Source organism: Streptomyces sp. NPDC023573, from assembly GCF_055559735.1.
Genome location: NZ_JBVHKB010000014.1, coordinates 61205 through 118174, shown reverse-complemented (window position 1 = coordinate 118174; position 56970 = coordinate 61205). Strand labels below are relative to the sequence as shown.

Here is a 56970-nt window from a genome sequence, read left to right as displayed (position 1 = left end):
TGGCCGTCACTCACTGTCCCGGTCTTGCCCCGGGCGCGCCCGATCAGGTCCGCGACTCAGCGGCCCGGCGCCCGGGGCAGACGAGGAGACCAGTGCTGTGGCACGACGACGGACCGGCCCCACCGATGTGGTGCGCGCCATCGTGTTCGACCGGGACGGCGGCGCCTGCGTGCGCTGCGCTACCGGGGAGGACCTGACGATCCACCACCGGGTGAACCGGGGCATGGGCGGGGCGCGTGAGCCGTGGATCAACCAGGCTCACAACCTGCTGCTGGCGTGCACCATCTGCAATTCGTGGTTCGAGGACAACCCGAGGGAGTCGTACGATGCCGGGTGGAAGGTGCGCCGGCCGAACCTGCCGGGCGAGGTCGAGGTGCGATACCCGGACGGCAGCTTCTTCGTGCTCACCCCCGACGGTGTGCGCAGGATGGCCGGGGCGGGTGCGCGATGAAGCGGCAGACCGGCCCGTCCCGGGCGGAACGGGCCTGGGACTGGGCCCTGCGGCTGCTAGGAACGGATGCGGCCTGGCACCTGTTCGGGCCGACCGAAGCCGCGGTGTACTTCGAGGTGCTCCTGCTCGTGTCGGTTCGGCGGCCGCACTTCGTCGACGTCGGCCGGTTCACCGCCGGCGTGTTCCTCGTGAGCCGCAGGAACTACCCGCCCGCCTTCGCGGTCGGCTTCACCCGGTACGGGCCGGAGGCCAAGGCGAAGCGGAGCGGACTGCAGGTCATCGTCGGGAAGGTGTCGCTGATGGTCTGCGCGATCGCCCCACACGACGAGTGGGCGGACTTCCAGCGGCGGAAGGCCGAGCGCCAGGCGAGGAAGCAGGGCGGCGCCCAGTGAGCCCGTGGGTCACACCGATTCCGGGTCGGTGGTCCGGCGAACTGGCCGGAGCGCTGGGAAGACAGCTTCGGCCGGGATGAGTCCGACGATCGGTACGAGGAGATCAGCCCGTACGAGTTGCGCGAGCGGTAGAGCCCGCGCCGGGCCCGGTAGGACTCAGCCCCAGGGATGGTCCTCCAGACTGCCCAGAAGCCGCTGAATCGACACAACGTCCTTCCGGATCGCGTCCGTCCACGGCGTCACATCCTTGCGGTGCTCGACGATGGGGTCCATCCACTCGTCGTCAGGCATGAGCGTGTCCAGACGCATGGAGTCGTTCCGGTTCTCGCGCCACTCGGCGCTGGCTCCACCGTCTCCCCACGCCATGAGCCACGGTCTTCCCCCGGCCACTTCACCGCAATGGCTTGCTCGTACCGATGGATACGGATCTTCGGGTGCCGGCTTTCCGGCTGCTCTTCTGCCACGATGCCCCATCATGCCGTTCCTACAGGCCGCTGTGCTGGCATGCGGTGAAGCCGCCAGACGACCCCCGGGACGCTGGTACGGTCCCCGCATGGATCTCGCCCCCTCTCAGACCCTGACAGGGCTTCTGACGGCCGCCGAGCAGGACAGGGTGCAGCGAGCTGCGGCAGCCGCGGGACAGAGTGTCGACGAGTTCATCCGAGTGGCGGTCCTGGACGCCGCCGCAGACCCCTTCCGTGATGCTCTCGAGCAGGCGGTCATCACCGTGGCCGACCGGATTCAGCACGACTACGCAACTCCGTGAGCGCCGAACGGCGCCACCGACTGGCCGAACCCGCCCTGAGCTACGTCGAGTTCTGCGACCGCATCGCATCATCCTGGCACTCCACCCGGCAGGGAGACTTCGCCTGGACCGCCTACCAGGCCGAACGCCGACGCCGCGGGGAGACCGAGCAAGATCGCACGCGGCGTACAGCCCCTTCCGCCACGGCAAGCCCTGAACCAGGGCGCACACTCCCCGTTTGCCGCAGTACGCCCCGGCAGACCCCTCCCAGCCCGTCACGACCCGAAGGTCAAGGCCATGAGAACGCCCCCGGTGCCCGCACTTTCCGCGCCCTCCTGGCCGTACTGCGGGTACGGCGCCGACCCTGCCACCGATCCCGTCGGCTGCCCCGGCATTCACGTTCCCGGCCGCACTGTATGCCTGGCGCATCTGACGGACACCGACCGTGACGCTTACCTCGCCACCCTGGCCCCCGGTTCAAACGTCGATCATCGAGGAACCCCCTTCACCGAGCATCTCCTTCAGACCCTTCTCACACCCCTCCACGACCCCGCCACCGGGGCACCCCACTTCGGTACCGCCAGTTTCGGAGGGGCACAGTTCTCCGGCGACGCCAGGTTCAGTCAGGCGCGGTTCTCCGGCGACGCCAGGTTCGAAGAGGCGCAGTTCTCCGACCATGCCTGGTTCACAGTGGCAAAGTTCTCCGGGAAAGCCCAGTTCGGCGGGGCGCAGTTCTCCGCCAAGGCAGTTTACGGCGGGGCACAGTTCTCGGGCGAGGCCCGATTCGAGGGGGCACAGTTCTCCGACGCCGCCTGGTTCCACGAAACGCTCTTCTCCGGCGGCGCCCGGTTCGACCTGGCGCAGTTCTCCGACGCCGCCTGGTTCCACAACTCGCAGTTCCCTAAGGGCGCCCATTTCGACCGGGTGCATTTCTCCGGCGACGCCTGGTTCGACGGAGCGCGGTTCTCGGGCGATGCCCGATTTCGGCAAGCGCGCTTTGCGGGGCTGGCACAGTTTGGCCCAGTAGTGTGTGCGAAGACGGTAGATTTGTCCGGAGCTGTGTTCGATGTTCCGGTGACACTGGAGATCGCGGCGGATGAGGTGCGCTGTCAGAGGACTCGGTGGGAGTCGACGGCGACCCTGCGCCTGCGCTACGCCAACGCAGACTTCACTCACGCGGTGCTGTCTTTCCCCGTGGCGGTCACCTCCCACCCTGTCCCTTTCACTGCCATTAGTTTGAGACTGGACGAGGGCCTGCTGGCCGGGCCCGGCAGCGCGGTGCGAGTGGTCTCGGTGCGCGGGGTGGACGCGGCGCACCTGGTCCTAACCGACACCGACCTGAGCGACTGCCTGTTCTCCGGTGCCTTCCACCTCGACCAGCTCCGCCTGGAAGGCCGCTGCACCTTCGCCCCCACCCCCACCGGCCTGCACCGCCACCGCTCCATATGGCCCTGCCGGTGGACCCGCCGACGCACATTGGCCGAGGAACACCACTGGCGCGCGCAGACCGCTGGACAACCCGCCCCGGCCTTCGGCCAGGTGCCCCCACCGCGTGACTGGCGTACCGGGCCGTACCATCCCGACCTCGATCTCACCCCTGATCCGGACGACGTGGCCCCGCTCTACCGGCAACTGCGCAAGGCCTTCGAGGACGGCAAGAACGAGCCCGGTGCGGCGGACTTCTACTACGGCGAGATGGAGATGCGCCGCCACGACCGCACCGGCACCCCGCCCGGCGAGCGCGGCCTGCTGTGGGGATACTGGCTGGTCTCCGGCTACGGCCTACGTGCTTCCCGTGCCCTGGGCTGCCTGCTGGCGGCCATGGCGGCCACCGTGGTGCTCATCATGGGCCTCGGGTTGCCTGACTCCTCACCGAAGCAAATCGCCACCGGCACCGTGCCGACCGGAGGCGGGCGGGTGACACTGGCCGTGGACAAGCAGGACCCACAACTCACGCTGCCCGTCGGCGACCGGTTCACCCAGGAGCGCTTCGACAAGGCCCTGCAAGTGGTCCTGAAATCCGTGGTGTTCCGTTCCAGCGGCCAGGACCTCACCACTTGGGGCACCTACACCGAGATGGTCAGCCGCTTCACCGAGCCCGTCCTGCTTGCGCTGGCCATCCTCGCCATGCGCAGCCGCATCAAGCGCTGACAGAGGAAGGACACCACCATGCAGACGCCCACCGAGCTCGAGATCGCCCTCCTTCCGCGAGGGCGGTGACCCGGAGAAGGTCCGGGTCTACGTCAGCGACGTTCAGTCCGCCATGATCGACCTCGACCCAGCAGAGCGCGAGACGGTGCTTCAGGGCGCCCTGGACGGCATCCAGAGCGCTCTCCCGGAGGGTCTGGACACCCAGGCTGTCATGACGCGCACGGAGCTCGTCGAGCTCGTCTGATACCTGCGACACCACGAAGGGCCCCAGTGCGCACCGGGGCCCTTCCGTCTACTTCACCGGGTGTTCGTCGAGCCAGTCCGACAAGTCATGGGCGGAGCCGAGGACATCGGGCCGGTTGGTGCCGGCAGCTGTTCCCTGATCCTCACCGACCGCGATGCCCTTTTCCATCGTGTTGGTCAGTGCATACGCCTCGGTCCAGAACTCCGCCCCCACGGACTTCTCGGCGTTCATCGCCTTCCGCAGAGTGCGGGCCGGCCCCATAACTGCCTGCATCTGCTCCCAGCACGTCCCGGGCTCCTGCTCGAGGCACCCGCCGTCCAAGTCGAACTTCGTCACCGCGTCCTGGAACGCGGTCGTTGCATCTGCCAGGTTCGGCGCCTTTGCCTTCACGGCGGCCGCCGCCGGCTTCGCATCGGCCGAACTATCCGAACTGCAGCCGCTTACGACCGCCACGCTTACTAGGGCCAGCACACCGGCCCACTTCCCCCACACGTGTCTCCCCATAACGCGGGATCATTGCATGGTCCACCCACACGAACACGACAAGGGCCCAGCCGACTGGCTAGGGCCCTTCCCGGCAACGCCCCTGACTACGACTTCTTGCCCTCCTCACGGCTGCTGAGCAGCGCACCCAGCGCTCTGGTGGCCACCGCGACGCACAGCGCGCACGCGCCCGCGGCGATCAGGGTGGCCACGATGCTGGCGAAGATCATGAAGCCGATGCCCGCGGCGGCGAAGCCCATAGCCATGTAGCGAACCCACGGGTCCGACTGCTTCACGGTGATGTTCTGCACGGTCGCCGGACCGTGCCCATGGCCGCACTGGCACGCGGGCGCACCGTGGTACTGCTCGGCCGGCAGATGGGGCGCCATCTGCTCGTACGGATAGACATCCGTGGGGATCACAGGCTGGCGGGGCATGTGGAGCTCTCCTCGCTGGTGGTGCGGACTTCGGGAGCGGGCGTATGTGCGGCCGCGGTGACGACGTAGACGACGGCGCGGTCGCGCTTGTCGGACTCCTGCACCCACCCCTGGCCAACCCACTGGGACAGCCACGGGCCGATGGACGTGTGGTGGTTGCAGATGCCGCGTCGGACCGCTTCCGGCTTCGTTAGGCCCTCCGGTCCGGCCTTCTCCAGGGCCTGCCACAGCGGCAGTCGGTTCTCGGGGATACGGGACCCGTCGGGGAAGGTGGGCACCGCGCGTAGGAGCGGCCGGCCGCCCCCACCGCCTGGCGGAGGGGGCGGCGGCTCGGGATCGTCCTCCGGCTCCGGGTGCGGCCGGACGGGCTCGGCGGGCACGGTGTCCTCGTACCGGGCGTGCTTCGTGGAGACGACGACTATGTTGTGGTCCGTCACGTAGAAACAGCGACCCTCACGGGGCTTCTCGTACGCCTTGACGAGACCATGACCTTGCCGGGCAGGTCGAGCCAGTCCAGACGCCAGCCCCGCCCGTACGCGCCCCGGCCGAAGATCATGTTGATCGGTTCGGTCTCGAACACGGGCAGACCGATGCGGGTGCTGTACTGCTGCCGGGCGTCGGTGCCCTTCCCGCCGAACGCCTGCTCGCTGGGGGACTGCTTGCTGGTGGCGCCGTTCTTCTTCGCCGCCTCCCGGGCCGCGAGCAGGGCTTGGCGCGCGAGGTCGACGCCGCTCAGCTCCGGCTCGGTGGTCATGCGATCACCGCCCCGGACGTGTCGGCGTCCAGCTGGCGGGCGGCGAGCTCGGGCAGCCGGTCCGTCCACGGCGCGGCGGCGGGCTGCTCGGCACGGGCGGTGGCCTGCTCGTGCAGCTGCTTCAGCCGGGTCGCGAGCAGGTACTCGGCAGCGCGCTCCCGGGCGGTGTCGGCGGCCTTCGTCGCAGCGGCGACGGCGTCCGCACCGTTCGGGTTGTGCCGGAACCAGCGCCGCCCCTGCTCGGTCTTGTAGGCCCGCCGGGCTTCCGCATCAGCTTCTTCGGTCCGGCCCAGCCGGTTCAGGGCGCTGTGGCGGAACTCCGGCAGAGCCTCCTGAACCGTCTGAAGCGCACCGTAGGCGAGGACGGAAGCCACGCCGGCGGGGTCCTCGTCATGCACGGCGAGGTCCATGGCGCCCAGGTAGCGGGCGTGAACGGCTGCAACCTCGCGCTCCAGCGCCGCGCGCACATCGGCGGTGACGGCGGCGACGTCGGCCTGGTCGGCAAGGTCGGCCGACCAGGTGGCCGAGACTATTCCGGCCTCCACGATCAGGGCCTCGGTCCGACGCTGGTAGCCGCACGCCTCGCACAGCCCACCGGCCTGCTGCTGCCCGCAGTCCTCGCACGCCAGCGTCTGACGGACCGTCTCAGCGGCAGCCGCAGCCGCAGCCGCGCGCTCGCGCTCCGCCCGCTCCTGACCAGCCGTCCGGGCCTCCTCGCGCCGGGACTTCTCCGCACGGGCCTGCTCGCGACGCCGCACCTGGTCCTCCGCCTCGATGGCCGCGTGCTCACGCAGCCGTTCCTCGAGGACGCGCCGGCGCTCGTCGTCGCCCAGGTGGGGCAGCTCCCGCTCGATCTGCGCTGCGGTCTTCGCCCGCCGGGCCCGGCGGATGTGCACCACGTTGCCGCAGTTCTCGCACTCGCCGCCGGTGTCCAGGCGGGTGCCGTCGTCGCAGCGCTGGTCCGAGCACGACGGCCGCCGCGCCAGGCCCCGCCCGATCAGCCACCCGAACGGCTTGTTGATCAGGGCCTCGCCGCCGGTCTCTTCCAGGCGGTCGGTGAGCCGGTCAGCCAGCAGCCGCGGCGCACCGCCCGGCACCGCCAGCAGGCCCTCCAGACTGGCCAGCTCTGCCCTCGCGGCCTCCTCGACACGGTTGGGACTGCTGCACGGATGGGTGACACCTGACCTGGCTTGCTGAGAGGCGGCCTGGAAGGATGTTGCAGTGCCCAAGCCGTATCCCAAGGAGTTCCGCGAGGACGTCGTGCGGGTCGCACGCAACCGCGAGCCCGGCGTCACGCTGGAACAGATCGCCGCCGACTTCGGCGTCCACCCGATCACGCTGTCGAAGTGGCTGCGCCGCGCCGACACCGACGAGGGCGCCAGGCCCGCGCCGGTGTCGGGTGAGTCGGCCGAGCTGCGCGAGGCCCGCAAGCGCATCCGGCTCCTGGAGCAGGAGAACGAGGTCCTGCGCAGGGCCGCGGCGTATCTGTCGCAGGCGAACCTGCCGTCAAAATGATGTACCCGCTCGTCCGCGAGCTGGCCGCCGCCGCTGCCCCGTTCCGGGTGCCGGTGGCGGTGACGTGCCGGGTGCTCAAGCTGGCCCGCCAGCCCTACTACCGGTGGCTGGCTTCACCGGTCACCGACACCGAACGCGCCGAGGCATACCGGGCGAACGTCCTGTTCGATGCTCACCGCGACGACCCGGAGTTCGGCCACCGCTTCCTGGCCGATGAGGCCCGCGCGGCCGGCGAGGCGATGGCCGAGCGGACCGCTTGGAAGATTGGCCGCGACAACCGCTGGTGGAGCGCGTTCGGAAAGCGGCGGGGCCGGGGCAAGAACGTCAAGGCCGGCCCTCCGGTCCACGACGACCGGGTGAGCCGCGATTTCACCGCATCCGGGCCGAACCGGTTGTGGCTGACGGACATCACCGAGCACGCCACGGGCGAGGGCAAGCTGTATCTGTGCGCGGTCAAGGACGTCTACTCGGGCCGCATCGTGGGCTATTCCATCGATGCCCGGATGAAGTCCAGCCTCGCCGTCAGAGCCCTGGAATCCGCCGTCGCCCGCCGCGGCCAGGTCGCAGGATGCATCGTGCATTCCGACCGCGGGTCGCAATTTCGCTCACGGAAATTCGTCGCCGTTCTCGCACGTCACAGCATGTTCGGATCGATGGGGAGAGTCGGCGCCGCCGGCGACAACGCGGCCATGGAGAGCTTCTTCGCGCTGCTACAGAAGAACGTCCTCGACCGCCGTGCCTGGGCCACCCGTCATGAGCTGCGGATCGCGATCGTCACCTGGATCGAGCGCACCTACCACCGCCGCCGGCGGCAGAGACGCCTGGCCCGATTGACCCCCGTCGAGTACGAGACCATCATGACCCCACCCGCAGCCCCGGCTGCATAACCCACTGTCACCTACGCGTGCAGCAGTCCCTTCACCTGGGAAAACGGGCTGTGAGGCTGGCAGACCTCACAGCGTGACACCCGGATTCGCGACAACGGATGTCGTCGCCCTCTGGCGGTTGTCTGATGACAACGAACCTGGACCGATTGCCATTGAAGTTGGACCGAACCGCTCAGTCATGAGCCCGGCTTGGGCCATCTGTTCGTCAACCATCAGCACCAGGAGCCACTGCGACACCTTGGTGACCGAACCTTGCCGTGATCGACTACGCCCAACTCCCTGAACCTGCGGCATCTTGGCCTCTATGCTGCTTTTGCCTTGCCCGCCTTCGTGACGCCGTGACGGCCGGATGCCTCTACTCCCGATGAGGGACAGGGCGCAGGGGTGGGCACTGCGTTCGATCTGCATATTAGGGGGCTTCATGTCCGGACGACGCGAGAGTCTGGGAAGAATCGCCGCACGTCGGCGGGCCGCAGAGGCCGAGACTCGGACCCGAGCAAAATGGGTGGACTATGCCCAACTTGGCGCCGTGGGTGTGGCCTGCATTGGTCTCTTACTAACCGGCATTACGGGGATTATGCAGTACCGCCTGGCAGACGATCAGCTGCGGCAAAGCGAGGAAAAGCGGGAGCGTGACAACAAGGAGCAAGCCGCACTATTTGACGTGCGACTTGCTTACATTGCAGGGAAGAGTCACATGGTCTTCACGAATTACGGTCACCATTCGGTCCGAAACGTCACAAGCTTCCTCTCTGACAAGGGTCGAGATGGGAGGACGTTCGGTGTCACCCTGATCAGCATCGCACCCTGCCAGGTGAAGGAAGTTGCCCTAGCTCAAATCGACTCACTGTACAGCGACTTTAAAGTAGACAAGACAAAGTTTCGTTGGACCTCAACAATCTATCGCGACTGGGAGGGTAAGGAGTGGGTGCAGGGAACCTCATACAACCTGCAATTAGCCCCTCGCGACTATCGCAGCCTCATGCATAAGAATGCCGAAACCCCATTGACCTCATCAGATGTATCGACTCTAGGAAAAGAACGCACTATTGAGCATTGCTAGGTTTGCCACCGTTTCCGACCTGGCCCCCTGCGCCAAAGTCCTCGGGCAGGGCAGCAGGCCAGTGCAACCGCGAGCCGTCGGTGAGGGGCTGGTCCAGCTTCAGTGGCAATCGGTCCAAGTCCGCTGTCAGAGGACAGCGGTGGCGGGCAGGTCTGGCAGGCTGATCCGCGACGGCGGGCTGTCGGGTCTCGCCGCAGAACCAGGGGGCTGGGGTGGCGGGGATAGAGCGGGAACCGGTGGAAGTGCGCATACCCAAGGCCGCCTTGGACGCCTTCGCTGCGGCGCTGAGTGAGTGTCTGAGATCCCGAGTGCGTGACTGACCGCGTCCGGCTAGGAGCCAGTAATTACCGTTACGTGGACCGGATCGTTGGCGGGTTGAGGACGTAGTCGCCCGGTGCGCTGCGGGCCAGGGCGGTCACGATGTCGATGTTGGTTCGCACCTCGTCCCAGCGGCGTTGGAAGGTGCAGTAGGCGATGGCATCGAGGCCGATGTGGATGAGGTAGGCGTGCAGACGCTCGTGCAGTTGGGCCGGGAGCGGTCCGGTGGCGCGCCAGTGGTTCTGCAGCGCGGCGTGAATGTCGACGGCGCGCCATTGCGGGTACCACGGCCACCAGTAAATGAGCCAGGCCGCATCGTAGAGACTGTCGCCGTACAGAGCGTTGCCCCAGTCCAGCACGGCGGTGACGGTGCCGTCGGCGGCGAGGACGTTGCGACTGAGTAGGTCGCCGTGGATCATGCGGCGCTCGTCGGGCAGGTACGGCACCAGGGAGGCGAGTGCGTCCAGCCCAGTTTCCACGGGCTCAAGCCCGAACTCCGAGTCGGTGAGCGCCGCTCTCCAGCCGGGAACTCGGGGGGTCTCGGTACCGAGGGCGAGCAACGCTTCCGCCCAGGAGTCGTACGGGGCCTGTTCGTTCGGCGTCCAGATGCCGTAGCCAGCGGTTCCGGCGAGGTCGATTCTGCCGACGGTGTCGAGCGTGGTCAGCAGGCTCGGCAGCGTCAGTTCCGCATCGGCGGCCGATAGGTCGTCGAACGCGGTCCCGTGCGCGCGTGCCGAGATCGCATAGTGCCAAGAGCCGAGCGCGCCCCGGGTCAGCACGGGTGGCACGGGCAGACCGGCCTCGGCGGTACGGGCAACGACTTCATCCTTGGCGAAGTCGGCGCCATGGGCACCGATGCGCAGGACAACCTCTGCGCCATCGATTGTCAACTCGAACGCCTGGGACCAGGCGCCGGCTGCGAGCGTCTGCGGTTCTGTAGCGCGCGCCCCGAAGGATGTGCGCACCAGCCGTCGGGCCAAGTCCGGCAGGACATCGGGGGCGGTTTCGTTGGGCATCCGAGCATGTTAGTGCTGTGTCTGTATCGCCGGTTGGTCCGCTTGAACGTGACGTCACGGCACACAAGCAGGCAGGGGCCTTACGGCCGATCCGTATCGGCGTACACAGCGTTGCCGCTGGTCTGCTATGCAGGGCGCAGTGGCGGCCCTGGCGCGGTAGTCGGGCTGGAGGCCGGCGCCTGGGCCGTGGCCCGGCGGCGAGCTGGTCTCGCCGATCCAGACGGCGGTGAACTACACCTTCACCCCGATCGAGCTGGACCACCCCGACCCGTTCGGCGCCACCGTCGTACTGATGGAAGAGGACGGCTACCGCTTGGCTTCACCGAAGCGTTTCTTGTTCCACGGCGTTGCTCGCCAGCAGCCTCCCCGGCCCATGGCTGGCCACCCCTTGGCTCCGCAACCGATCATCGCGGTCACCACGTTGGGCGCGCACCGGGCATCCGCGGCGATCAACGCCGTACGTTCCGGCTACGTCCATACGGGTGAAGCGCTGCCGACATGGTCTGTCGCAGCCCGGGGGTGCTGGATGATGGACGTGGCCCCTGGCGGGCCACGCTTCGACCGCCGCCCGATCCGGCGTACCTGGAGCGCAAGGAGCGTGGGCTTGCTCCGGCCTGGATAAACGACATCACACTCAACCGCTCGTCAGTGTTTATGGCGTGCCGGGATCGGGCCACAGGCACGTCGGGAAGGCACTGTCGTGAGCCGCCATGCATCGTGGGAGTCCCGCAAGCTTCGCTACTGGGCCGAGTGCAGTGGGCAGTCGCGTCGCGTCGGCCTTCGCACCGGGCAACCTGTTCCATCGGCATCACCGTCCCAAGCGCTGCTGGAGAGCTACGTCCTCGAGCAACTCGGCACCTCCCCGGACTTGTGCGCGCACCCGTTCGGGATCGCATCAGTGACCGGTTCCCGCACATCTCTTACCGTGCACCTGGATGCCTACCTGGGCCGGCAGATGTACTCCTTCCCCGAGTACTGCCTGAGCCGCCTGCTGCCTGCGGCGCCCGTCCCAGGAAGTGGAGACGAGCTCGCCGGCATCCCCGGCCTGCGGATCGGCGGCATCAACGTAAACACCCGGCAACTGCTGCTGCACGCGGCGCAAGACCTCGGACAAGCAGCCACGGTCGTGCTCACCCTTCCTATCGGGCTGTCAGAAAGGTGGGAGGAAATCGAACTCCGGCATCGGCACTGGTGCGAAGGCAACGGTCGGCGACCGCTGTGGACGACCTCGAAGATCGATCCTGCGGAATCCGCCCACATCCATGCCTTTCCCAGCCTCGAACGCTCCCGCTCCCGGCGAGCCGCGGTGGGTAGCGCCTTGCTGCGCCGAATCGCTCTCTTCCACACCGTCACCGCCTTCTACCGCGTACAGTGCTGGGACGACGGTGACGGGTGGAAGATCGATGCCCGCACCGCCCACCCTCTCGCCCTGTGGCACGACCAGCTCCTGCAGCGGCTGTGCCACCCGCGATGGGGCCTGTCCCTGCAGGTGTCCCACCGGTTCTGCTTCTGCGCCGAACCGGATGCTCCATATCAGTGGGGTCACACGTGCTCCCTGTACTTCGCCGGCCATGACACGGACGCTCGCGACCCTCTCTATCTACGCGTCCACGCAAGCCCTGAGGGACGCGACTACAATCGGCAGATCGAGACCCTGCGCCAAGCCGGAGCACCCGTAGACTGGATGGCCCGGGCCTTCCCTCCCCGCGCGATCCAGCATCACCGTCATGCCGAACAATTGCAGTAACGGCACGCTCGCAGGGCTTCGAGGATCTCGAGCACATCTTCTACGACGCTGAGGACGACGTCCTGGGGCAACGGTCTCCGTGGACTACAGCGGCCAGCCGTACGTCATCCGCGACGTGCCACCGTTGAGGAGCTCGCGCGGCGCGAGTAGCCGGCTCCGCCTCTTGGCCCTCCTGTCGATTGTCGGACCCGTCGGTGCGCGGCCGGCACGGAGCCGGATGAGACGACGACAGCAGGGGGAGAGCGTGGCGAAAGTTCGAGCCCGCGGCAAGGTATTGGGATTGGGGGTGCCGGTCGTGCTCTTCCTGCCGGGGTTGCCTACCTCGGGATCACCAACGGCCACCAGTTCATCGCCAACGACTACTTCGTCTTCATGTACTGCCTGGCCAGCGTCGGCTTTGCGTCGGTCCCGCTGCTGGCGTGGCGCCGGAGTGGCGGCCGGTACGCGGACCCGGGGTTCGTACGCTCCGCGTGGTTCCCGTGGCTGTTCACCACCATGCAGGGCGTCGCCTGCAGGCGACGCGAACGTCCTTCTGCTGGTCTTCGGCTGGGGTGTGTTCATACACGCCGGGGGGTCGCCCTGTACTTCCTCGCGCGCGCCCTGTGGTCTACCGATGATGAGACCGGTGCGGCCGTGTCCGGCGAGGGCGCCGCTAGCGTGAGCCGGAGGCCGGCGCCTGAGCTCTGCTCAGTCCGCGGCCCGACGATCGTCGTCCAGGTAGCTCATGGCGTAGCCGCGTTCTTCAGGATGACGGGCCAGGCGGACTCTCACCCACGCGGTCCGGGCGTCCATCCCTTCGCCGAAGTCGGCGGCCAGGCGGCACGCCTGCCACGTCGAACGCGGGACGGGAACCCACCGGCCGAGCGAGAAGCGAACGCGGCCGGTGACGGCTGTCGGCCACGCTCGCAAACCTTCGCCACGGGGTTGCACACGTCCGGGTGCCGGGTGGAGTTCAGCGGGCCGACGCGGTGGGCGGTTCGCTTTTCTGTGCTTGTTGGATCCGCTGGACGACCATGTTCGTCAGTTTCTGCATGCGCTCGGCGGGAACGACTGTGCCATCGGCCCACGTGTACTCAATCTTGGCGGTGACGGATCCCTCGCGGACGTTGATGCCCTTGCCGCTCCACGTCCCCGCCTGCTTAGAGCCTTCGATCTCGAACCCGTCGATCTCGTCGCCCGGCGGGTTCTCGCCGACTTCGTCCGGGGTCCCTTCTCCTTCGAAGAGCTGTGCCGCGGTGTCACTGTCGGGAAAGGAGATGAGCCGAACCGTCAACAGTTGGTCCTTGCGGTTCGTGAGGTCGGCCAGCCCCACAGCCACTGCCTTCGCGCACCAGAGGTCCGGCCATGCTTCGGATCGGCAGTTCGTGGCATCCAGAGCGTCCCAGGCCTTCCTGGTACGGGGCTGGTTCAGGTCTGCCGGGACGCTGAGCTGGTTGGGCAGAGCAGCCTCCAGCTCAGCGGCGCTCAAAGAGATCGCCTTTGATGCCTGTCCGGCACCGGCCTGCTTTGGCAAGGCCGGATTTGCCTCTGAGCCCACGGGGTCCCCGCCGCCGCACCCGGTGGCCGCCGTGGCGGTGAGCACGGCCGCGAAGAGGAGACCGGCCAGTCGTGCGGCGCCGGATCGTGTGGTGCGAGGCATCTACAGTGTCCTGTTCGTAAGTTCGTCGGCGAACTGCATCCAGTTTGGGATCAGCCGCCGTTAATAATGCCAATCTCCCCGATGAGTTCGCTGCTGCGCTGTGCGCTACCTGTGCCGCCATGGTCTCGACAGTCCTGGTCTCCCAGCTGCTGGGATCGCAGGTCGTGGCTTTATCGAGCAGTAGCGGGTTCTGGCACAGATCTTGGGGAGCCGTTACGAAGGGTGATGGCGCTGTTCGATTGAGAGGGGTGCAGACCCCGGGGGCTCGACATGAGGGCCCACCTCGTACCCTCCGCACATGACCGATGATCCGTTCCAGTGCCGCTGTGTCCTCTGCCATGACTACGGCGACCGGGACGAAGCGGACCGCATGGATCTGACGGTCATCGAGCATGTGCAGCAGCACGGATGGCACGTCGTGATGGTTCCCGAAGACGAGATCGGTCCTGGATTCGCTTACACGATCGGCCTCGCGCACATGCACGGCGGACCTGAACTCGCCATGTTCGGGCTCGATGTCCACGCCATGCACCGCATGCTCAACACGCTCGGAGAGAAGTCTGCCGTGGGTGAAGTGTTGGCCGACGGCCAGCGCCATCCTGATGTTGTTTCTGGCCATCGAATCGCGCTCAGGCAGGTTGATCGCAGCTGGCACCGGACCTTCTTCGGACAGGCCATCGGGTTCTACCGGCGGTCACCTCTCCCCGTACTGCAAGTCGCGTGGCCTGATACCGAGGGCCGTTTCCACTGGGATGGGCAGGCTGACGAGAGGCATCGCGACTCACAGCCTCAGTTGTGGCTCCCTTCGCGTGACCATCCTGTCGGGATCTGGACGGCCGAACTCTGATCTCGAGGGGCCGGGAAGCTGGCGAGCCGGCACCCGGGCGATGCGCTATCGAAGCAAGATCATCTTGCGTAGCAGTTCGAATTCGGCCCGGCCGTAGAGCTGCCGCTTGATCTTCTTGATGCGGTTCACGGTGCCCTCGATGCTGCCGGAACTCCAGCCCAGAGTGAGGCCGGCGGTCACGGCGTCGAGGTCCCGGCGCAGGTGGAGTGCGAAGCCGGTGAGCCCGGGCAGCCGACTGGCGTCGACGGCGTCGATCCAGGTGGGGAGAGTGGCGCCGAGGCGGCCGGTGAGCACACAAGGCGTACGCCGTCTCGTAGGAGCCAGGCCTTCGCAATCGAACCACGGTGTCACGCTCCGCGACGGCTCCCCAAGATCGCATTCGCCGCCGACGAAGTCGAGATACCGGAAGGCATAGCGAGAGATGGCCGTCGATGCGCTGCTGTACGGAGGTGCAGGAGTCAAGGAGGCTGCGGAGCAGGCGCTCCTTGGCATGGACGCGAACATCGAACAGTTCCTTGCTGACAAGCCTGGGCTTTAGCTCGATGACGATCGCGTCGATGCCAGCCGCATCTTCGAAGTCGGCGGCCCGGCCGTACGGAACGCTGGGGAAAGCAGTCGGTGGGACGCAGCTAAGCGACCCGGCAGTCATGGTTGTGCGTAGGCACTCGCCGATCAGACCACCGGCGAGAGCCTTCCCCACCTCGGCCAGCACACGCGGCGGACCTTTGCGGTACCCCCAGTGCACGTTTCAAAGCGTTCGCCGCCGGCCTCCGCCCCGTATTGGCACGGCCTGCCGTCTGCGGTAGACGGGGCTGTGCCTGAGGAGCGTGCACATGCACCTGATTCGAAGCGGCAGTTGCGCCAAGATCAAAGTCCGTGGGCCGCCCCGGCAACGAGGCGTTGCCGGGCCGGCGTTGATGTGGGCGGGGAAGTGTTAGCCGGCGCTGCCGGTGAGGGCGACGGTGGCAGGAGCACCGGGGATGTTTCCGACTTGTTCCGGGGCGTCCCACTTGCCGTTATCGTGGCGCAGGGTGTGCTTGATCTTGCCGTCGGTGGTGACGATGGCGGCCTGGAATTCGCCGGCGACCGCGGCGGCGTCGACGGAGGTGGCGATGTCCTTGCCGAGCTTGGAGCTCAGGTCGCCGAAGTCGCCCCAGTGGCCCTCGCTGTCGCGGATGCCATGCTTGTTGAGGCCGGTGGTGCTGGTGAGAATGACCTGCAGGTCCTCACCGATGCCTGCGAAGGCCATGCCGTTCACGGTGCCGATGCCGGGGGCGAACTGAGTGACGTTGCCCCAGGCGCTCCAGGTGCCGTCACTGTGGCGCTGGCCGTGGTAAGCCTTCCCGCCGGCGACGATTCCGACGTTGGTGTTGCCACCAGAGGTCTGGGAGATGGTGAGCTGGGTGGCATCGGCGAGGGTGCCGAGCTTCGCGGATGCGTCCGCCCACTTCGACCAGGTTTCATCCGCGTCCATGGTGGCGTGGTAGACACGGCCGCCTGCGAGACCGACCAGGGCCAGACCGGGGCCGGTGGAGGTGACCGCGACGCGGGTGAGACCGGTCTTGGCACCGAGTGTGGAGTTCATGTCCCGAAAGGCGTCCCAGCCGCCGGTGGACCGGCGGGCAGCCATATAGAGGTGGCTGTCGCCACCGACGGCGAAGATGTAGTTCTTGCCCTTGATCGCGGCGTCCGCAGCGTAGGCGACGTCGGTGACCTGACCGGCGACCTTCTCCACGTCGGCGAACCCGGTCCAGTCACCGTTACTGTTCCGCATGCCGTGGTACAGGCCGCTGCTGGTCTCGGTGACCATCTGCAAGTTCCACGTATTGAGCGTGGAGGCACTGTTCTCGGTGATCCAGGCTCGGATGTCGTCCACTCGCGAAGCGGCGGCACCGGTACGGCTCTCGGCGGGGTCGGCGCCCAGGCAGCCGCCCTGCCAGGAGTTGGTGACGATCGCCGCGAGTTCGGGGCGGCCGTTCTTCTCACGCAGGACGGGCCCGCCGGTGTCGCCCTTGCAGACTGCGGTGCCGTCGATGCCCAGGGCGGTGGCCTCGACCGTGCCCGCGGTGTACTCAGCGGTGTGCAGCTGGTTGGGAACCCAGGTGTCCTTGGTTCGCCCGTATCCAGCTCCCTTCAGCGCTTCGCCGACGACCGGGGCGTTGGTGGCGGGGTGCAGGAACGACAAACCGTAGACCGGGGAGGAAAGCTTCGCCAGCACCAGATCACGGTCGGTGCGCGGTATCAGCTGGGTAATGTCACGTACCTCGCCGGTGGCGGCGGCCAGATCGGTACGGCCGATGGTGACGGTGGACTTCAGCTTCGGCGCACCGGCCGGCAATGAGGTGGCCTGGGCCGGGTCGTCGGCGAAGCAGCTCGCGGCAGTGATCATCCACTGGTTATTGATAAGCGTGCCTGAACAGGCACGTACCCCGCCGACGTCGATCTTCGCTGTGAAGGTGCTCGCGCCGCTCGCTGCGGCGGCACCATCCAAAGCCTGCGCAGGAAAGCCAGTGAGCGTGCCGGCCGAAACCGCTGCGGTGAGCAGCGCGGCGGCCCACGCAGAGCGTGAACGCGTGCCAGACATATGTGTTCCTTACGAATTGAGCGGTCCAAGCCCGGTGCCGTGGATATGCAAACGGTGGACTCGGTCTCGGCGTTAAAGGTGCTGTGATGGGCGCGTTTTTCGCTCGCACCCGGGCCCTATGAACCGGGGGCGGCTGGCGCGGGGCGTGTCAGTTTGTGACGCGAAGTTCGATCAGCGTGGTGCGCTCGCGATCAGCTCCGGATTCGCCGTATCCGGTAAATTCGCCGGCCGGTGCGTTGATGACGCTAGACGTGCCGTCGTTTTTCCGAACGGTAGTTTTCACGGGATCGTCCGTGGTCCAGATTCCGTACGCCTGCGGGATTTCAAGTGCAATAAATGCGGGCTTAGCAGTTAGCCTGAAACAGTAAAGCTGCATATCCTGCTCATGCACGCTTTCTATTTGAATGTCCTCACTGCCATCGCATGACGCAAATAGCAGGTGACCGTTGCCGCTCTTGAGAACCGCTCCCGTCTCTTCCTCGATCTGCGCCGCATTGGGGTAGGCGAAGTCTTCGACCGCAGACGGCATGTCACCTTCGGCAGCCAAGGTGGAGGCGCTTTTCATGTCGGCATGGGCCACACCGAGCGTGGTCAGGCCGGCTGCCAGTGTGGCGGCCAGTCCCATCAAGAGAGCTTTCCGTGCATGCGTGATGGACACAAGGGGCCTTTCGGAATGAGAGCCGATGGAAATTGCGCGGCGCAGGCTATACCGAGGGGAAGTAAATCACGCCACAAATCCCCTCTGGCGCGAGGTCGAGGTAATTTGAATCACAAAAATTCCACGATTTTTCACACAACCTTCTTGATTGGTTAAGCAACCGCGAGCGCGATAGACCTCGCCGACGGCATGGCCATCCAAGCAGCCCTAAACAAAACGAGACAGAGGCATGCTTAGTGCGCTAATGCGACAAGCTAGATGATCTTGGTGATACTTGCATCTATGCCGCCCGGAGCGACGCGTGTGCGCCCCCCGCTTCGCTGCGAGCATCCTGCGACTCGCGACGCGTGTGTTCGATTGGTGTGTACGATCAATCTGCTTTCAGTCGAGTCACTGAAATTCCGCAAGAAAATAATTGCTGTAATTACTCCCTGTGCTTTTGTGGCCACTACAGGAGTGCCCGCATGGGCTAGAGTTATTCATTTGAGGAGTTGTCGAATGAGGCGGCGAATAAGCTCCCGGGCTGATAGCTCAGGAGTGCTGGAAAGATTGAAGAATCGAAAACGAGCACTAGGTGTTCTGGTATCTGCTGGCCTGTTGGCGGGGCTGCTGGGAACCCCTGCCGCGGCAGCGGAGACGGACCCGGCGCCACTGCCCGATGGCGTGCGTGCCGACATTGTCAATTACTGGAAGACCGGCGGCACTGGCCTGAAGGAAGCGGCTGAGCAAGCCTTGCTCGGCGGTGACGATGCCATCCGGAAGTTCCTCGAGCGTGCCGAGTCCATCCAGAACACTGATAACCGCATTGAGACCGCGCGGCTGGCAATGACCAGTGGCCCTTATGTTCGCGAAGCCGCAGTTGCAGCCTTGCGGACGTCTCCGGCTGAGCTGGAAGAGTTTCTCCTCTTCGGTTATCAGGAACCGCAAGACCTTGATACCCGCATCGAGACAGCTCGGGTGACAACCTTGGGCGGCACATACGTCCACGAGGCGGGCGAGGCTGCCCTCCAGGGCTCCTCCGAGGAGCGCGAGCTTTTCCTGAGCGAGGGCCAGTACAAGGCCCTGCAGACCGACAACCGGATCGAAACGGCCTACATGGCCACCAATGGCACGGCGAACGTGAAGGCGGCCGCTCTCGTCGCCCTGCGCGGTACCCCTGACGACATCGCCGAGTTCTTGGACATCGGGCAGTTCACCGCCCGCGCCCGCGATTTCGAACAGACCAATATCGAGGAGCTCCTCAAGCAGGCCAAGCAATCCGGAAAGCAGGCCGCGGAGGCCACCAAGCAGGCAGAGGAAGCATCCAAGAAGTCGATCGAGGCCTCCAGGCTTTCCAAGGAGGCAGCCGAGAGTGCTGCCACCGAGGCCGAGGCCGCCAAGGATGATGCCAAGCTAGCCGGTGTCAAGGCCTTGCAGGCCGCAAATGCTGCGAAGGCAGCAGCTGAGTCTGCCCAGGTGGCCATCGGAGCGGCGGATGCCGCCAACGCGGCGTCTCGGCGAGCCGCGCTAGCCGCCGCGCAGACTGCCTCGGCTGCCAACAAAGCCGCGACCGCTGCGGGTGAGGCGCACAAGAAGGCCGTTGCCGCCGGCAAGAACGAGACGGACGCCGCTGCTGCGAGAACAGCCGCCACCAACGCCCGCAAGGCCGCGGACGTGGCTGCGGATTCGGCGCTCGCCGCCGAGCAGGCGGGGAAGGCCTCGGAAGCTGCGAAGGCGGCTGTCCTCAGCGCCAAGGGCGCCGTTACCAATGCGCGTGCGGCAGCTGACGCTGCGACCAGGGCTAATGACTACGCCGACGCTGCAGGCGCACACTCGGACGAGGCGCGAAACGCCGCGGCGGAAGCACGCCGTCACGCCACTGCCGCCGACCGGGCCGCCGACCGGGCCGCCGTGCTGGCCGACCGCTCGGCGAAGGCTGCCTACGCTGCGCGCGACGCTGCCAATAACGCTGCCGGTCACGCGCGGAAGGCCGCCGATTTCGCGGACGAAGCCGCCGACCATGCAGGCGATTCGGCTACCTATGCCGCCATGTCCAAGAAAAACGCCGATCAGGCCAAAATTGCAGCCGATGCCGCAACAGCTGCGGTGAAGCAGGCCACCGAGATCTACGCCTTGGCTCGGGAGACTGAGGCCGCCGAACTCGACACGCGCACCGATGCGGCGATTGAACGTGCCCGGTCGATGAAGGAAACGTCCGCGGCCGCTGTCAAGGATTCTGCCTCCACTGAAGTCGAGGCCCGCTCTCTGGAAGCCACGGCAGCCGAGCTGGCCCAGGAAGCCGGCCAGCCCGACGTCGACATCCAGGCCACTGCCACCAAGGGCCGCCAGCTGGCCATCCGCGCCATGAAGCTGCTTGGCCCCTGGCAACAGGAAGCCGCCGCCCGCGCGTTGTCCGGCACCGACCAGGATGTCCTGGACTACCTGCGCACCCGCTGGAGAGAGGCCAATCAGAGCGACGTCCGCCAGCGGGTCGTCGACCTCAGCGTCCAAAGCCCGTTCGAATCCGTCCGCACCGCGGCCACCGACGCCCTATCCGGCAGCCCGGAGCAGATCGAGGCCTTCTACACCACCGGCCAGTACGAAGCCGGCCGCACCGAAATACGGATCGAAGTCGCCCACCTGGCCACCGTGGGCGGCACCTACGTCAAAGAGGCCGCGCAAGCAGCTCTCAAGGACGGAACCCCTAAGACACTCGCCACGTTTCTGCAAGCCGACCAGTACGGCAAGCAGCTCCTGGACGAGCGCATCATTACCGCACGGCTGGCCACCGAAGGCGGACCCGAGCTCAAGTCAGCCGCCACCATCGCACTGGCCGGGCCCCCCGAACTCATCCACGAATTCGTCACCGTCGGCCAACACATGGCCCAGCGCAAGGACGACCTCGCCACCACCCACAACCATCACCTCCTAGGCCTCCTCGCCGAAGGATCGATGATTGCGGCCAAGGCACACGAGGACGCCTGGCGCGCCGCCGAAGCCGCCGCCAAAGCCGTAGACGCATCGAGCGACGCGTCAGCGGCTTCCGCCAAAGCACAGGAATCTGCCCAACAGGCCGAAACCCACGCGGCCGCCGCCGATGCATCCGCTGACTCTGCCGAGCGCAGCGCCGCGCAGGCAGCAACCTCCGCCATCACCGCGCGCAACGCCGCAAACCGGGCCGACGCTGACGCCGAAGCGGCCGAAAGCTCAGCAGCAAATGCAGAATTCTCTGCCGCCTACGCCCGAGAATCGGCAAGAAAGGCAGACCGAGCGAAGGAATCGGCCCGGGCGTCGGCGATTGCCGCAGGCAAGAGTGCGGAACAGGCCGAAGCTGAGGCCGGCGCCGCCTGGAAAAAGACGCTCCAGCTCGCTGAAGCAGAGCTGAAGGAAGCACAACGAGAGGCCGAAGAGTACCGCAAGGCACAGGAGGGCCCACGCAAGAAAACTTGCGTTCCAGGCCGGTTCTTCCCAGCGCCCTGTCAGCTGCCTATCTTCCGGTGGATCTACGACGTAGCGCAGCCTGGCACCACCGCACATAACTTGGTGTGGGCAATAACCGGCCTCGCCGACATCGAGAAATGTATTGCAGACCCCGTAGCCACAGACTGCGCTATGGCTGCCACCGGTCTACTCCCGTGGGGCAAGCTCAAACTCCTCGGAAAAATCGACGAAGGCGTCGAAGCTCTCCAGTCTGCCCGCGGAGCAAGACGTGCTATTGGCTGCCTTGTCGACAGCGCGAGCAATTCAAGAAGCCTCACAGCAGCCTCCGATTACTGCCCCAAATGGGTAAAGAATATTTCCGACCGCCTCCCCGAGTGGAATGATGGAGATAAAACGGTCGGCGAGTTGTTGGATGACAACGGTGACCCCATTCCGGATCTGCCGCCAGGCATCGAGCAGATGAAGAGTGGGGAGAAGTGGTACGACGGCGAAGGAAACGCGTACGACGACCCTCTGTGGGCAGATGCCCAAAAGGCGCTGGCCGGTAAAAAGGGGTTCCCGGCAGGAAAGAACACGAAATACAAGGCGTCTTCGCATGTCGAGACAAAATACGCAGTCTGGATGGAAGCCAATGGCATAGAGAGTGCCACGGTCGTCATCAACAACAACGCCGGGGTCTGCACTAAAGCTCAGAACTGCGAGGACGCGGTCGGGTACATCCTACCTGTCGGGTCCAAGCTCACCGTGTACTATCCTGGAGGTAAGAAAACTTTGTTTGGAGCGAAGCCTAAATGACACTAAAGGTGTTGGGTGAAAGGCCAGTATACCTGGAAACCCAAAGCGCAGTCGGCGAATACCTCGATGCCCTATTCGCTGACGGTCAACGACTTAAGCCGTCAGTAGACCTGGCTTTTCAAGTCATCCGGGACGTAGCGGCCGACAAGAACTACGCCACAACGCCAGACAATGTACTCTCGATCGGAATCAATTTTTCGTCAGGGTACGGAGGACTTCTGTGGTATTCCGATGGAATGCTTGCCCATCAAATATCCGCAGAGGTGGGTCATGACGTCGCGAACCACGCGTGGGTGTCTCTGAACCCGACACCTCCGCACTCGGATCCCCGAGTCCTCTCTGATCCGTCGTGCCCTACGTTTTTCGACCGAATCAGCGCGATGCCTTTGTCTAGCGTTCGCCCAGTGGTGGAAGAATACTTTCGCGAAGGAACAGGTTTCCGTCCTACGCAAATGCAATGGACGAAGGGGCATTACACCGGGGAGCTCTACATCGAAGAGGATTAGGCTCAGGAACCGAGCCGAGTGTTGACGACTACGGCCTGGCTGCCCCGACTACTCGGGGCAGCCAGGCCGTAGTCGCTCACGATTGCTGGCAGTGGGTGGAGTAGCAGGGTGAACGGGTTCACGAAATTTCGACATGCCCGAGAGCGGCAGACAGCGGACTACACACAGAAGCCGCGATGACCGACTGGATACGCACGGATGAGTGGTGTACCCGCTGTCCCACGTCTTCAGCACCGCTGTAGCGTTGGCCGCAGGCGATCAGGGGGATTGAGTGACGAGGTCCTTGCACTTCAGCTGGGAACTGAACGGCTCGGGCTGGGCGACGTGCAGGATCTGGGACGGCTCGACGAAGCACCGCAACATCGTCAGCTACTGCACAAACGCGCTCGCCGACTTGTTGAAAGGCGTGACGGGCCTCTACGAGCTCGTAACACGATCATGATCGGGCCTTCTTGAGTCGTCTCCAGCAGATGAGGCTGCAGGCGAGGGAGACGAAGGCGTCGTGGAGTTCAGTCCGGCGTTCCCAGCGGACTGCGAGGCGTTTGAAGTGGTGGAGCAGGGCGAAGGTCTGCTCCACGACGTAGCGGAGCTTGCCGATGCCCTTGATGTTGGGTGAGCCCTTGCGGGAGATGACCGGCAGGATCCGTCGGTGACGCAGCTCGTCGCGGTGGGCGTTGGAGTCGTAGCCCTTGTCGCCGAGCAGGGCGTCGGGGCGTCGGCGGGGCCTGCCGGGGCGGCCCGCGACGGGAGGGATCCCGTCGACCAGGGCGAGGGTCTGGGTGACGTCGTTGACGTTGGCCGCGGTCGTGATGACCTTGAGCGGGGTGCCGCGTCCGTCGCAGATCAGGTGGTCCTACGTTGTTGCGTGGGTTGGACGGGCCAGTCGTAAGGTCCAGAGACCCAGAGATGCCGGGTGTGGCTTTCAGGTGGTTGCCCTCGATGGTTCCAAACACCTCGCCGCCCGGTGTCTCACGACGACCCGGCCGCTGATTAGGAGTTGCGGGCCCCTGCGGGTGATCGCTGAGTAGGACCACGCTGGCGAGGTCGTCCGGGAGTACGGCGCCTATCAAACGACCGGAGGAACTGGTGGTCCACATCTGGGCAGGTACGGACATCGGGAAGACCCACCATCATTGTGTGGTTCTGGACGCTGAGGGCAGACGATTGCTCTCGCGGCGAGTAATCAGCGGCCGGGTCGTCGTGAGACACCGGGCGGCGAGGTGTTTGGAACCGTTTCGGCAGTTCCGACCGCCTCGCCAGCTTCGCGGGGGTCGCTCCGGTGCCCCGAAATCCCGGCAACGTCAGCGGCAATCTGCACAGGCCCCGGCGCTACCACCGTGGCCTCCAGCCAGTCTTCTACACCTCCGCGCTGATCAGCATCCGCAGTTGTGACGAGTCTCGTCGCTTCTACGAACGCAAGCGCGCTGAAGGCAAACGGCATACCCAAGCCGTCCTCACTCTGGCCCGGCGACGGGTGAACGTTCTGTGGGCCCTGATCCGTGACGGACGGTGCTTTGAACGTCAACTTCCCGTCACACCAGCGGCTTGACAACAACATTAGGAGGTGCTTGCTGCCCGTCTTCCGCCGGTCGACCGGCGACGGACCGGTGTCGGGTCCCCCTTTTTCGCGCGGATGTGGGAACCATCCACGCACGCCCGCGACCAGTCGAGCTCGCCGGCCGCGTTCAGTTCGGCGAGCAGGACCCGGTGCAGCCGGTCGAAGACTCCTGCCTTCTGCCATCGGTCCAGACGCCGCCAGCATGTCTGTCCCGAGCCGAACCCCAGCTCCAGCGGCAGCAGTTGCCAGGCTATGTCGTTGTAGAGGACGAACAGGATGCCATGCAGGCAGAGCCGGTCCGATACCGGCCGCGGTCCCGGCGACCGCTCCGGCCACGGCGGCAGCAACGGCTCGATCAACGCCCACAACTTATCGTCCACGATCCACGGTCGAGTACCCACACCGTCACGAACGGCGGAATCGTCACACCGGTAACGCCCCACCAGCCAACATCAACAAGATCGTGTTACGAGCTCTTAGAAGTCATCTCATTTGGCGAGTCTCCGGTAGCAGATGAGGGTGCAGGCGATGCTGGTGAACGCGAGGAAGTGGTCGGCTTTGCGTTCGTAGCGTCGGTGGAGGCGGCGGCAGCCGGCGAGCCAGGCCATGGTGCGTTCCACGGTCCAGCGATGGCGGCCCAGCCGTTGCGAGGACTCGACTCCCTTGCGGGCGATGCGGTGGGTGATGCCGCGTTCGCGTAACCATCGACGCAGGTGGGCGTAGTCGTAGCCCTTGTCGGCGTGGAGTTTGGCGGGCTTGCGCCGTCGCCGGCCGCGGCGCGAGCGGATTGGCGGGATGCCCTTCACGAGCGGGATCAGGGCCTGGCTGTCGTGCAGGTTGGCCCCGGAAATGCCGACGGATATGGGCAGACCCGATCGTTCCGTGATCAGGTGAATCTTCGAGCCGTACTTGCCCCGGTCGACAGGATTCGGACCTGTCAGGTCCCCCTTTTCAGGGCCCGCGTGTTCACCGAGTCGATCGCGCACCTCGACCAGTCCAGCTCGCCGCGGGCACCGAGTTCGTCGAGGACCAGGCGGTGGAGCTTGGCCCACACTCTGGCCTTCGACCACTCCGCAAACCGCCGGTGGGCGGTCGCTCCGGACGGGCCGAACGACGCCGAAGGCAGCTGCTGCCAGGTACAACCCGACGTCGCCACGAAGACGATCGCCGCCAGCACTTCTCGGTCGCCGTGCCGACGCCGACCACCGCCCTGCGGCCGCGTCGGCGCCTCCGGCACCACCCGCTGGAACAACTCCCACAACTCGTCCGGCACCAGCCGCTCAACGATCCCCACCATGACTCACAGAATACCGAGTCGCCCAAATGAGATCGCTTCTTAAGAGATGAGCGCGCCGATAGTCATTCACCGTCTCTCCCCCACGGGCGGGCGCCGGGTCACCATCCGTGGGCAGATCGCCGGGCTCGTCTAAGGACGGGCGCGGGGAGCACCAAGGCCGCGACTACCGCGAGGTGTTCCAGGCGGGACCGGCCCGCGGGCGCGGGGAGCACGCCTGGATCGCGGGCAGCCACGACCGCCGGAAGGGACCATCCCCGCGGGCGCGGGGAGCACCCCATCGAGCGCGAGCAGTACGGCGACATCGTGGGACCATCCCCGCGGCGCGGGGAGCACTGCGCGGTTGCCTCCGCGCGGTTCGCTGCGCTGGGACCATCCCCGCGAGCGCGGGGAGCACCGCGCGTGCTCCTCGCCGCTGGCGAACAGCATGGGACCATCCCCGCGGGCGCGGGGAACACCGCTCGGCGAAAAGCCGCTCGCGAACCATCCGGGGACCATCCCCGCGGGCGCGGGGAGCACGGTGAACTCCGCCTCGAGGAGACGGAGTCTGCGGGACCATCCCCGCGGGCGCGGGGAGCACGTGCCGATCGTCAACGCCAACCAAAACTACCCAGGACCATCCCCGCGGGCGCGGGGAGCACGTCCGGGACGACACGGGATCGCTGCGCGGCGTGGGACCATCCCCGCGGGCGCGGGGAGCACCCACCCCCGGCCGCGCACGGGAGCTCCGGCCCGGGACCATCCCCGCGGGCGCGGGGAGCACGTACAGGCTCCTGTCGACTGCCCCCGTGGTCGGGGACCATCCCCGCGGGCGCGGGGAGCACACGGTGCCTCACGTTGCCTCACGGTGCCTGCTGGGACCATCCCCGCGGGCGCGGGGAGCACCAAGCGCGGGAACGGGCCGTGCGGCGCCGGAAGGGACCATCCCCGCGGGCGCGGGGAGCACAAAACCCCCGGCCGTCCCCGGCCGATCCCCGCGGGACCATCCCCGCGGGCGCGGGGAGCACCTGGGCGTACAGGGTGGCGTCCCCGCTGAGGCGGGACCATCCCCGCGGGCGCGGGGAGCACACTTCGTGACCTGCAACGTTGCTGGGCTGGACTGTTGTTTTGAAGTAGTTTCGTTGAAACGGCCATAGTGCACAAATTGCCGTTTCCGCTGTTACCGGCGGCCGAATCGACGGCGTTTCGCTGCGTTGCTCCAGTTCTTCTTCGGGGTGGGGGTGGTGGTAGGGCTGGCCGGGTTCGGGCGGCGGATCAGGGTCAGTCCTTCGTGGTCGACCGGGTGCCAGGCGTGGTCGTGCGTGCGGAAGGTGAAACCCTGTTCGTTATTCGTGGTGTGGGCGAGCAGGGCTCGGCCCTGGTCGGCGTACTGCTGGACTTCTTCCCACAGCAGGTCACGGATCCGTGCGGACGGGTTGCCGATGAAGACGCCGGCGGAGATCTCGAGCAGCCAGCGTGTCAGGAAGCCGCGTAAGCCGGCGGGGCAGTTGGTGAGGACGATGACGGTCACCAGCTCGTCTCCACGTCGTCGTAGTCCTGTCCCCCGCCGTAGTTGCGGCCGGCGGCCACTGCCTGGCCGCCGTCACTCTGCAGTGTGACCACATCGGGGTCGTCGTTCGAGGCGGTGCGGGCCAGGGCATCACCGGGCAGGAGAAGCCGTTTGATGTCTCCTACACAACGGTCCAGCAGAGACGTCTCGTTAATACGGTCCCGCAGTGCCCGGCGTGTGCGGGGGCCGACGTCGTCCTCGTCCTCGGCGGCGATGTCGAAGGCGAGCGGAATGCCGATCTCCGTCTTGTACAGATCGGCGATGTCCAGGACGAAGGACAGCTCGTGGCCGGAGTGCACGAAGCCCAGAGCCGGACTGCAGCCGAGCGAGGCGACGACCGCGTGCGCGATGCCGTACATGCACTGTGCGGCTGCGGTGATGGCCTGGTTGACCGCGTCGCCGCTGCCGAAGTCGCCTGGGGTGTACCGGCGGCCGCGCCACTGGACACCGGTACGGGCCGACTGGGTGCGGTAGCAGTCCTTGACGCGCCGGCCCTCGTGGCCGAGGAGTTCGTGGCGCGTCAGGCCGCTTGGATCCTCGTCGGGAAAGCGCAGGCGGTACATCGCCCGCGCCACACCGAGCCGGCTGCGCACGTTCGCCCACTGCACGGCCTGGGCCTCCGCGAGAACGGACGAGCGGGTCAGCGCCCGCCCGCCTGCGTAGTAGCGCACGCCTTGTTCGCCGACCCAGCAGACAGCGGCTCCGGTCTCGCCGAGGACGCTCATCGCCTGGTGCGTGATCCGGGTGCCCGGGCCAAGAAGCAGGGTGCCGATGGTGGCGGAGGGGATGTGGGTGGTGCCTTCGGCGTCCTCGGCCGTGATGGCGTTCGCGTCGCGGTGCACCACGCAGCGCTCAAGGTAGATGAAGGACGACCGTTCCCCGGTGCGGGTGAGCTGCCGTGGGGTGAGGGCTGCACGGCGGGAGACCGTCGTCATCGGTTCACCTTGCTGTACCGAGAGGCGCGAGGGTGAGCAGGCCGCAGCCGTATGCCTTCGCCTTGCCGATTCCCTGACGCAAGGTCCGGCGCAGCAGCTCGGGGTCGGTGACCTCGAGCCGGCCGTCGAAGGTCACGGTGACCAGGCTGACAGGTGCCTTACGGGATGCCGGGCCCCGGGATTTGTCGAAGGAGAGGGCTCGTTTGTCGTGGACCGTCAGCTCGTAGCGGTCGCCGTGGAGGGGCTGGCCCGTGCTGGTGGTGCCGGCGGGCAGCAGGCGACGGTCGTCGGGCTTCTCGAGGACGCGGAATCCGCATGCTTCCTGGCGTTGCAGGAGCCAGCCCATCTGATGTACGGGGGTGACGTGCGCGGTGCGTTTGGTGGGCTCGCCGTCCTTGCGACGGATGTGGTGGATGGGGTTGGCCGTCAGCCTGAACGCCCACTGGTCGCCTGCGGCGAGGCGGTCGAGGAACGGGTTGTAGGGGCGGCTCTCCCAGCCCGGTGCGGAGTGCGTGGCTGCCATCGGCCAGCCTGCCTGCTCGACGAGGTGGGTCATGTCCGGCTGATCGGGGCTGACCACGTAGAGCATGACTTCTGCGCGGCCGGTGTGGTCCAGGCGCCACAGGACACGCGGACCGTCCGGGGCAGGCGCGTCGGTGGGCAGGAGTGCGGGGAAGGAGGACATGACGGCAGCGTGCAGGACCTGCGGGGAGGAAAGCAGCCTGCGGGCGCCGGGGCGCGCGGTGTTCACGCGGAAGCGGGTGAGGAACATCAGGCGCTCTCTTCCGTGAGGGCGTCGAACGGGTCGTGCCGGGGCAGTCGCCGGGCAGACGGGTCAGTGACGCGCACACTGTCGCTGACGACGGCGCGCAGGGTGTGCCGTCGGTGTTCGGCGGCGTAGCTGACCGGCTGGTCGCGGAGGGTGTCGGCGAACTCCGCCTCCTCGCCCTCAGCCTCGCGGAGCACCGTCAGTTCGATGTCCGACCGGTCGCGGTGCTGCTTGCGGTACCAGGCTGACGCCTGCCAGGGGACCTCGCCCAGCACTTCCATCAGGGAGGCGCCGTCGTGGAGAGCGAGGTCGACGGGGTGCGCTGGAGGGCAGGAGCGCCTGCCCAGGAACGGTGCGTACACCGGGTTGCGCAGCGCGGCATGGAGGCGGGCAAGGAGCGTGGGGTCGCCTTCGACGGCGGCGACGAACACGGCGTCGGCCAGGTAGAAGCGCTCCGACAGTGGCATCGACTTGCCGCTGGCACCGTGGTGTGCGGTCTGGAAGTCGCGTACGCGCGTGCCGGGCTGGTCGATCCGGACGGCGAAGCGGAGGGCTGCCAGCGGGGCGAGGCCCGTGTCGTCGCCCCGCTCGATGCCCGCGGCGGCGGCGAGAACGCCGATGACCGCGCTCTTGGTGGGAGCGGATTCGGTGGTGCGCCGGGTGAAGCGTGCGGAGGCCCCCCACGACTGGAGGGGGCCCGCGAGCCGCAGGCTGAGCACGCTCATGCGGGCTTCTCCAGGCGCTCTGCGACGGCCTTGCCGACAGCGGTGACGAGCTCACCGATGTTCTGGGCCTCGGTGCCGATCCCGGCGAGCTTCGCGGTGTTCGGGCCGACGCGCAGGACCCATGTGAGGGTGGTGTCCTCATCGCCGTACGCACGCTCGATGTCGGGGATGAACTCCGCGAGGCGCTCCGATGCCTCGCGGACGAAGCCGCCCTGGTCGCCGCGGACCGGTTCCTCGAAGGCGGCGACGAAGCTGACCGGGCGGGTGGTGCGGAGTTTGACGACCACGGCGTCCGGCAGGGTGTGGTGGCCGAACGTGTTGATCTTTCCGGTGGGCAGCGATGCGGTGAAGCCGTGTACGAAGGCCTCCACCGCCCGGCGCACCGGAGTGGTGACAGGTTCGTTCTCGCGCAGTCCTTCGCCGAGGTTCGCGGCGAGCTGGTGCACGCCGAGTGCCGCGTAGCGGTACAGCGTTGACGAGTTGAAGTCGATTGTGCCGATCATGCCGGCGCCGGTCTCCTGGTCGGTGTTCTCGTCGTCGACGGCGGTGTAGTAGTCGGATTCGTTTTCGACGCGGTGGACGCTGATGGCGTGGGCGACCTGGACGGCGGCGTCGACGTTGAAGTCGGCCGAGTCGGCGACCATCCGTCCGAAGAGCGCGATGTCGACGGAGTGGTGGGTGTCCGCGATCTCCTTGGCCTGGTCCTTGGTCTTCTTGTTCGTGAGATGGGCCGTGATGTCGTCGGCGCCGTCCACGGCCAGCCGGGCCAAGCCGTCCAGCTGGCGGGCGCTGAGGAAGACGAGGTACTTGGCCTCCGGCGCGGGCTCCGGATCCCCTTCCTTGGCGGCGGTGGCCTTGCGCTTGGGCACCTCCGTCTTGAGGCCTGTGGCCTTCACCGTCTCGTCGGCGATCTGCAGAGCCGCCTCAGTGCTGATCGAGGGGTCCAGTGTTGTGATCCGCTCGGCGACCGCTTCCACGATCTTCTTGGTCCGCACCCCGAGCTCGCTCGCGTCCAGCAGGTGCTCGTCGCGGAAGTAGGTGCGGGCTGCTCGCTTCCAGGCCTGGCTGGAGACTCGGGCGCGAGGTACTCCTCCGTACACCGCGGTCTTCGGAGCGCCGGTGTCGTCACGGTTGAGGTTGCTCGGCGGTACGGTCTGCAGGGCGTGTACGTCGAGGAAGATGCGGTTCACGAGGCGTCCTTGTCGGTGTCCGTGGTGCGGGTGGTCTCGTCGTCGGCCGGAGCCGTGCCGGCGGCCGGCGGCTGGTCTGCAGCGTTCTGCTCGTGCCATGCGTGGAAGGAACGGCCCCATTCACGGCGCACGATGTCGGCGCCGCCGGGCTGCTGCCAGGTGTAGAGCTGTCCGGCGAGCAGGGCGTAGTCGAGGGGGATGCCTTCACGGCGCAGCAGCACGACGATGTCGCGCAGCCGCTGGGCGAGGTTGGTCAGGTCCGGTGCGGTGCCGGCGCGGACCAGGCGCTTGCGCAACGGTTCGTCGATCTCGCCTGGCTTCATCATGCGGCGCACAGCGGTTCCGAGCCCTCGCCGGCTGTCACGTCGGTCGCTCTGGTGCATGCCGGTCGGCCGGGACTGCTGGTGCAGCGCCCACAGGGTGAGGGTCACGTGCAGCGCGTCCTCGGCGCGTACGAGATCGCTCTCGCCCAGTGGCCTCGTGCCTTTCGGTGGCATGTGCAGGGGGCCCGTGTCGATGAGGCTCCACAGGTCGGGGAGCTGTCCGGCCTCCCGGCCCGCGCCCCGGCGCAGTCTTGCCAGGGCAGCCACGTCCCGTGACCGGTCGGCGAGATAGCCGCGCTGCAGGGGGGCCAGGTGGTTGGCGGCAAGCTGGACGACTTGCTCGCGCGGGGTGGGCGGTGCGGTGACGGTGGTCATGCCAGTGCCTTCACGGTGGTCTCGGAGTCCGGCTGTTCATCGGTGTCCGCGTGTTCGTCGGTGTCCGGGCCCTCAGCGGTGCCCGGGAGAGTGCCACGCAGGCCGGGCTCTCCCAAGTCCCTGGCCAGGGCGATGCGGAACCATTTGCCGGCCAGTGCGGAGTTCAGCCACTCGGTGCCCTTCTTCGTCGCGACGACCCGCCCCTGCCACGCTCCCTGCCCCGCTGCCGCAGTGAGCCGGTCACCGAGGGCGGCAGCGGCCTTGTGTACCTGCCGCTGCCACGCCATGCGCTGTTCGTACGGGTCGTCGGCCTTGGTCAGGTCCCGGAGCCAGGCGCGGTAGGGAGCTTCGAGGAGGCCGTAGGCGTGGTCCCTGGCGGTGGCACGCGGCCCGTCCGTCTCGGTGCCGGCGGCGCGGGCCAGGTTCGTGGCGAGATCACCGATGGCGTAGACGGCACGGTCGGCGTCTTCGACCGCGGCGATGGCCTGCTCGGCGTAGCGGCGGTCCTGCTGGTGGAGGAGGACGACGGCCATGGAGACGGAGTCGTCGACGATCTCGTCGATCACGGACTGCTGGGTGCCGTACTTCGGACCGATGACGCGCGCCCGCACGAGGAATCCGCGCTCGAGGAGCCCCTCGGACACGAGGCGGGCCACCCACTCCAGCACTTGGGGGCGTAGGTATGCGGGGGCGTCCGCACCCTGCCCGGGCGCGGAGGCGTCAGCGATGAGCGAGGCGATCCCCCGCCATGCGGCCCGTTCCGGGTCGTGGTCGCGAGGCAGGTAGACGAGGCTCTCCCGCAGCTTCTTCTCCTGCGCCTTGCTGCGCCTCCAGGAAGTCATCGGTTCGCGGCTGTGCTGGTTGCGGGGGCTGAGCGGGTCGCCGTAACCGAGGACGACTCCGTGCACACCTCGTTCGTCGAAATGCAGCCGCAGACGCCGTGTCTGCCAGGTGTACAGGTCGCGCACACCGCTGGGCGCGCGCTCGGCTCCGCCCGGCCCACAGGGATCGCGTCGCCAGGCCGGCGCGTCCTGCTCGTCGATCCGCAGGCCCGTCGTGTCGGCGGCCACGAGATTCAGCAGCAGCGTCTCTCGCAGAGTGGGGCGCTCCACGAAGACCCCGCCGAGGTTGCCTGCCCAGCCGACGCCGAGTGGGTAGACCCTTCCGCCCTGGGCGCGCTTGTCGCCCTCCACGCCTGTCTTGATTCCGGAGGTGTCGAACGCGTGCGCATGGACGACCCAGCGGGCCGCTTCGGCGAAGGTGAGGCGATCGACGGTGGGCATCCTGGCGCTGAAGAACGGGTCCCCGTTGGGGACGTCCGCCACGATGCGGTTGAGGGAGAACACCTCGTCCTTCACTGTCCGCAGGCCGGCGGTCTGGAAGAACGGCGCCGCGGTGTCCAGCAGGTCGAAACGGTCGGCGTGCGCGTCGAGATAAGCGCCCACAGGGGCGAAGCACTGTTCGTCGCTCCACAGGTCGGACCAGTCGTCGATATCCTCCGGCCCGCTGAGCGCGTCGTGGGCGACGGCGAGGAGCAGGCGTACCAGGGCGAACTCCTGGGTCGGCAGGTCCCCGACGATCCGCCGCAGCTCGGACGCCTGCTCGAACACCTGGCGCAGGGAGAGTTCGTCCTGCCGGCCGTTGCTCCTGAGCACGGGGATCCAGGGCTGCGTGGTCAGGTCGAAAAAGGGCGCGTCGTCGCGGTCGCTGTGGCTGGTGTCAGGCACGGGTCACCTCAAGGCCGTCGCTCTTGCTGTAGCGGAGGACGAAGCCTGCCAGGTGGGTCTGACAGTCCTCGTCGAGTGGCAGGATCAGCTGGCCTGCCAGCCAGTGACTGCCTTTCACCTGCCAGGCAGGTATGTGCAGTTCCTCGAGTTCGGAGATCGCCCGGTCCATCGTCTCGGCGTAGCTGAACTGGATCGGCAGCCGCAGTCCGCAGGAGGCAGCGGTACGGGCGGCCAGGGGCGTGGGTACCTGGTCGGTGGGCAACGCCAGACCGGCCGGGGTTCGGTTCCGGCGGTCGGGGGCGAGCCACGGGACCGTCGTGAGCGTGCCGTCGGCCTTCTTCTGTACGACGACGACTTCGAGGCTCTCCCGGCTGTCACGTACCTGAGCCTTGCCCTGACTGGTGTCGTCCGCTTCGCCGACCCCCGCGGTAACCCACCCGAACAGGGGCCGCCCGGGGCGGGCCACTGCGCCCAGCCGGAACGTCGCCGCCCGCTCGGCCTGGTCCGCACGGTGCTCCTCATAGCGGGCACGTGCTGCTTCCATGTCCTGCGCCCAGTTCGCGGGAGCCACGGACTCTTCGGCGTAGGCGTGCTGTACCAGAGGGCTGATGTCGGACGGCAGCCGCACGGGACGCTGCGCTGTGCCGTCGAGATGCGGAAGCAGTGCGGCAGCGGACCGCAGCAGGGCGTACGCCCCGTACACGGCAACCGAGCCGCGTACCGGTTCCGGCACATCGGCACTCCAGTCGATAACACCGCTGACCAGGCAACGGGCCGTGCGGAGCCGTTCGGGACGCTGCGCCTGGTGCTCACCGCCGCGCAGGTGCCGGTGCAGCCGACCCATGCGCTGGAGCAACAGGTCCGCCGGACACAGGTCCGTGACCAGAAAATCGAAGTCGACGTCGAGTGACTGCTCGGCGACCTGACTGGCGACCACGATGTGTCTGGCCGGCCGCCCCACGGCCTTGTCCGGGGGCCCGAACCGCTCGAGCAACGAGGCGTCCTTGGCCGCACGGTCGACGTCGATGAAGCAGGAGTGCGCGACGGTCACTTCGGCTTCCCCGAACCGCTCCCGCAGGGCCCGTGCCGTCTCCACCACCCGGCGTACGGTGTTGCGTACGACGAGAGCACAGCCACCGTCCTCGAGCTCGTTCTCCAGCCGGTCGGCGAGAACAGCCAGATCGTCGTCGATGCGCTCCAGCTCGACGTCCGCCTCGCGGCCCGAGGCCGACGGGCGCCGAAGGACAGGCGCTCCGCCCGGCGCAACAGCGGTCAGAAGCGGATACTCCCCCGCCTTGGCGACGGCATCGAAGGAGCCGGTGTCAGCGTTCTTCCCGCCCGCGTACGCCTCGACCAGCTCGCGCCGCCGGTGTGCCGGAAGCGTCGCGGAGAGCACCACCACCGGGACGCGGTAGGCGCCCAGCCACGAGAGCACCCGGTCGAGATAGACGCTCATGTAGGTGTCGTAGGCGTGTGCCTCGTCGATGACGATCACTTTGCCGGCGACCGCGAGATGACGCAGGGCAAGGTGGCGGCTCTTCAGCCCGGCGAACAGCAGCTGGTCGATCGTGCCTGCCACGAACGACGACAGCATGGCCTTCTTCCGGCCGCGCAGCCACGTGTGCGCGACGAACTCGGCGGATGCCGGCCGCCCGCGGCTGGGAGGGTTCCACCCCTGCGGGTCTTCCGTGACATCAAGGTCGACCGCCTTGACCTGGCCGCGGTCCATGAGGTCGGTGAAGTCGTCGTTCAGTGCGGACTTGGAGTGGGCCAACAGGACCGAGTGGCGTGTGCCTTCGGGCGCGGGAAGTCGTCCGAGCCAGTCCAGGAGGCGGGGGAACATGGCGTTGCCCGTGGCCATCGTCGGCAGAGCGAAGAACACCCCGCCGGCACCGGAGCGCGCGGCAAGGACTTCCGCGGCGGCGAGCGCCGCCTCGGTCTTGCCCTCCCCCATCGGCGCTTCGATCACCAGCAGTCCGGGATCATCCATCGTCCGGGCCAGTTCCACGGCCGCCTCCTGAACAGGGCGGACCTTCGCGCCCGGAGGCAGCGCGAAGCGTGAGGCGAACAGCTCCTGGACATCCGCAGGCGGCTTTGTGGCACACCATGCTGCCGGCAGGTTCAGCCCCCGCCAGGCAGCTGCAGTCCGTTCCTCGCTGCTCCGGCTCGCGTCCTGGGGGAAGTACGGGAACAGGTCGGGGTTACTGGCGATCCAGTCGGACACGATGACCAGCGCTGTGAGAACGACCTGAACGGGCTGCGGCAGCTTCGCCGCCCGCCACACACTGAGCCTGTCGAGGACACCGAACTGGGCCGCGCACGCCTCCAGCAGTTCCAGCTGCACACGGTGCCACAGCTCACTGCTCGCGCCTGGGCTGCGCAGCAACTGAGGATGCCTGTCCAGAGCGGTGATCTGGCCGTGCTCGGGAGGCACTCCGTGGTGCCCGCCCACCGCGACGGTGAACTGGCCTGTCTGCGCGGCAGTCCAGCCGTGCCGGTCCTCCAGCCACTCCCCCAGCAACACCTGGCCGGCAAGCCCGTGCGGAGCGAGTTTCCGGTCCGCGCCCATCGCCCGCTGGGAGCGCATCTCCAGCCCCTCGGCCCGCATCACCTGCGCGAGCGATTCGACCTGGCAGGCGAACGCCGGTGTGGCCTTCCCGATGTCGTGGACACCTGCCAGCCACACCGCGAGACGACGTGCATCGTCCTGGGCTCCCGGCAATGCAGCGGCAATCAGGTTCCGTATCGACAGCGGCAGCCACTCGTCCCACAACAGCCCTGCCACCGCGGCACTGTCCTCCATGTGCCGCCATAGCGGCAGCCACCCATCGGAGTCCCGATCGTGCTTGGCCCACACACGGAGCACAGGTCCGCGCAGCCTCGCCCGCAAACCGGTGCGGGCCCCCTCGACTGTCATGCCAGATGAATATCCGCAACAGGCCACACTTCGCAGGAGAATGAAGAAAGCGTGGAGAATGTGCCCCTTTTGTGGTCATACCCACCTCGACCGGCACCGGGCACGTGTAGGCTCGATCGGTTGCCACCACCAGGCGGAATGGTTGGAATGTGATGCATGTCGGATTCTCTTAAAGTGCTCAGAACTGAGTCATGCTGGCGATAAGCCTGCAGGTCACGCAGCCTGCTCCCCGCGCCCGCGGGGATGGCCCCGACGCCATCACCCGGCAAGGCCGGGCCCTCACCTGCTCCCCGCGCCCGCGGGGATGGCCCCCCTTCGGGCTTTCGAGACCTCGCCGTCCAGCACTGCTCCCCGCGCCCGCGGGGATGGCCCCATTTGCGCCCTGCTCGTCCCGATCGCGACCCTCTGCTCCCCGCGCCCGCGGGGATGGCCCCTACACCCCCGTGGAGGCCCTGGCGCTGCTCCCCTGCTCCCCGCGCCCGCGGGGATGGCCCCATGGCCTGGCGCTGCCGCAGCGCGTGCACGGCCTGCTCCCCGCGCCCGCGGGGATGGCCCCTTCCCGAACAGGCGAGGGCTCAGCCCGGTGAACTGCTCCCCGCGCCCGCGGGGATGGCCCCCGTATGGGACGCACCCCCGCCCGGCTGCGGCTCTGCTCCCCGCGCCCGCGGGGATGGCCCCCTGTTCGGCGGCTCGTCCATCTGCTGGCTGCGCTGCTCCCCGCGCCCGCGGGGATGGCCCCCCTGGCTACGGCATCACCGTGCTGGCCGACTACTGCTCCCCGCGCCCGCGGGGATGGCCCCGGCTACATCGAGGCAGACCACCTTCGCAGCGTCTGCTCCCCGCGCCCGCGGGGATGGCCCCGGCCAGTGGGTCAACTGGAACCTCGAAGCGGTCTGCTCCCCGCGCCCGCGGGGATGGCCCCGCCACCCCGACGGCACCGCCTACCACCAGAGCCTGCTCCCCGCGCCCGCGGGGATGGCCCCATCGCACGTGACAGGCCTGACAACCGGCCCTGCTGCTCCCCGCGCCCGCGGGGATGGCCCCAACACCAACAGGGCCCGGGGGAGTGGCCGGGGCTGCTCCCCGCGCCCGCGGGGATGGCCCCTCCGCGCCATACGGAGCATCCGACGCCCCGTTCTGCTCCCCGCGCCCGCGGGGATGGCCCCGACGACGTCGCCAAGGCTCTCGTCCGCATCGCCTGCTCCCCGCGCCCGCGGGGATGGCCCCCGGCAGCCGACACACCCTTGCATTCCGATCCGACTGCTCCCCGCGCCCGCGGGGATGGCCCCTTCGCGGCCGTGCACACCGGCAGCTTCGACGACTGCTCCCCGCGCCCGCGGGGATGGCCCCTTCTGCGGCCGGCACGCACGACACATCATCCACTGCTCCCCGCGCCCGCGGGGATGGCCCCGAGGTCCGCGTCGAGGCAGACGGCAACCTGCTCTGCTCCCCGCGCCCGCGGGGATGGCCCCCAATCCAGGGCTCGCCGTCGGTGTCGGCGGGCCTGCTCCCCGCGCCCGCGGGGATGGCCCCGACCAGGAGCAGCCGTGACCGAGCAGAGCGCACTGCTCCCCGCGCCCGCGGGGATGGCCCCTGCTTCCATCGGCGTCATCTTCAGGTCCGGGACTGCTCCCCGCGCCCGCGGGGATGGCCCCGGACGTGCTCCCCCAGCTCGAACGCTGCTCCGCTGCTCCCCGCGCCCGCGGGGATGGCCCCTTGGTGTCGTGGCTCCGTGCCGTGAGGGCGGCCTGCTCCCCGCGCCCGCGGGGATGGCCCCGACGACCGGTCAGCCCAGACCGGGATGAGGATCTGCTCCCCGCGCCCGCGGGGATGGCCCCGCAATCATCGCGTCCTCACGGTTGATGAACCCCTGCTCCCCGCGCCCGCGGGGATGGCCCCAGGAGCGCCCCATCTACCCACCCCGCAGCCGTCTGCTCCCCGCGGCCGCGGGGATGGCCCCCGGTCCGCCGGGATCAGGTCCGGCGTCCACATCTGCTCCCCGCGCCCGCGGGGATGGCCCCGCGGGGATGATCAGCTTCTTCCACCTGAACAGCTGCTCCCCGCGCCCGCGGGGATGGCCCCGCGACCTTGACCGTGCCCGGGCTGGCGTTGCCCCTGCTCCCCGCGCCCGCGGGGATGGCCCCATGTCGGCCACCGTGTTGAGGATCTGTTCGCTCTGCTCCCCGCGCCCGCGGGGATGGCCCCGCTCGATCTCGTCGAGCGCCCGGCCGATCGCGCTGCTCCCCGCGCCCGCGGGGATGGCCCCCCTCGGTCGGTCCGCCGGAGCGGCCCGGACCCTGCTCCCCGCGCCCGCGGGGATGGCCCCGACCTGTCCAGCGGGGCGTGGCCGGCGGGCACCTGCTCCCCGCGCCCGCGGGGATGGCCCCATCCGGGCGCTCACACCGGACGTGAAAGCCGTCTGCTCCCCGCGCCCGCGGGGATGGCCCCCGGATCGCCGTGGGAGTCGCCTCGCTGATCATCTGCTCCCCGCGCCCGCGGGGATGGCCCCAACCGGCACGAACACGTCTGCAATTTCGACTTCTGCTCCCCGCGCCCGCGGGGATGGCCCCAGCATGTTGGCCATCGGCTGGACGTGCGGCGTCTGCTCCCCGCGCCCGCGGGGATGGCCCCGCCGCCCTCGATCCCGAGCACGCCCGCGCGTACCTGCTCCCCGCGCCCGCGGAGATGGCCCCGTCGAGCTCGTCGGCCAGCTCGGTCTCCTCGACTGCTCCCCGCGCCCGCGGGGATGGCCCCAACGGCTGACGGTGGACACCGCAGCCCGGGTGCAGGCGCTGCTCCCCGCGCCCGCGGGGATGGCCCGCGCCGGTCGCGGGCGCCTGCCCCGTCGACCTGCTCCCCGCGCCCGCGGGGATGGCCCCGCGTCGACGTCCCGGCGGGTCACCACGCCCATCTGCTCCCCGCGCCCGCGGGGATGGCCCCTCGCGGTACTTGTTCGGGGAGTCCCCGCGCCCGCGGGGATGGCCCCCTCCCAGGCCCCGGTCCGCTCGGCCTGTTCCCCTGCTCCCCGCGCCCGCGGGGATGGCCCCCTTCGCGGACTCCCGCCGAACCTTCGCGAACTCTGCTCCCCGCGCCCGCGGGGATGGCCCCTCCGGCGGCGGGTCCGTCTCCGAACCCGACTCCTGCTCCCCGCGCCCGCGAGGATGGTCTCGGGGGCCCCGGCGTGATCTCTCTGTGGTGGGGCTGGTTCTTCCATGACATCTCCGCCCAAGCCCGCTCCCGACGCTCCCGCTCATGCACTTACTGGATGTCCAGCTCCCGGACGCGGCGCTGGGTCCGTCCAACCTGCCAGCGCAGCCAGTCCAGGAGAGCTCGGTTCTTCTCCAGTCGCTGATGGTGTCGGAGTGCGGGGTACTGGCGGGCATGGCTATGCCTCGGGGCTGCATCAAGTCGGCAGCCGAATCACGCCGCGCCCTCCGTCCGCCGGTCGCCTCCGGTTCGCTGCCGCAGGTCCACCCGGGCGGCAGGCGTGCGGCCGGTCGGGGTGGACCAGAAGGGGTGCCAGTGGATCCGGACGGACAGGGCGAGCAGGCGGCGGCGGAGCTCGGTGGCACGGCGCGGGCGCGGGAGGGCGAGTGCGCGGTAGGTGTCGTGCCATTCGTGCTGGGCTTGTACGAGGTCGCGGGGGAAGGGGAAGCGCTCCATCCACTAATTAGATCGCATGTTCGAATTTTGGTGCCACTCAGACACTCCGGTCACTTCAGTGAGACGCACGCCTTCATGGACAGGCCCTTGAACTGCACGCAGATCCGGGTACCGCGCGGGTATACGGGGCCCGTGTGCCCGTCCCTCCCCCAGGACGTCTCCACGAAGGTGCCGCCCACGCGCCCCGCGCGCTTCCAGCCGCCGCCGGTCTTCCAGGTGCCGCCGGGCTTCTTGACCAGCCAGCGGGCGGTGCCGGAGCGCACACCCTCCCGCGAGGCATACACCCAGCCCACACCCCGGGCCGAGGAACCGCGCTTGTACCAGTAGTGGGCCACCGCTCCCGGATTGCAGCCAGGCCTCTCCCCCGCACACGCGTTGACCCGCTTGTCCACGTAGGCCCGAGCCGCCGTCGGAGCGGACACCGCAGGAGCGGCAGCCAGGGGGACGAGGGCAGCGGCCAGTGCAGCAAAAATGATCATTCGTCGCATGGGCGGCTCAACGCGCCTGGCCACCCCCACCGTTACGGGTGGCGGGGCCAGTTCACTCGTCGTGGTGGCTCCGGCCTGAGCGACATGGCGCCCGGACTCCGCGCGCATCTGGGCCTTGTGCTGCTCGCCTTCCCGGCAGGATCGTGGACGCCGGCAGCGGGCCTGGGCGGAACGCACGGAGTACCGATCTTGTCGATAACCCCCCGGTGGGACAGCCCTTCCGGTCAAATCGGCCCTCTCCGACGTGCCTCTGTCCGGTCTCGCCAAGACGCCAGAATCTGAAACATCGGCTTTCTGGCTCATTAGGTATTAGGACAAGCATTCACCTGATCTTTCGACCTGCTTCCTCGCCAAGAATCAGGGCGGTATCCCGTGCGATGAAAGGTGATTTGGCATGGCGGATTGGGTGAAGGTCGCGGGCGGTCTTTCGGCTATCTCGGCAGGATCCAGGACCACCGTCTGGGGTGTGAACTCGGCGAGCGCGATCTACCGGTACACCAACAACGACGCCAGCGGCACCAACCCCTGGATCAAGATCCCCGGCACCGCCACCGACATCGCCGCAGGCGCCGACGGCAACGCGTGGCACATCAACACCGCCGGTGAGATCTACCGCTACACCGGCGACCAGCCCAGCTGACCCCGCTCCAGCGCGCGTGCGGGCCCCGACCAGGACAAGGCCAGGGCCCGCACGCGCGACCATGAGGGCTGATCTCGACGCCGTCGCACTCCACAGGCAGTCAGAGGGCGCGGCAGGCCGCGCTTCCTCCGGCACCGGACCGGTGTGCCGTTTCTTCAGGTGAACCTGTGTCGCGATCGGGTGACGCAACCTCGTTGCCCCGCCGCCCCGCAGGGCGCAACTGCTACATCACCTCTCGTGATGATCTCCCTGACGCGACGCGGCCTGCCCGCGCTCCTCCTCGCCGCCCTGCCCCTGCTCGCCACGCCCGCCTACGCCGGCACTCTCACCACCGGCGTGCCAGTAGAAGAGGCGCCTTTCACCTCCTACGCCCCAGCGCAGACTCCCGGCGGTGCCGCCCCCGGTGCCCGGCGGTCGCTGGAACTGTTCGAGGCGATCGACCGGCTCCCGGTCGCCGAGGAACACCGCGAGGGCTACCAGCGCACCCTCTACAAGCACTGGAACCGCGGACTCAGCGCCTCGGACGGCTGCAACACCCGCAAGGAAGTCATCCTCTCTGAAGCCGTGAACGCACCCGAGGTCGCGGCCGGCTGCAAGCTCACCGGTGGGTCGTGGCGCAGCGCGTACGACGGTCTGGTGGTGAGTGACGCCGGGCGGCTTGACGTGGACCATTTCGTGCCGTTGGCGGAGGTGTTCGACTCGGAGCAGACGCCGTGGAGCGCCGAGCGGCGCGAGGCGTACGCCAACGACCAGGGGTCCGCGGACACGCTGATCGCGGTCTCCGCCGCCTCCAACCGGTCCAAGAGCGACAAGGACCCCGCACAGTGGATGCCCACCGACGGGGCCTACCACTGCACCTACACCGCGACCTGGGTCGCAACGAAACTCCGCTGGGACCTCGCCGTCGACGACGCCGAACGCCAGGCCCTCCTCGGCACCGCCGAAGACTGCCCCAACACCACCGTCACCTACGAACCCGCCTCGTAATCCCCCGTTCGGCTTCGAGCCGGCCGCAGGTGCCGAGAGGGCTGAGCCCCGCCCCCAGGAGCAGACCGCACCGGGGGGGCGCTCCCTCGCCAGTCACCACCAGCGGATGCCCTGCAACTGGTGCTGCACCCCGGTGGGCGGCTGGCAGCCTGAGTTGTCGTCGCGTTTGCGGGCTGCGGTGCAGAGGGCGTAGTGGGCGGGTTCTATGCCGACGTCGTCGGGGAGGTCCCGGCCTGCTGCGGCGTGGGTGAGTGGCGTGTAGGCCGGGTTCCAGGCTCCGAGGATCTTGGTGGTCTGGCAGCGTAGCCAGCCCAGCTTCCGGTGGCGGGCTCCGTAGGGCGCGTACGGGCCTCCGGGGTGTTCAAGGGAGACGGCGATGAGGTCGTGGCCGTCGTCGTCGCCGGGCCGGGTGTGCGCTCGTTCGATGTACGGCCCGAGGACACGTTGGACTCTGCCGTTGCGGGCCTGGCCGCTCACGCCTCGGACGAGTAACTGACCTGGAGCAGCTTCACGAACGAGCAGGAGTGGTCGCTGGCCCCTGACGGGTCCGGATACACGGCTGAGTACCTCGCACGGCGCGAGGATGACCGCACCGTCACCTTGCTACGGCTGCGGACGTGGGTGGACGGAACTTCTTGCGGCTACTGAACGTGTTGATAGATGATCGGTGTGCGGTAATCCCATGGGGAGCGGCGGCGGGCGGCCGGTCCGCGGATGCGGAAAGGGGCGGGGCATGCTGGTGGAGGCACTGGCGGCGTTGGCGGCGGCAGGTGGTGGCGCGGTGGTCCAGGCTGCGGGTACCGATGCGTGGTACGGCCTGCAGCGCCGTGTCGGGGAGATCTTCGCCCGCGGTGACGCCGCGCGGGTTGAGGCCGAGCTCGAACGCCTGGACCGCAGCGCAAGGTCTCTGACCGCAGGCGCTTCGGCCAACACGGTCGCGGAACGGCTGCGCCAGGAAGGCGTCTGGGCCGGGCGGTTCGAGACCCTGCTGGAGAGTCTCGACGATGCCTCGCGGGAGCAGGCAGTCGAGGAGCTGCGCGAACTGCTGTTGTTCGTCGCTGCTTCGGCCGGTGATACGGCCGTCGCGACGGGCCAGGCGGTAGCTCGAGACGGAGGGAGTGCGGTCACTGGCATCAAGAGTTCCGGCGGCGACCGTCGGGGCCTGGCGCGGGCGGAACGCACCGGGGACGCGGAGGCGACCGGTACGGGCTCCAGCGCCGTCAGCGGGATTGTCAATGAATAGACCGGCCCGGCACCGCCGGAGCGGCTGAAGGAATCCGGTGGGACTCCGATGGCCATGGTACAAGAGGGGGTTGGGGGCTGGCCCCGCCCCGGCTGTACAGGAGAGTGCGGGTGGCAACGACCAGGCACCGCCAGCCGCTGACGACGCACGGCCCCCCATGACTCCCGGCCCCGTGGGAGGTGGTCCCGCGGCAAGGACAGACCGGCGGCCGGAACCCGGTGAGGATGTCCCGCGCGAGATTCGCATCGAGCGCACCGGCGACGCGGTGGCGTCGGGCCCCGGGGCAATCGCCAACACCGGCTATCTGGTCATCGGGGCGCACCGGTCTCCCGCACGATCGGTCTACTTCCAGCAGGTCCGCCAGATTGCGCCGGACGTGCTGACAGGCCGGGAGACGGAACTCGCCGAACTCACCGCCTTCTGCGCCGGGCCCTCCTCATACGCATGGTGGAAGGCTCCCGCGTGGGCCGGCAAGTCAGCGCTGATGTCATGGTTCGTTCTGCACCCCCCCGAGGGGGTACGGGCCGTCTCGTTTTTCGTGACCGCGCTCTATGCAGGCCAGTCCGACCGGCGAGCCTTCCTGGATGTCCTGGTCGAGCAGCTGGCGGAGATCGTGCGTCAGCCGCTGCCGGAGACCCTCACCGAGGCCAACCGGCAGGCCTGGTTCCTCCAGTTCCTCGACGAGGCGGCGGCGGTCTGCCGGAATCGCGGGGAGCGGCTGGTGATCGTGGTGGACGGTCTGGACGAGGACCAGGGCGCGGATTCCCACAGCATCGCGGCCGTCCTGCCCGCCAAGCCTCCGGACGGGGTGCGGATTATCGTGTCGGGCAGGCCCGCGCCACCGGTCCCCGACGACGTTCCTACCCGTCACCCACTCCGCGATGGGCGGATCCTTCGGACGCTGGACCCGTCCCGGGCCGCTCTGGCCGTCCGGGAGGCGGCCGCCCGGGAGCTGCGGACCCTGCTGCGCGGGGGCGGGATCGGCCTCGACGCCGTCGCTTTCACCGTCGCAGCCGGCGGCGGCCTGACACACACCGACCTCGCAGAACTCACCGGAACCGAGCCGTGGGAGATCGAAGATCTTCTCGCCGGCCCGGCCGGTCGCACCTTCAGCGCACGCGGCCAGGGCGTCGTATTGGCACACGAAGAGCTGCACGCCACCGCTCTGCGGAGCCTCAGCCGGGCTACGATCTCCGGCCGCCTCGACCTCCTCCACGCCTGGCACGACGCCTATCGCAGGTTGGGATGGCCTACCGAGACCCCCGACTACCTGCTGCGCGGCTACTTCCCGATGCTGTCCTCCCAGGGAGACCTGCCGCGGATGGCCGCGTGTGCGTCCGACATGGCGCGGCTGGACCGCGTGCTGGAACTGACCGGGGGCGACGCCGCGGGCATCACCGAGATCACGACGGTCCGGAATCTTCTGGCCCTGCACCCCGACCCGGACCTCGGCATCGCACTCGCTCTGGCCATCACCCGGGCCCGCCTCAACGATCGCAGCCGCAACGTTCCCCCGGGCCTTCCTGTGGCCTGGGCGCTGCTCGGGTACGTGAACCGGGCGGTCGCACTCGCCCGTTTCCTGCCCGGGCCCGACATGTTCCACGGCCCCGGTGTGTTCACGACCTCGCTGAAGGCCGCGATGCTCGACTCTCCCAGTCCAGGCGGCGGCCGGTCCGACGCGGCCGGCGCGGAGTTGGAGGCGGTGGCGCTGGCGGTCGCGGAGATCGGTGACGCCGCACGGGCCGCGGAGATCGCGGGCACCGTCCCCCCGGACGACCAGGAGCGGCTTCTGGCGGCGGTGGTGGAGCGCGCCGCTCGCGCCGGCGAGCTCGACACCGCCGAGGCGATCGGCAGGACGATCCCCGACTGGTACTACCGGCACATCGCTCTGACGGCCGTCGCGGTCGCCGCTGCGGAATCCGGTGACCCCACCCGGGCCGAGGGCGTCGCCGACGCCTTCGAAGCCGACTTCGCACGGGAACGCATGCTCGCCGCTGCGGCCGCCACCCTCGCGAGGACCGGCCGGATCGCACCTGCCGAAGCGCTCGCCCGTACCCTGACCCGGCCCGGCGAAAGAGCCGAGGCTCTCGCGGCGGTCCTGGAGGCCACCACGGATCCGCACCAAGCCGTGACGCTTGCGCGCGAGACCGAAGGGCTCATATGTGAGGTGACCGGGCCGGGCGGGCAGCGGACGTCTGTGGCGGTGGCATTGGCACGGACCGGGCGCTTCGGCCGGGCCGCCCAGGTCGTCCGGGACACCACGGATCAGCGCGAGCGGACGGCCGCGGCCCGAACTGTGGCGACGGTGCTCGCGGAGGCCGGCGAGGCACGCTTGGCCGAGGATCTCGCGCGGACCATCACCGACAGGTTCGCCCTGGAGGACGCGCTGACCACCGTGGTCGCGGCGACGGCCGTGAGCGGCGACACGGCCGATGCCCGGGCGCTGGCCCGCGAGATCGGCAGCGAGCCCAAGCACGAGGAGCGGGCACTCAAGGCCGCAGCACTGGCACTGGCCGCTGCGGGAGATCCGTGGCGCGCCGAAAGCTTCGCACATGCCGCGGTGGAGGTCGTGGAGAACCTGGTGGCGTCGGACGACGCCGAGGCGGTGAGCCGTGAGCTCTTCGGGCCGCCCCTCCAGGACGCCCTTGCGTCGGTCGCGGTCGCCATCGCGAAGGCCGGGAACGCCGACCGGGCCGAACGCCTCCTGCGTCACCTCCCCGAACCCGGGCTGCGGGAGCGGGTGCTTTCGGACGTCGCGCGGGCGGTCGGCGGAACGGGCGACCTGGATCGGGCCACGGCCCTCGCGACTCACGTCTCCGACCCCCACCTGCGCGCCCAGGTGACCGCGGACCTGGCGGCCTCGGCGGCGCGGGCCGGGCAACACGGCCGCGGGGAGTACCTGGCGCGGGCCGCCGAGGCCCAGTACCGGGCGATCGCACCGTCGTATGAACACGAGCGCCTGCTGCCGAGCGTGGTGGAGACCGTCGCGCGGGCCGGATCAGAGGATCGGGCCGAGGCCCTCGCCCGCCACGTCGCCCACCCGATCGCGCGGATCGAGGCCCTGCTCGCGGTGGCGGGCGCGATCACCGACGACGACGCCCGGGCGCGGACCCTCATCGACGACGCCGAGAACCTGGCCCAGACGATCGGGAACCGGTATCTGCGAGCCGATGCTCTGGCCTCGGTGGCGGCGGCGAGCGGTCCGGACCGGGGACGTTCCCCACTCCAGGATGCCGAACGCGCCGCCCGTTCGATCGCCGACCGCTCCACCGCGCAGGACGCCCTAGCCTCCGTCGTGGTCGCGGCAGCCAAGCTTGGTGATCTCGGGGCGGCGACCACCCTCACGGAGTTGATCACCAGCCCAAATCCCCGGGCTCGTGCGCTGACGGCCCTCGCCGTCAAGGTGGCGAACGACGACCCTGGCCGCGCGGCGGCGTTCGCCGAGGGCGTCGATATCGCCCGGGCCCGCGCCCAGGCCTTGGCGGCCGTGGCGACGGCGGCTCGCTCCCGCGCTCCCGGCATGGCCGACGCGATCCTCCAGCGGGCCGAGGACGTTGCTCGTGAGCTCGTGGCCTCGACGCAGCCGGAAACGGTGGGTGCGCTAGGCGGCGCCGAAGCCCTCGCCGCCGTCGCCGAGGCCGCGGCCAGCGCTGGCGACCTGGATCGCGCAGAGGACCTCGCCCGCTCCATCGCCACGACCGCGGAGCGTGAGAGAGCCCTCGCCGCCGTGGCGGGCGCCGCTGCCCGAACGGGCGCCCTGGACCGGGCCGAAGCCCTCGTCCGCTCCCTGCACAGGAACGGCGCCCGGCCCCTCGGTCTAACGGCCCTAGCGGAAGGCGCCCGGGCCGCCGGGCTCCCTATCCCGCCATCCGTACGGTCCCTGCTGGCCGAGGCCCTGGCCCGCGACGGCTACTGGCCGCTCCTGCACGCAATCGCCCTTGCTTCCCCCGCTGCGATCACTGAGAACATCGAACGCCTGTCCCTGGGCAGCGTGTAGGAGGGCGATACGTCGGTGCATCCGTGCTTCGTGTAGATGCCGGTGTCGCTGACTCGCTCAAACCACTGGACAGCGCGGACGAGTTGGACCGGGTCGGGTGATGGTCCCTGGCTCAGGCGCCGGGCGGTTGGGAGGGGTTCATGCTGCCCATGTCGCGGGTGCTGCGCCGGTTCGATGATGGCGACGAGGTGTGGCCCGGCGTCACCGCATTGATCACCCCCGGGCACAGCCCGGGCCACACCACATACGTAATCTCCGCGGGCCACGGGCTCCGGATTCTGGTGGTCGGTGACGCCTTTCACACGCCGGCCCAGGTGGAGCACCCCGAGTGGCCCTCCGGCCCGGACACAGATGTCGACGGCGTACTGAGAGCCCGGACAACCCTGCTCACCCAGCTGCGGGCGCCACGTACCTACTGCTTCGCCTTCCACTTCGGCGACCAGGCATTTGGCCGGGTCTTACCTGTCCGTCAGGGAAAAAGTCACTGGCACCCTGAGCCCGCCCGCGCTCTGTTGCCAGCCCCGATCCACCTTCCCTGAGCGGTCCCAAGCTGGGGGCCGAATTCCTGGTTGCCGTCGGCGGCAGCCTGGACGGTTTCCCCACCGCGGACTGCCTCGCGGCCTTCGGAGGTGTGGCTCCTGCCCCGCACGATTTCGGCAAGACCAGTGGCTACTTATGGCGCCCGCAGCGCCAGACGGTCCCCGAGCTCTGGGTCCTGGCCGAGGAACTGGACGTCTTCAGCGCCGACATTGTCGGGGCGGATCTTGATCGTGAACCCGTCTACCAGGAGCTTCGTCCTTCCGCAGACCCGTCCAACACGCGGCCAGTGCCGTCAGGTTAGAAACGGCTCACTGTTCAAGGCAGTGAACCAGGAAGGTCAGCCCCTCCGGGCTACTCAATCGCACAACACGACGACCGGTGTTCTCAGACCAGGTGACCGCGTCTTGGCCGTAATCGTGCGTGCGGGCGACGACGCTCTCCGGGTCCTCGACATTGACCGCAAGTTCCCACTGCGGGGCGGGTGCACTGGGTCCACGTGTGGCGATGAAATCGGCGCAGCCCAGAGAGGTCCCCGACGTCTTGTTGTAGACCCGCCTTCCGGACGGGGGCCGAGCCGATGTGGAAGCTGATGCTGAACGCCCTGCTGGAGATGTGGCCGTGAGCAGAGTCCGCCCTCATTCCTCAGCTTGCGGCAGCCGGTGGGAGCAGGTCGAGCGGGCTACGAAAGCGATGCCGTCGTAGTCCTTCGCCGGTACGAGCGGCGCGGTGTGGAACCGGTAGGAGAAGCGCGGCACGTTGGCGCCGAAGCTGCGCTGTGCCTGCGGCGCGCGCAGCCAGGGCGCGGTGCAGCGCAGGTCGATGTAGTAGTCGCCCTTCAGGGCATCGGCGAGGTATGCCTCGATGGACCGGGTTCCGGTGCCGATGCGGTGCCGTGCGGGAGGGGCCGTGAGGTCCTCGCCCCTTCGGGCGAGGAAGGAGCCCTTGCCGAAGAGCAGGGCCAGGGCGTAGTAACGGTCTCCGTAACGCTCACGGAGCCTGCTGCCGAGCGCCGTAACCCGGTCCCCGTACGTGCCCTTCGTGAGGTGCCCGTTGTGCGCCCAGACCATGATCCGAGCCGTCGGGTCGTCGTCCACGAGGCGGGCGACCGCGTCGGCCATGGCACGGTCACGGGCGGCGAAGGCGCTGTCCTCACCCGCGGACTGGTCGAGCGAGCGGGTCACGAGGTCGGCGACGCGGACCAGGATCCGCGCGTGCTCGACTATGTCGTCATTTGCGTTGTCGTGGTCGGCGAGGTGGCGGGCGACCTCCTCGGCGTGGTGCCGGAGCGCCTGTTCGCGGTCGGGGCGTGAGCCGGGGCGAGCGTGGACCAGGACCTCCAGGGCGCGGGCGTCCTCCTCCCGTTCTGGCGCGAACGCGCGCAGGAAGGCCGTGACGGCCTCGACCGAGTCGGCGCCGCGCTGCGGGTCGACGCCGACGAAGCGGACTCGGCGCTCCTCGGGGAGGCCCCGGTTGTGCACGCGGAGCCACGCGACAAGGTCCACCATCTCCTGGGTCCGCCAGGTCCAGAAGCCGAGCCGGGCGACGAGCCGGGCGGGGTCGCCGACGCCGTGCCGGACGTATGCGTCCACGGCCCAGGCGGCGGACTCGCTGGCCTCCATGGCGAGGGTGGTGAACCCCTCCTCGCGTACCAAGAACTCCACGATCCGGTGCTTCAGCCGGAAGAACTCGGCGGTGCCGTGGGTGGATTCACCGAGGCCGACGATACGGGCGCCGCGCAGCGTCATCCCCAACTGCTTCAGGTCGTCGGAGGGCTCACCTGGGGTCAGCGTGTCCAGGGGGCGGGCGTGCTCGGTGAGCCAGCGGGCGATGTCGTCGGGCACCGGGGTGCCTCTCCTCCCTGCGTGCGGCAGAGCGCGGCCCTGCGGTCCGCCCGTGTCGCCGCACGCTATCGTGTGTCAGTTCTCCGCTTCACGGCACGCCGTCAGGATGTCGCGTAGGTCTCGCACGGCTCTCCTCTCTGCCATGGTCGGAATACACGCCCGCCGGAGCTCCGCTTCGACGCGAGCCAGTACGACGCCGAAGTAGCTCGCGCAGAATTGGCCCGCTGGGAGCAGGAACACCCGTAGCAAGGAGCAGGGCGCGGCCACGGGTGCAGCGGTCGGGGCGGCGGCATGGGGCGGGTGTGGTGCGTCTGATCGCAGCCGTGGCGAGACGTCGACAAGGGTCCTCCGCTACCAGCTGACGGCGCTCAGCCCGTTGCTAAGATCCGTCACGTCGGCTCCGGCCAGGACATCGTCGGGGACGGCGCCGAGCCGGTCCGTTGGCAACCGCACCTGGTTTGGGCGCGGACCCTTCGGCAGCTGGCCGTACAGGACCAGCGCGTCGTCGTTGTCCTCCTCTGTCTCGCCACCCACGTCGACGAGCAGTGCGAGGGTCGCCTCCAGCTCCCGCTGGACCAGCCGCTCGATGGCATCCTCCACCTGCGCGTGCTCCTCCTGGCTTAGCCCGCTGAGTTCGAAGGTGAGGATCTGGATGTCCGGCACCACGTACCTGACATGGCACACCACGTCCGTGTCAGCCGACAGCCAGAGCTGCAGAAAGAGCGGTCCGACCGACAGGCCGACGAGCTCGAGGATGCGCTCCGGGGGCAGCTTCACCTGCTCCCCCTCGACGTCAAGCAGTATTCCGCAACCCAGTGCCGGGTGTTCGAGGCTCATCCCGCACTCGTCCAGCAGTCCGGTGACCGAGCGGAACGCGGACTCGCCCATCCGGCCGTCCCGGTACCAGGACAGGTAGGTCCGCGTAGCCACCGTCGGCACTCCTTGTCGTCATTGCCCCGCCTCTGGACAGGAGAGGCCACGGATACCGTGCGTCCGCCGTCAACAAGGATCTGGCCTCGAACACTAGGCTGCCGGACAGGGCGTTGCACCCACTCTCCGGCAGTCGGCCCCGGGGCCGGCTCAGGCCCCGGCGTTCGTGAGTAGCGCCATTGACGCCCCGCTACGGGAAGCCGATGACGACCAGTCTCTCCCCGCCCAGCAGTCCGGCACGGTCGCTTCGCTTTCGCCCGTGGTGTGGGTGAGGGATGCGGGAGTGGTCCAGCACGGATGAGGATGTCCTGCTGGTAGCACAGCAGGACCAGGAGGAGAGGGCCTGCGGGCACCGTCACGAAGGCGAGGCAGGGCGGGACGCTGCGCGCGGGAATGGCGCCGGGTATGCGGTCGGCGGCGGGCGACAGGCTGGGCATCGGCGTCCGGCCGGTGCGGACGACTGCTGACGGCTGTCGGTGGCGGAGACGCGCGCTTCTCCGCATGCCCGCGCTGGCATTGCGCGTCCGCACCGAGGCAAAGAACCCGTTGACCTCTGTCCCCAAGCACCGTCGGCCCGTAGCAGCGCCATCTGCCTCCCGTGCGCGTGCGAACAGGCCCCCGGGGCGTGGGAGCGGCCGACGTCTTCGACCGGTCGGGGCAGGGGTGGCGGCGCCGCGCGCAGGCTCCCTGGCAAGGTCGAACACGGCAACGGCAACCACACACATTTTCTCCACCCTTCTTCACCTGATGGTCACAAACCTCGGTATGCTCCAGGACGCTTCATTCGCACCACAGAGGGGGGAATCCTCATGCGTATCCGTCATGCCCTGGCCGCCGCCGCAACTGCCGCTTCGGTCATCTCGCTCGGCCTCGCGGCCGGCGCCCCGGCCCAGGCAGCCGAGTACTCCTCGGCCCTGAAGATCAAGGGCGTCCAGTACGACGCACCCGGCCGCGACTCCAACAAGTGCTCCGGCGGAAACACCGCAAACGAGTACCTGACGATCAAGAACTACTCGCGCACCGCGACCGTCAACCTCAAGGGCTACGTCGTCAAGGACGCCGCCGGCAACAAGTTCACCTTCAAGGCGACCCACAACCTGCAGCCCGGCGACTACATCAAGCTCCGCGGCAACCGCGGCACCGACTCCGACGCGAAGAACGTCGTCTACCGCCAGAACTGCAACTTCATCTGGAACAACGACAAGGACACCATCTACCTGTACAAGCCCTCCGGCGCCCGCGCCGACGTTCACTCCTACACCAAGAAGTCCAACGACCGCGACGGCAACGGCTACATCACCTACCACGGGTGATCTCCGGGCCTGACGGCACGGAGCGGGTAGAGCCGGCCTTCACGGTGCGGCAGCCGCTCTGAGAGCGGTGAGCAGATCTGCCCTTGGGCGCTCGACGGCGCACGGCCGGTTCTCCGGGCCGCGCGCCGTCGAGCGCCTTTGTGTGTGGGGTTACTGGATCTGGACGTAGAAGCGGTCGTTGGTCTGGTAGGGCCGTTGCAGGGTGGGGTCCCAGGCGAGGATGCGGTCGTCGACGTAGTACTTGCGGAGCATGCCGCCGGCGACGCGGTTGTCGCTGGCGGGGATGGCCTTCACTGAGAAGTCGGGCCTGGGGTTGCCCGCGCCTTCGAGGGTGGAGGCGAAGGGGTATTCGTCGCACTGCTGACCAGTGGGAGGTCGGGTGGGCAGGCCGGTGTCGAGGTACTTGAGACGCTCGGGGCCGGTTTTGAAGCAGGCGCCGTCCTTGTGGTCCTTGTTCGCTTTGGACTGGGTGGGGTGCAGGGCCCGGGTGATGCGGTGCAGTCCGGGGGCGTCGGGATTGCCGGGGATGTACTTGCCGGGGATGTACTTGTCCCGCGGCCAGGGCACTCCGGGTGGTGCGAGGAGGGGGTAGGTGGTGTTGGGGCGGTTGTGGGCGGCGTCGAGGTGCTCGGCGACGGCGTGGTGGGTGGAGCCGAGGGTGTAGGTGAGGTGCGGGGTGACTTCGCTGAAGACGCAGGCTTTGGGGTACTTCGCTTTGCCGAAGTTGAAGTAGGCGGCGGAGTCGCAGCGCAGCATGCGCTGGGGTGTGCGGCCGCGGATGGGGGTCTGGTACTCGGCGTTGTCGGTGAAGAGCTCGACTCTCCACTGGTTGTAGGAGATTTTGTCGCGGCCTTCGCTGAGCTCCGGGTGGTTGTAGATGTCCCAGTAGGCCCAGGCGGGGTTGTTGTCCCAGGTCGTCCAGGGCATCGTGGCGGAGCCGCGGGTGGCGTGGCAGACCTTGTTGTCCTGGACGCACTGGCCGAGCAGGCTCAGGGGGACGTTCGGGGCGACGAAGAGGTTGTCGTAGGGGCCCCAGTCGTAGTCGACGGAGTCTTTCTGGATCTGGGCGAAGACGCGGGCGCGGCGTTCCTGGTCGTCGCCCTGGGCGAAGACTTCCAGTTTGGCCTCGGTGGTGCCTTCCTCCTCGATGGGGATGCCCTTGGCGTCGATCGACCAGTACACGGCTTTGATGGTGTAGCGGGCGCAGAAGGTGAAGCGGTTGTGGATCCGGCCGATGCCGGTTTCGACGTTGTCGCTTTTGAAGCAGGCGTCGCTCAGCGCGGTGTCGGGCCGTTCCCCGATCGGTGCGGCGACGAGCGGCCCGGGCTCGGGGGCCGACTGCGGTGTGGCGTCGGGTGCGGGCTGGGGGTTTTCGGCGGCCACTGTCCGCGAGGCGTACTCCGCGTCCAGAAGGCTCAGAGCGGGCTGGGCGGAGTGGGGTGTCAGGTCCCCGGCGGCGTGCTTGGTGGCCTGCGGGGCCGGGGCGGGCACTGGGAGACTCTTCTTGCCGGCCGCGCGGGCCTGCTGGCCGCGGGCGCGTAGGCCGGTGAGCGCGTGCTGGCTGACGCCGGCCTTCAGCGTAATAGTCCTGGGGGTGTCGTCACCGGTGGGTGCTGAGGCGGTCAGGGCCTGCCCGGTGCTGGTGGCGGGTGTGTGCTGGGCGTTGACGGGCTGGGCGGGCAGGATGAGAAGTACGGCGGTGGCGGTCAGGATCATGGCGTGCCATGACTTGCGGTGCGACATCACTCGGTTCCCCCTTGCGTGCGGGCCCTGTGTGCAGGTGACGCTGTCGTCCACCTGGGCAGGGCGTGACGACAATGACGCACTACTCAGCGTGACATCCTGTCACCCTGTGAAAATAGGGCCGCAGGTGAGATCAGGGAAGATGTCACCCTGCAGAGTCACTGAAGGCCGCTGAGACTCCACCGGGTATTCGGTTGCCGCACAGGGGCACGGGGCGATACGGCGATGAGGCAAGTACGGGGGGAGGAGGCGGTTTACGCGCAGGCGCTGATGCCACCGATCCACGGACCGTCGAAGAAGTCTTCCTCAAGCTCGACGCCGGTCAGCTGGCGCAGCGCCAGTACCGCGCGTTGGGAGTCCTCCAGCCCGGCGGCTTCGCCAGAGAGCTCCTCATCTCCGGAGCTGGGAAAGCCGACTGCGACCAAGTCCTCTCCCACAGTGTCGACGGCGTCGCCGAAGCGCCGCCCGGTCACCGCGTCCACCCACCCCAGAAGGGCACCGTCCCGAGCCGCCTGCACCATGATCTGGTTGGGGTCCTCGAATGCCGTGACCGCGGTGCGGCCTCGCGCGGACAACGCCGACAGCACGCCGGTGTTCATACCGACCCATCCGCTCGTGCCTTCCAGCTCGACCACCAGCGTCCAGCCGGCCGCCACCTCCTGCCCCAGCAGCAGCACTCCCGGCCCGGCCCCGCGAACGAGGCGGTCTGTCGCTTCTTCCAGCCCGCCGTTCGCCCCTGTAGCGGCCTCCACCCCCATGGCCCCCAGAACCTCACCGGTTACACCCTGAGCCAGCGTCACACACCAGCCCTCACCGAACATTCCCGTCAGATTCAGCAACAGCCCCACCTCCACCACGTCCAATAGCAGGGCGGCCAAACCACGCTGCAAGCACATTGATCGGCACGGGTGGCAACAACCTGCCACTCCGCGTCTGCCCGGCGTCCCCAGATGCATCCCCACGTCGAACTGCTCCGGTGAGCCATTGCGAACAAGGGATCTTACTGATCGTTCGCGGCCGCGGCGATCGTGCTCACCCCAACGGTCAGCGGCATGGAGACCGTACGGGTTTCCGGACGCGTCACCACTTCCCCGGACGCAAGGCCGGAGAGGGTCTGGCCCAGTGACGTGCTTCTATCAGCGACGGCCGGCGGCGTAGACCGCCCCGTCCGGTCGCTGCTTCACGACAGGGACGCTGGCCTGCGGGATGGTGGTATCGCCGGTAGGAGTTCCGGGGACGCGATCCGCCTGCCCAGGTGGCCAGGGGTGTGCCGGTCGACCAGGTGCAGGCGCTGGGACGTGGCGAAGTCCTGGGCGGGCCTGCTGAAACGGCCGTTGGTGACCAGGACGATGACGTCGCCCTTGTGTACGGAACGTCCGGTGCGTTCAGGACATGCAGATCGGGTGTGCCGAACGGCTGCTCCGGCAAGGCCTTGGGCGTATGGGTTTCGGACATCAGATCGAGGATGACCGGCTGGACGCCGACCAGCTCGCCCCACCACCTCGCCCGCAGCCGCACCCTGGCCCCGTTCAGGCGCCGGCCGCCAGCTAAAACGAGGGCTGCGTGGACCCGTCGGCTCTGCAGCCAGCGCGTGCAGCGATACGCTGCGCTCGTGAGGCGCGGCTGACCCGGATCACTGTTCACTGGCTGATTCGTTGGGATGCGCAAGGGCCCGCCACCGGTATAGTGACGTCATAACTTGTTGTTCAGGCACAGAAGCCCCGCCATCACCGATGGTGGGGCTTCTGCTTTGTTAGGTCAGGCGATCCGCAGATCCGCACGGCCGTCGGTCGGAGGTACCGATCTGTACTCCGGCAGATTGATGCTCGGCAGCTTGCCTGACTTCATGTCCTTCAGTGCAGAAGCGAAGGCGGCCTCCATGTCCTGCACGGTCTCGTACTTGGCTGCCAAGGGATGCAGCCTGTAACGGTTACCGCCCCGCTCCTCTGCTCGGGAGCGCAGGACGAGGTTCAGCTCGAAGAGCGGCTCCAGCAGTGCGCCCACGCTTGGCGGCTTGACGTTGTACTCGACAGCCATCTGGCGCTGGCTCGGAAGCGCACCGCCGTTCTCGCTGCGGAAGATCAAGTACTGAAGGAACTTCACTGCGGCTGGTCCAATGGGCAGCGCCCAAATGCGCTCGGCGACGAGCGGTGACATCACTGCAACGGCCATCAGTGCTTTCCTCCAATTCTATGCGGCTTCTATGACAAGAACCGGATATCACCCGGTTCGCTCCTCGCGAGGGGGGGCTTGCGCCTCACCTTCAAGGTTAAGTTGCAGCTCTTCCTGGTGGTGCAGCACCTCAGGCCCGATCTTGTGCGGAAACGCTGACGCTGGATCGTCGTCTCCCTTGTGGTCTTCCGCGATCTGGGCGAGCACCTCGTGCTGAGCTCCGCTAGTGCCCTGGAACCACAGATGCACGTTTAGCCTGATTCTGCCGTTTCCGGCAGGTTCGAACCACTTGTACTCACACAAGGCCTTGACCGCCCGGTTGACGGTGGGGCGCGTGATCTTTTTGACGACCTTCCGCTCAGCGGCAGGCTTCCCAGCCTCCTCCGCCGCCTTCTTGTCCGCCAACTCGTTCAGACCGTCAGTGATCTCCTGCTGCGTGTACTCAGCGACTCCGGTGCCGGGCGTCTGGCCACCGGCCACGTAGAGGAATACACACAGCTGACTCTTCGAGATGCTGTTCGCGATCGACAGCTGACCGAGTAGCTGGGTGAACCAGTTGGACGCCAGGCTGTATCCAGCGTCACCAGCCATGTCGTGGACTGCGCGGGGGTCAGTGTCGTACTCGAAGTGGACACCTTTGAGCCTTCGCTTACCGACCCGCGGGTCGGTCACAGTCTGTACAGCGTCGCCCAGCTGCTCGCCCAGCAGACTAAGGATGCTGTCGTGGACCGCGCTGGCGTCCGTCGAGGACGTGGCGGGGGGCACCGCACGGGGCCGACGCGGCTTGCGCGACGGCAGATCAGATGTCACTGGACCTCCTCATTGTTCAGGCGGTCCGAGACTAGCCCAAAAGTTAGGCTCACCCTTATTTTCCGCGTGTCGGCGCGCCTCTATCTCCATCCTGGCAGCTCACCGCAACGAAAGTTAGCCACAGCCTAACTTTCGTTGCTTCTATGCGCTGAAAGTTAGCCACAGCCTAACTTCACGTGCGCGCTTGAGAGCACACTGCTGCCCGGCCTTGCGAGCTAGACCCTCGGCTCACCACTCCCTCCGCAAGCCCCTGACCTGCGAACTTCAACTCGAGCACGGCGGGGTAAAAAAGTAAGCCTGAGCCTAACTTTCAGCGCAGAATGTGCTGCGCAGGTTAACATCTCGGAGCACCAAATGTGCCCGCCAGAGCATGATCATTTATGGAAAGTTGCAGGTCAGGGGCTTGTAGACCCGCGTCCTCTCTTAATAAAGAGCAGGCCTCCGCTGTTACCCAAGCCAGCGGATCCATCTCCCTACGGGCACCTACATCCCTCAACTGCGCGGCGTCCCGCTCGGTTCTCTCTCTGCTGGACTCTCCAACTGCCCTCATGAGCCTCAGCCACAGAAAGTCAGCCACCGCGATGCAGGT

Annotated in this window: 50 protein-coding genes, 3 pseudogenes and 2 CRISPR repeat arrays; of the genes and pseudogenes, 21 read left to right on the top strand and 32 right to left on the bottom strand. The window is 68.1% G+C overall.

Annotated features, from left to right (window positions below):
• Positions 1-97 precede the first annotated feature (97 nt).
• Positions 98-451, top strand: a complete 354-nt coding sequence (locus ACZ32T_RS33085; protein ID WP_467370993.1) for an HNH endonuclease — start codon at positions 98-100, stop codon at positions 449-451.
• Positions 448-843: a hypothetical protein gene (locus tag ACZ32T_RS33080; RefSeq protein WP_467370991.1), complete on the top strand. Its 396-nt coding sequence runs from the start codon at positions 448-450 to the stop codon at positions 841-843. The genes ACZ32T_RS33085 and ACZ32T_RS33080 overlap by 4 nt, the downstream gene beginning before the upstream one ends.
• A 156-nt stretch (positions 844-999) precedes the next feature.
• Here ACZ32T_RS33080 and ACZ32T_RS33075 read toward each other — a convergent pair whose 3' ends face one another.
• A complete protein-coding gene (locus ACZ32T_RS33075) occupies positions 1000-1209 on the bottom strand; it encodes a hypothetical protein (protein ID WP_467370989.1) in 210 nt (69 codons plus the stop codon).
• 187 nt (positions 1210-1396) lie between these two features.
• On the opposite strand from ACZ32T_RS33075, the gene ACZ32T_RS33070 reads away from it, so the two are divergent.
• The 3 genes from ACZ32T_RS33070 to ACZ32T_RS33060 all read left to right on the top strand — a co-directional run bounded on the left by ACZ32T_RS33070 (position 1397) and on the right by ACZ32T_RS33060 (position 3983).
• Complete coding sequence (locus ACZ32T_RS33070) at positions 1397-1609, top strand: hypothetical protein (protein ID WP_467370987.1); 213 nt, start codon at positions 1397-1399, stop codon at positions 1607-1609.
• A 276-nt stretch (positions 1610-1885) separates the two neighbouring features.
• Positions 1886-3739 (top strand): pentapeptide repeat-containing protein, encoded by a 1854-nt coding sequence (locus tag ACZ32T_RS33065; protein ID WP_467370984.1) that lies wholly within the window; start codon positions 1886-1888, stop codon positions 3737-3739.
• A 112-nt stretch (positions 3740-3851) separates the two neighbouring features.
• Positions 3852-3983 carry a hypothetical protein gene (locus ACZ32T_RS33060; RefSeq protein WP_467370982.1) on the top strand — a complete coding sequence of 44 codons (132 nt, stop codon included), beginning with the start codon at positions 3852-3854 and terminating at the stop codon, positions 3981-3983.
• A gap of 48 nt (positions 3984-4031) precedes the next feature.
• On the opposite strand, the gene ACZ32T_RS33055 is transcribed toward ACZ32T_RS33060, so the two are convergent.
• The 5 genes from ACZ32T_RS33055 to ACZ32T_RS33035 form a co-directional block, all read right to left on the bottom strand.
• Entirely contained in the window at positions 4032-4487 is a 456-nt protein-coding gene (locus ACZ32T_RS33055; RefSeq protein WP_467370981.1) for a hypothetical protein, read from the bottom strand.
• A gap of 86 nt (positions 4488-4573) precedes the next feature.
• Positions 4574-4903, bottom strand: coding sequence for a hypothetical protein (locus ACZ32T_RS33050; RefSeq protein ID WP_467370979.1), 330 nt, complete (start codon positions 4901-4903; stop codon positions 4574-4576).
• The gene (locus ACZ32T_RS33045) at positions 4885-5340 is read right to left on the bottom strand and encodes a hypothetical protein (RefSeq protein ID WP_467370978.1); all 456 of its coding nucleotides are present in this window, start codon (positions 5338-5340) and stop codon (positions 4885-4887) included. The genes ACZ32T_RS33050 and ACZ32T_RS33045 overlap by 19 nt, the downstream gene beginning before the upstream one ends.
• Positions 5337-5657: a DciA family protein gene (locus tag ACZ32T_RS33040; protein WP_467370976.1), complete on the bottom strand. Its 321-nt coding sequence runs from the start codon at positions 5655-5657 to the stop codon at positions 5337-5339. Before ACZ32T_RS33040 ends, ACZ32T_RS33045 begins: the two co-directional genes overlap by 4 nt.
• Positions 5654-6886: a hypothetical protein gene (locus ACZ32T_RS33035; RefSeq protein WP_467370973.1), complete on the bottom strand. Its 1233-nt coding sequence runs from the start codon at positions 6884-6886 to the stop codon at positions 5654-5656. The genes ACZ32T_RS33040 and ACZ32T_RS33035 overlap by 4 nt, the downstream gene beginning before the upstream one ends.
• Between ACZ32T_RS33035 and ACZ32T_RS33030 the strand changes: the two genes are divergently transcribed.
• Both ACZ32T_RS33030 and ACZ32T_RS33025 read left to right on the top strand, forming a co-directional pair.
• Positions 6879-8059, top strand: a protein-coding gene (locus ACZ32T_RS33030; protein WP_467370971.1) for an IS3 family transposase whose coding sequence is annotated in 2 segments (ribosomal slippage) — positions 6879-7163 and positions 7166-8059 — 1179 coding nt in all. Because the reading frame shifts where the segments join, the coding sequence is not laid out codon by codon here. The genes ACZ32T_RS33035 and ACZ32T_RS33030 overlap by 8 nt on opposite strands.
• A gap of 505 nt (positions 8060-8564) precedes the next feature.
• Positions 8565-9122, top strand: a complete 558-nt coding sequence (locus ACZ32T_RS33025; RefSeq protein ID WP_467370969.1) for a hypothetical protein — start codon at positions 8565-8567, stop codon at positions 9120-9122.
• 350 nt (positions 9123-9472) lie between these two features.
• On the opposite strand, the gene ACZ32T_RS33020 is transcribed toward ACZ32T_RS33025, so the two are convergent.
• A complete protein-coding gene (locus ACZ32T_RS33020) occupies positions 9473-10456 on the bottom strand; it encodes a phosphotransferase family protein (RefSeq protein ID WP_467370967.1) in 984 nt (327 codons plus the stop codon).
• A 226-nt stretch (positions 10457-10682) separates the two neighbouring features.
• On the opposite strand from ACZ32T_RS33020, the gene ACZ32T_RS33015 reads away from it, so the two are divergent.
• Positions 10683-11078: a hypothetical protein gene (locus ACZ32T_RS33015; RefSeq protein WP_467370964.1), complete on the top strand. Its 396-nt coding sequence runs from the start codon at positions 10683-10685 to the stop codon at positions 11076-11078.
• A gap of 78 nt (positions 11079-11156) precedes the next feature.
• Positions 11157-12203 (top strand): hypothetical protein, encoded by a 1047-nt coding sequence (locus ACZ32T_RS33010; protein ID WP_467370962.1) that lies wholly within the window; start codon positions 11157-11159, stop codon positions 12201-12203.
• Between the two features lie 952 nt (positions 12204-13155).
• Here the strand turns inward: ACZ32T_RS33010 and ACZ32T_RS33005 are convergent.
• Positions 13156-13842 (bottom strand): hypothetical protein, encoded by a 687-nt coding sequence (locus ACZ32T_RS33005; protein ID WP_467370960.1) that lies wholly within the window; start codon positions 13840-13842, stop codon positions 13156-13158.
• A gap of 298 nt (positions 13843-14140) precedes the next feature.
• Between ACZ32T_RS33005 and ACZ32T_RS33000 the strand changes: the two genes are divergently transcribed.
• Positions 14141-14689: a DUF4262 domain-containing protein gene (locus tag ACZ32T_RS33000; RefSeq protein ID WP_467370958.1), complete on the top strand. Its 549-nt coding sequence runs from the start codon at positions 14141-14143 to the stop codon at positions 14687-14689.
• Positions 14690-14734: 45 nt separating this feature from the next.
• On the opposite strand, the gene ACZ32T_RS32995 is transcribed toward ACZ32T_RS33000, so the two are convergent.
• Positions 14735-14983: a transposase gene (locus tag ACZ32T_RS32995; RefSeq protein ID WP_467370956.1), complete on the bottom strand. Its 249-nt coding sequence runs from the start codon at positions 14981-14983 to the stop codon at positions 14735-14737.
• Between the two features lie 127 nt (positions 14984-15110).
• Between ACZ32T_RS32995 and ACZ32T_RS32990 the strand changes: the two genes are divergently transcribed.
• Positions 15111-15227, top strand: coding sequence for a hypothetical protein (locus ACZ32T_RS32990; RefSeq protein ID WP_467370952.1), 117 nt, complete (start codon positions 15111-15113; stop codon positions 15225-15227).
• Positions 15228-15623: 396 nt separating this feature from the next.
• On the opposite strand, the gene ACZ32T_RS32985 is transcribed toward ACZ32T_RS32990, so the two are convergent.
• Positions 15624-17273, bottom strand: coding sequence for a trypsin-like serine protease (locus ACZ32T_RS32985; protein WP_467370949.1), 1650 nt, complete (start codon positions 17271-17273; stop codon positions 15624-15626).
• Positions 17274-17421: 148 nt separating this feature from the next.
• Entirely contained in the window at positions 17422-17898 is a 477-nt protein-coding gene (locus ACZ32T_RS32980; protein ID WP_467370947.1) for a hypothetical protein, read from the bottom strand.
• Positions 17899-18528: 630 nt separating this feature from the next.
• On the opposite strand from ACZ32T_RS32980, the gene ACZ32T_RS32975 reads away from it, so the two are divergent.
• Positions 18529-22146: a DddA-like double-stranded DNA deaminase toxin gene (locus ACZ32T_RS32975; RefSeq protein WP_467370944.1), complete on the top strand. Its 3618-nt coding sequence runs from the start codon at positions 18529-18531 to the stop codon at positions 22144-22146.
• Entirely contained in the window at positions 22143-22652 is a 510-nt protein-coding gene (locus ACZ32T_RS32970) for an Imm1 family immunity protein (protein WP_467370942.1), read from the top strand. The genes ACZ32T_RS32975 and ACZ32T_RS32970 overlap by 4 nt, the downstream gene beginning before the upstream one ends.
• Before the next feature lie 436 nt (positions 22653-23088).
• Here ACZ32T_RS32970 and ACZ32T_RS32965 read toward each other — a convergent pair whose 3' ends face one another.
• Positions 23089-23496 (bottom strand): transposase, encoded by a 408-nt coding sequence (locus ACZ32T_RS32965; RefSeq protein WP_467371121.1) that lies wholly within the window; start codon positions 23494-23496, stop codon positions 23089-23091.
• Positions 23497-23886: 390 nt separating this feature from the next.
• Between ACZ32T_RS32965 and ACZ32T_RS32960 the strand changes: the two are divergent.
• A pseudogene (locus ACZ32T_RS32960) lies at positions 23887-24201 on the top strand (transposase); the annotation flags it as partial.
• Positions 24202-24204: 3 nt separating this feature from the next.
• Here ACZ32T_RS32960 and ACZ32T_RS32955 read toward each other — a convergent pair.
• The 12 genes and pseudogenes from ACZ32T_RS32955 to ACZ32T_RS32900 all read right to left on the bottom strand — a co-directional run.
• Positions 24205-24593: pseudogene (locus ACZ32T_RS32955) on the bottom strand (transposase); the annotation flags it as partial.
• A 105-nt stretch (positions 24594-24698) separates the two neighbouring features.
• A protein-coding gene (locus tag ACZ32T_RS32950; protein ID WP_467370939.1) for an IS5 family transposase occupies positions 24699-25507 on the bottom strand; the annotation gives its coding sequence in 2 pieces (ribosomal slippage) (positions 24699-25159 and positions 25159-25507; 810 coding nt in all).
• A gap of 365 nt (positions 25508-25872) precedes the next feature.
• Positions 25873-26572: direct repeats of the CRISPR family, unit length 29 nt; unit sequence GGGACCATCCCCGCGGGCGCGGGGAGCAC.
• Positions 26573-26663: 91 nt separating this feature from the next.
• Positions 26664-27014: a type I-E CRISPR-associated endoribonuclease Cas2e gene (gene cas2e / locus ACZ32T_RS32945; RefSeq protein WP_359477489.1), complete on the bottom strand. Its 351-nt coding sequence runs from the start codon at positions 27012-27014 to the stop codon at positions 26664-26666.
• Complete coding sequence (gene cas1e, locus ACZ32T_RS32940) at positions 27011-27988, bottom strand: type I-E CRISPR-associated endonuclease Cas1e (RefSeq protein ID WP_467370936.1); 978 nt, start codon at positions 27986-27988, stop codon at positions 27011-27013. Before cas1e ends, cas2e begins: the two co-directional genes overlap by 4 nt.
• Positions 27989-27992: 4 nt before the next feature.
• Positions 27993-28760, bottom strand: coding sequence for a type I-E CRISPR-associated protein Cas6/Cse3/CasE (gene cas6e / locus ACZ32T_RS32935; RefSeq protein ID WP_467370934.1), 768 nt, complete (start codon positions 28758-28760; stop codon positions 27993-27995).
• Positions 28760-29482, bottom strand: a complete 723-nt coding sequence (gene cas5e / locus ACZ32T_RS32930; protein WP_467370932.1) for a type I-E CRISPR-associated protein Cas5/CasD — start codon at positions 29480-29482, stop codon at positions 28760-28762. The genes cas6e and cas5e overlap by 1 nt, the downstream gene beginning before the upstream one ends.
• Complete coding sequence (cas7e, locus tag ACZ32T_RS32925; protein ID WP_467370929.1) at positions 29479-30672, bottom strand: type I-E CRISPR-associated protein Cas7/Cse4/CasC; 1194 nt, start codon at positions 30670-30672, stop codon at positions 29479-29481. The genes cas5e and cas7e overlap by 4 nt, the downstream gene beginning before the upstream one ends.
• Entirely contained in the window at positions 30669-31370 is a 702-nt protein-coding gene (gene casB / locus ACZ32T_RS32920; RefSeq protein ID WP_467370925.1) for a type I-E CRISPR-associated protein Cse2/CasB, read from the bottom strand. Before casB ends, cas7e begins: the two co-directional genes overlap by 4 nt.
• Positions 31367-33097, bottom strand: coding sequence for a type I-E CRISPR-associated protein Cse1/CasA (casA, locus tag ACZ32T_RS32915; protein WP_467370923.1), 1731 nt, complete (start codon positions 33095-33097; stop codon positions 31367-31369). The genes casB and casA overlap by 4 nt, the downstream gene beginning before the upstream one ends.
• Positions 33090-36014 carry a CRISPR-associated helicase Cas3' gene (gene cas3, locus ACZ32T_RS32910; protein ID WP_467370920.1) on the bottom strand — a complete coding sequence of 975 codons (2925 nt, stop codon included), beginning with the start codon at positions 36012-36014 and terminating at the stop codon, positions 33090-33092. Before cas3 ends, casA begins: the two co-directional genes overlap by 8 nt.
• Before the next feature lie 222 nt (positions 36015-36236).
• A CRISPR array of direct repeats spans positions 36237-38893; the repeat unit is 29 nt; unit sequence CTGCTCCCCGCGCCCGCGGGGATGGCCCC.
• 541 nt (positions 38894-39434) lie between these two features.
• On the bottom strand, positions 39435-39677 hold the full coding sequence (locus ACZ32T_RS32905; protein ID WP_467370917.1) for a hypothetical protein: 243 nt from the start codon (positions 39675-39677) through the stop codon (positions 39435-39437).
• Between the two features lie 50 nt (positions 39678-39727).
• Positions 39728-40156 carry a hypothetical protein gene (locus tag ACZ32T_RS32900; protein ID WP_467370915.1) on the bottom strand — a complete coding sequence of 143 codons (429 nt, stop codon included), beginning with the start codon at positions 40154-40156 and terminating at the stop codon, positions 39728-39730.
• A gap of 403 nt (positions 40157-40559) precedes the next feature.
• On the opposite strand from ACZ32T_RS32900, the gene ACZ32T_RS32895 reads away from it, so the two are divergent.
• Entirely contained in the window at positions 40560-40805 is a 246-nt protein-coding gene (locus tag ACZ32T_RS32895; RefSeq protein WP_467370913.1) for a tectonin domain-containing protein, read from the top strand.
• A gap of 240 nt (positions 40806-41045) precedes the next feature.
• Entirely contained in the window at positions 41046-41792 is a 747-nt protein-coding gene (locus tag ACZ32T_RS32890; protein WP_467370909.1) for an HNH endonuclease family protein, read from the top strand.
• 93 nt (positions 41793-41885) lie between these two features.
• Here the strand turns inward: ACZ32T_RS32890 and ACZ32T_RS32885 are convergent, their stop codons facing one another.
• On the bottom strand, positions 41886-42269 hold the full coding sequence (locus ACZ32T_RS32885; protein ID WP_467370907.1) for a hypothetical protein: 384 nt from the start codon (positions 42267-42269) through the stop codon (positions 41886-41888).
• 256 nt (positions 42270-42525) lie between these two features.
• On the opposite strand from ACZ32T_RS32885, the gene ACZ32T_RS32880 reads away from it, so the two are divergent.
• From ACZ32T_RS32880 to ACZ32T_RS32865, 4 genes and pseudogenes are all read left to right on the top strand, one after another.
• Positions 42526-43035, top strand: coding sequence for a hypothetical protein (locus ACZ32T_RS32880; protein WP_467370904.1), 510 nt, complete (start codon positions 42526-42528; stop codon positions 43033-43035).
• A 265-nt stretch (positions 43036-43300) separates the two neighbouring features.
• Positions 43301-47032, top strand: coding sequence for a P-loop domain-containing protein (locus ACZ32T_RS32875; protein ID WP_467370902.1), 3732 nt, complete (start codon positions 43301-43303; stop codon positions 47030-47032).
• A 140-nt stretch (positions 47033-47172) separates the two neighbouring features.
• Complete coding sequence (locus tag ACZ32T_RS32870; RefSeq protein ID WP_467370900.1) at positions 47173-47571, top strand: MBL fold metallo-hydrolase; 399 nt, start codon at positions 47173-47175, stop codon at positions 47569-47571.
• A 2-nt stretch (positions 47572-47573) separates the two neighbouring features.
• A pseudogene (locus ACZ32T_RS32865) lies at positions 47574-47723 on the top strand (transposase); the annotation flags it as partial.
• Between the two features lie 484 nt (positions 47724-48207).
• Here the strand turns inward: ACZ32T_RS32865 and ACZ32T_RS32860 are convergent.
• Together ACZ32T_RS32860 and ACZ32T_RS32855 are read right to left on the bottom strand one after the other, a co-directional pair.
• The gene (locus ACZ32T_RS32860) at positions 48208-49413 is read right to left on the bottom strand and encodes an erythromycin esterase family protein (protein ID WP_467370898.1); all 1206 of its coding nucleotides are present in this window, start codon (positions 49411-49413) and stop codon (positions 48208-48210) included.
• Between the two features lie 351 nt (positions 49414-49764).
• Positions 49765-50343, bottom strand: coding sequence for a hypothetical protein (locus ACZ32T_RS32855; RefSeq protein ID WP_467370895.1), 579 nt, complete (start codon positions 50341-50343; stop codon positions 49765-49767).
• Positions 50344-51152: 809 nt separating this feature from the next.
• Between ACZ32T_RS32855 and ACZ32T_RS32850 the strand changes: the two genes are divergently transcribed.
• Complete coding sequence (locus tag ACZ32T_RS32850; RefSeq protein WP_467370891.1) at positions 51153-51656, top strand: lamin tail domain-containing protein; 504 nt, start codon at positions 51153-51155, stop codon at positions 51654-51656.
• Positions 51657-51806: 150 nt separating this feature from the next.
• Here the strand turns inward: ACZ32T_RS32850 and ACZ32T_RS32845 are convergent, their stop codons facing one another.
• From ACZ32T_RS32845 to ACZ32T_RS32825, 5 genes are all read right to left on the bottom strand, one after another.
• Positions 51807-53399: a NucA/NucB deoxyribonuclease domain-containing protein gene (locus ACZ32T_RS32845; protein WP_467370887.1), complete on the bottom strand. Its 1593-nt coding sequence runs from the start codon at positions 53397-53399 to the stop codon at positions 51807-51809.
• Positions 53400-53653: 254 nt separating this feature from the next.
• On the bottom strand, positions 53654-54238 hold the full coding sequence (locus ACZ32T_RS32840; RefSeq protein WP_467370884.1) for a DUF6461 domain-containing protein: 585 nt from the start codon (positions 54236-54238) through the stop codon (positions 53654-53656).
• 341 nt (positions 54239-54579) lie between these two features.
• Entirely contained in the window at positions 54580-54897 is a 318-nt protein-coding gene (locus tag ACZ32T_RS32835) for a restriction endonuclease (protein ID WP_467370881.1), read from the bottom strand.
• Positions 54898-55157: 260 nt separating this feature from the next.
• Positions 55158-55571, bottom strand: a complete 414-nt coding sequence (locus ACZ32T_RS32830; RefSeq protein WP_403707709.1) for a hypothetical protein — start codon at positions 55569-55571, stop codon at positions 55158-55160.
• Positions 55572-55619: 48 nt separating this feature from the next.
• Positions 55620-56381, bottom strand: a complete 762-nt coding sequence (locus ACZ32T_RS32825) for a hypothetical protein (RefSeq protein ID WP_467370880.1) — start codon at positions 56379-56381, stop codon at positions 55620-55622.
• Between the last annotated feature and the right edge of the window lie 589 nt (positions 56382-56970).

Excerpts from the sequence above, each read along its gene's own strand:
- ACZ32T_RS33080 (WP_467370991.1), top strand. The coding sequence starts at position 448 with ATGAAGCGGCAGACCGGCCCGTCCCGGGCGGAACGGGCCTGGGACTGG.
- ACZ32T_RS33075 (WP_467370989.1), bottom strand. The coding sequence starts at position 1,209 with ATGGCGTGGGGAGACGGTGGAGCCAGCGCCGAGTGGCGCGAGAACCGG.
- ACZ32T_RS33070 (WP_467370987.1), top strand. The coding sequence starts at position 1,397 with ATGGATCTCGCCCCCTCTCAGACCCTGACAGGGCTTCTGACGGCCGCC.
- ACZ32T_RS33065 (WP_467370984.1), top strand. The coding sequence starts at position 1,886 with ATGAGAACGCCCCCGGTGCCCGCACTTTCCGCGCCCTCCTGGCCGTAC.
- ACZ32T_RS33060 (WP_467370982.1), top strand. The coding sequence starts at position 3,852 with ATGATCGACCTCGACCCAGCAGAGCGCGAGACGGTGCTTCAGGGCGCC.
- ACZ32T_RS33055 (WP_467370981.1), bottom strand. The coding sequence starts at position 4,487 with ATGGGGAGACACGTGTGGGGGAAGTGGGCCGGTGTGCTGGCCCTAGTA.
- ACZ32T_RS33050 (WP_467370979.1), bottom strand. The coding sequence starts at position 4,903 with ATGCCCCGCCAGCCTGTGATCCCCACGGATGTCTATCCGTACGAGCAG.
- ACZ32T_RS33040 (WP_467370976.1), bottom strand. The coding sequence starts at position 5,657 with ATGACCACCGAGCCGGAGCTGAGCGGCGTCGACCTCGCGCGCCAAGCC.
- ACZ32T_RS33020 (WP_467370967.1), bottom strand. The coding sequence starts at position 10,456 with ATGCCCAACGAAACCGCCCCCGATGTCCTGCCGGACTTGGCCCGACGG.
- ACZ32T_RS33005 (WP_467370960.1), bottom strand. The coding sequence starts at position 13,842 with ATGCCTCGCACCACACGATCCGGCGCCGCACGACTGGCCGGTCTCCTC.
- ACZ32T_RS33000 (WP_467370958.1), top strand. The coding sequence starts at position 14,141 with ATGACCGATGATCCGTTCCAGTGCCGCTGTGTCCTCTGCCATGACTAC.
- ACZ32T_RS32990 (WP_467370952.1), top strand. The coding sequence starts at position 15,111 with ATGGCCGTCGATGCGCTGCTGTACGGAGGTGCAGGAGTCAAGGAGGCT.
- ACZ32T_RS32985 (WP_467370949.1), bottom strand. The coding sequence starts at position 17,273 with ATGTCTGGCACGCGTTCACGCTCTGCGTGGGCCGCCGCGCTGCTCACC.
- ACZ32T_RS32980 (WP_467370947.1), bottom strand. The coding sequence starts at position 17,898 with ATGGGACTGGCCGCCACACTGGCAGCCGGCCTGACCACGCTCGGTGTG.
- ACZ32T_RS32970 (WP_467370942.1), top strand. The coding sequence starts at position 22,143 with ATGACACTAAAGGTGTTGGGTGAAAGGCCAGTATACCTGGAAACCCAA.
- cas1e (WP_467370936.1), bottom strand. The coding sequence starts at position 27,988 with ATGACGACGGTCTCCCGCCGTGCAGCCCTCACCCCACGGCAGCTCACC.
- cas6e (WP_467370934.1), bottom strand. The coding sequence starts at position 28,760 with ATGTTCCTCACCCGCTTCCGCGTGAACACCGCGCGCCCCGGCGCCCGC.
- cas5e (WP_467370932.1), bottom strand. The coding sequence starts at position 29,482 with ATGAGCGTGCTCAGCCTGCGGCTCGCGGGCCCCCTCCAGTCGTGGGGG.
- casB (WP_467370925.1), bottom strand. The coding sequence starts at position 31,370 with ATGACCACCGTCACCGCACCGCCCACCCCGCGCGAGCAAGTCGTCCAG.
- cas3 (WP_467370920.1), bottom strand. The coding sequence starts at position 36,014 with ATGACAGTCGAGGGGGCCCGCACCGGTTTGCGGGCGAGGCTGCGCGGA.
- ACZ32T_RS32905 (WP_467370917.1), bottom strand. The coding sequence starts at position 39,677 with ATGGAGCGCTTCCCCTTCCCCCGCGACCTCGTACAAGCCCAGCACGAA.
- ACZ32T_RS32900 (WP_467370915.1), bottom strand. The coding sequence starts at position 40,156 with ATGATCATTTTTGCTGCACTGGCCGCTGCCCTCGTCCCCCTGGCTGCC.
- ACZ32T_RS32895 (WP_467370913.1), top strand. The coding sequence starts at position 40,560 with ATGGCGGATTGGGTGAAGGTCGCGGGCGGTCTTTCGGCTATCTCGGCA.
- ACZ32T_RS32890 (WP_467370909.1), top strand. The coding sequence starts at position 41,046 with ATGATCTCCCTGACGCGACGCGGCCTGCCCGCGCTCCTCCTCGCCGCC.
- ACZ32T_RS32880 (WP_467370904.1), top strand. The coding sequence starts at position 42,526 with ATGCTGGTGGAGGCACTGGCGGCGTTGGCGGCGGCAGGTGGTGGCGCG.
- ACZ32T_RS32870 (WP_467370900.1), top strand. The coding sequence starts at position 47,173 with ATGCTGCCCATGTCGCGGGTGCTGCGCCGGTTCGATGATGGCGACGAG.
- ACZ32T_RS32850 (WP_467370891.1), top strand. The coding sequence starts at position 51,153 with ATGCGTATCCGTCATGCCCTGGCCGCCGCCGCAACTGCCGCTTCGGTC.
- ACZ32T_RS32845 (WP_467370887.1), bottom strand. The coding sequence starts at position 53,399 with ATGTCGCACCGCAAGTCATGGCACGCCATGATCCTGACCGCCACCGCC.
- ACZ32T_RS32830 (WP_403707709.1), bottom strand. The coding sequence starts at position 55,571 with ATGGCCGTTGCAGTGATGTCACCGCTCGTCGCCGAGCGCATTTGGGCG.